At 69.3% G+C, this 57,671-nt stretch carries 48 protein-coding genes, 4 tRNA genes and 1 pseudogene (2 of these 53 only partly in view); 11 read left to right on the forward strand and 42 right to left on the reverse strand.

Translation table 11 applies throughout. The features are described 5' to 3' along the window. On the forward strand, positions 1 to 1,952 hold the 3' portion of the coding sequence (locus EF387_RS27155) for a PIG-L family deacetylase (RefSeq protein ID WP_420802625.1). Its footprint begins 52 nt before the window's first position; only the last 1,952 of its 2,004 coding nucleotides appear in the window; its start codon lies off the left edge, out of view; its stop codon occupies positions 1,950 to 1,952. Between the two features lie 222 nt (positions 1,953 to 2,174). On the opposite strand, the gene tuf is transcribed toward EF387_RS27155, so the two are convergent. The 15 genes from tuf to EF387_RS27235 form a co-directional block, all read right to left on the reverse strand. After that, positions 2,175 to 3,368, reverse strand: coding sequence for an elongation factor Tu (tuf, locus tag EF387_RS27160; protein ID WP_128379216.1), 1,194 nt, complete (start codon positions 3,366 to 3,368; stop codon positions 2,175 to 2,177). A 152-nt stretch (positions 3,369 to 3,520) separates the two neighbouring features. Next, entirely contained in the window at positions 3,521 to 5,647 is a 2,127-nt protein-coding gene (gene fusA / locus EF387_RS27165) for an elongation factor G (protein ID WP_128379217.1), read from the reverse strand. Positions 5,648 to 5,686: 39 nt separating this feature from the next. After that, positions 5,687 to 6,157 (reverse strand): 30S ribosomal protein S7, encoded by a 471-nt coding sequence (rpsG, locus tag EF387_RS27170; RefSeq protein ID WP_128379218.1) that lies wholly within the window; start codon positions 6,155 to 6,157, stop codon positions 5,687 to 5,689. A gap of 2 nt (positions 6,158 to 6,159) precedes the next feature. Then, positions 6,160 to 6,531, reverse strand: coding sequence for a 30S ribosomal protein S12 (gene rpsL / locus EF387_RS27175; RefSeq protein WP_003948652.1), 372 nt, complete (start codon positions 6,529 to 6,531; stop codon positions 6,160 to 6,162). Between the two features lie 353 nt (positions 6,532 to 6,884). Continuing rightward, entirely contained in the window at positions 6,885 to 7,466 is a 582-nt protein-coding gene (locus EF387_RS27180; RefSeq protein ID WP_420802626.1) for a DUF1707 and DUF4190 domain-containing protein, read from the reverse strand. A gap of 510 nt (positions 7,467 to 7,976) precedes the next feature. Continuing rightward, positions 7,977 to 11,876 carry a DNA-directed RNA polymerase subunit beta' gene (locus tag EF387_RS27185; protein ID WP_128379220.1) on the reverse strand — a complete coding sequence of 1,300 codons (3,900 nt, stop codon included), beginning with the start codon at positions 11,874 to 11,876 and terminating at the stop codon, positions 7,977 to 7,979. Between the two features lie 94 nt (positions 11,877 to 11,970). Further along, positions 11,971 to 15,456: a DNA-directed RNA polymerase subunit beta gene (gene rpoB / locus EF387_RS27190; protein ID WP_128379221.1), complete on the reverse strand. Its 3,486-nt coding sequence runs from the start codon at positions 15,454 to 15,456 to the stop codon at positions 11,971 to 11,973. A gap of 647 nt (positions 15,457 to 16,103) precedes the next feature. After that, positions 16,104 to 16,493 (reverse strand): 50S ribosomal protein L7/L12, encoded by a 390-nt coding sequence (gene rplL / locus EF387_RS27200; RefSeq protein WP_128379222.1) that lies wholly within the window; start codon positions 16,491 to 16,493, stop codon positions 16,104 to 16,106. A 121-nt stretch (positions 16,494 to 16,614) separates the two neighbouring features. Further along, positions 16,615 to 17,145, reverse strand: a complete 531-nt coding sequence (gene rplJ / locus EF387_RS27205) for a 50S ribosomal protein L10 (RefSeq protein ID WP_128379223.1) — start codon at positions 17,143 to 17,145, stop codon at positions 16,615 to 16,617. Between the two features lie 330 nt (positions 17,146 to 17,475). Continuing rightward, on the reverse strand, positions 17,476 to 18,327 hold the full coding sequence (locus EF387_RS27210) for an SCO4651 family lipoprotein (RefSeq protein WP_476691250.1): 852 nt from the start codon (positions 18,325 to 18,327) through the stop codon (positions 17,476 to 17,478). Positions 18,328 to 18,568: 241 nt separating this feature from the next. Then, positions 18,569 to 19,294, reverse strand: a complete 726-nt coding sequence (rplA, locus tag EF387_RS27215) for a 50S ribosomal protein L1 (protein ID WP_128379224.1) — start codon at positions 19,292 to 19,294, stop codon at positions 18,569 to 18,571. Between the two features lie 94 nt (positions 19,295 to 19,388). Continuing rightward, a complete protein-coding gene (gene rplK, locus EF387_RS27220) occupies positions 19,389 to 19,823 on the reverse strand; it encodes a 50S ribosomal protein L11 (protein ID WP_128379225.1) in 435 nt (144 codons plus the stop codon). A 681-nt stretch (positions 19,824 to 20,504) separates the two neighbouring features. Further along, positions 20,505 to 21,350, reverse strand: a complete 846-nt coding sequence (nusG, locus tag EF387_RS27225; RefSeq protein WP_128379226.1) for a transcription termination/antitermination protein NusG — start codon at positions 21,348 to 21,350, stop codon at positions 20,505 to 20,507. Between the two features lie 78 nt (positions 21,351 to 21,428). Further along, the gene (gene secE / locus EF387_RS27230) at positions 21,429 to 21,716 is read right to left on the reverse strand and encodes a preprotein translocase subunit SecE (RefSeq protein ID WP_128379227.1); all 288 of its coding nucleotides are present in this window, start codon (positions 21,714 to 21,716) and stop codon (positions 21,429 to 21,431) included. Between the two features lie 106 nt (positions 21,717 to 21,822). Beyond that, positions 21,823 to 21,895: transfer RNA gene (locus tag EF387_RS27235), tRNA-Trp, on the reverse strand. 205 nt (positions 21,896 to 22,100) lie between these two features. Between EF387_RS27235 and EF387_RS27240 the strand changes: the two genes are divergently transcribed. Continuing rightward, complete coding sequence (locus tag EF387_RS27240; RefSeq protein WP_128379228.1) at positions 22,101 to 23,327, forward strand: pyridoxal phosphate-dependent aminotransferase; 1,227 nt, start codon at positions 22,101 to 22,103, stop codon at positions 23,325 to 23,327. 142 nt (positions 23,328 to 23,469) lie between these two features. Further along, positions 23,470 to 24,510, forward strand: coding sequence for an adenosine deaminase (locus tag EF387_RS27245; protein ID WP_128379229.1), 1,041 nt, complete (start codon positions 23,470 to 23,472; stop codon positions 24,508 to 24,510). Positions 24,511 to 24,603: 93 nt separating this feature from the next. On the opposite strand, the gene EF387_RS27250 is transcribed toward EF387_RS27245, so the two are convergent. The 8 genes and pseudogenes from EF387_RS27250 to EF387_RS27285 form a co-directional block, all read right to left on the reverse strand. Continuing rightward, entirely contained in the window at positions 24,604 to 25,659 is a 1,056-nt protein-coding gene (locus tag EF387_RS27250; RefSeq protein ID WP_128379230.1) for a UDP-N-acetylmuramate dehydrogenase, read from the reverse strand. 677 nt (positions 25,660 to 26,336) lie between these two features. Next, positions 26,337 to 27,761, reverse strand: a pseudogene (locus EF387_RS27255) (DHA2 family efflux MFS transporter permease subunit); the annotation flags it as partial. Between the two features lie 216 nt (positions 27,762 to 27,977). Continuing rightward, positions 27,978 to 28,550: a TetR/AcrR family transcriptional regulator gene (locus EF387_RS27260; protein ID WP_128379232.1), complete on the reverse strand. Its 573-nt coding sequence runs from the start codon at positions 28,548 to 28,550 to the stop codon at positions 27,978 to 27,980. A 321-nt stretch (positions 28,551 to 28,871) separates the two neighbouring features. Further along, positions 28,872 to 29,300, reverse strand: a complete 429-nt coding sequence (locus EF387_RS27265; RefSeq protein WP_128379233.1) for a MaoC family dehydratase — start codon at positions 29,298 to 29,300, stop codon at positions 28,872 to 28,874. Between the two features lie 2 nt (positions 29,301 to 29,302). Continuing rightward, entirely contained in the window at positions 29,303 to 29,749 is a 447-nt protein-coding gene (locus EF387_RS27270; protein WP_128379234.1) for a MaoC family dehydratase N-terminal domain-containing protein, read from the reverse strand. Between the two features lie 222 nt (positions 29,750 to 29,971). Next, complete coding sequence (gene rpmG, locus EF387_RS27275; RefSeq protein ID WP_003948671.1) at positions 29,972 to 30,136, reverse strand: 50S ribosomal protein L33; 165 nt, start codon at positions 30,134 to 30,136, stop codon at positions 29,972 to 29,974. An 89-nt stretch (positions 30,137 to 30,225) separates the two neighbouring features. Continuing rightward, positions 30,226 to 30,298: transfer RNA gene (locus tag EF387_RS27280), tRNA-Met, on the reverse strand. Positions 30,299 to 30,344: 46 nt separating this feature from the next. Continuing rightward, positions 30,345 to 30,417, reverse strand: a tRNA-Thr gene (locus EF387_RS27285). A 579-nt stretch (positions 30,418 to 30,996) separates the two neighbouring features. On the opposite strand from EF387_RS27285, the gene EF387_RS27290 reads away from it, so the two are divergent. Then, positions 30,997 to 32,256, forward strand: coding sequence for an amidohydrolase family protein (locus EF387_RS27290; protein WP_128379236.1), 1,260 nt, complete (start codon positions 30,997 to 30,999; stop codon positions 32,254 to 32,256). Between the two features lie 233 nt (positions 32,257 to 32,489). After that, positions 32,490 to 33,143 carry an SDR family oxidoreductase gene (locus EF387_RS27295; RefSeq protein ID WP_128379237.1) on the forward strand — a complete coding sequence of 218 codons (654 nt, stop codon included), beginning with the start codon at positions 32,490 to 32,492 and terminating at the stop codon, positions 33,141 to 33,143. A gap of 19 nt (positions 33,144 to 33,162) precedes the next feature. Here the strand turns inward: EF387_RS27295 and EF387_RS27300 are convergent, their stop codons facing one another. The 4 genes from EF387_RS27300 to EF387_RS27315 form a co-directional block, all read right to left on the reverse strand. Then, on the reverse strand, positions 33,163 to 33,372 hold the full coding sequence (locus EF387_RS27300; protein ID WP_128379238.1) for a hypothetical protein: 210 nt from the start codon (positions 33,370 to 33,372) through the stop codon (positions 33,163 to 33,165). Positions 33,373 to 34,037: 665 nt separating this feature from the next. After that, complete coding sequence (locus tag EF387_RS27305; RefSeq protein WP_238431724.1) at positions 34,038 to 35,108, reverse strand: DUF2637 domain-containing protein; 1,071 nt, start codon at positions 35,106 to 35,108, stop codon at positions 34,038 to 34,040. Next, the gene (locus tag EF387_RS27310) at positions 35,101 to 35,436 is read right to left on the reverse strand and encodes a hypothetical protein (RefSeq protein ID WP_162467220.1); all 336 of its coding nucleotides are present in this window, start codon (positions 35,434 to 35,436) and stop codon (positions 35,101 to 35,103) included. Before EF387_RS27310 ends, EF387_RS27305 begins: the two co-directional genes overlap by 8 nt. A 522-nt stretch (positions 35,437 to 35,958) precedes the next feature. After that, positions 35,959 to 36,040: transfer RNA gene (locus EF387_RS27315), tRNA-Tyr, on the reverse strand. A 189-nt stretch (positions 36,041 to 36,229) separates the two neighbouring features. Here EF387_RS27315 and EF387_RS27320 point away from each other — a divergent pair. Continuing rightward, entirely contained in the window at positions 36,230 to 36,718 is a 489-nt protein-coding gene (locus EF387_RS27320) for a YajQ family cyclic di-GMP-binding protein (protein WP_128379240.1), read from the forward strand. Positions 36,719 to 36,872: 154 nt separating this feature from the next. Here the strand turns inward: EF387_RS27320 and EF387_RS27325 are convergent, their stop codons facing one another. Further along, positions 36,873 to 37,139 (reverse strand): GlsB/YeaQ/YmgE family stress response membrane protein, encoded by a 267-nt coding sequence (locus EF387_RS27325; RefSeq protein WP_128379241.1) that lies wholly within the window; start codon positions 37,137 to 37,139, stop codon positions 36,873 to 36,875. 187 nt (positions 37,140 to 37,326) lie between these two features. Here EF387_RS27325 and EF387_RS27330 point away from each other — a divergent pair, with 187 nt between their 5' ends. After that, the gene (locus tag EF387_RS27330; protein ID WP_128379242.1) at positions 37,327 to 38,628 is read left to right on the forward strand and encodes an APC family permease; all 1,302 of its coding nucleotides are present in this window, start codon (positions 37,327 to 37,329) and stop codon (positions 38,626 to 38,628) included. Between the two features lie 167 nt (positions 38,629 to 38,795). Here EF387_RS27330 and EF387_RS27335 read toward each other — a convergent pair whose 3' ends face one another. The 14 genes from EF387_RS27335 to EF387_RS27400 all read right to left on the reverse strand — a co-directional run bounded on the left by EF387_RS27335 (position 38,796) and on the right by EF387_RS27400 (position 52,820). Continuing rightward, a complete protein-coding gene (locus EF387_RS27335) occupies positions 38,796 to 39,362 on the reverse strand; it encodes an SMI1/KNR4 family protein (RefSeq protein WP_128379243.1) in 567 nt (188 codons plus the stop codon). Between the two features lie 99 nt (positions 39,363 to 39,461). Next, positions 39,462 to 40,613, reverse strand: coding sequence for a barstar family protein (locus tag EF387_RS27340; protein ID WP_128379244.1), 1,152 nt, complete (start codon positions 40,611 to 40,613; stop codon positions 39,462 to 39,464). A gap of 13 nt (positions 40,614 to 40,626) precedes the next feature. After that, complete coding sequence (locus tag EF387_RS27345) at positions 40,627 to 41,022, reverse strand: YccF domain-containing protein (protein WP_128379245.1); 396 nt, start codon at positions 41,020 to 41,022, stop codon at positions 40,627 to 40,629. Then, positions 41,019 to 41,882: a zinc metalloprotease HtpX gene (gene htpX, locus EF387_RS27350; protein WP_128379246.1), complete on the reverse strand. Its 864-nt coding sequence runs from the start codon at positions 41,880 to 41,882 to the stop codon at positions 41,019 to 41,021. Before htpX ends, EF387_RS27345 begins: the two co-directional genes overlap by 4 nt. A gap of 215 nt (positions 41,883 to 42,097) precedes the next feature. Further along, positions 42,098 to 43,627, reverse strand: coding sequence for an NADH-quinone oxidoreductase subunit N (locus EF387_RS27355; RefSeq protein ID WP_128379247.1), 1,530 nt, complete (start codon positions 43,625 to 43,627; stop codon positions 42,098 to 42,100). Continuing rightward, positions 43,624 to 45,198: an NADH-quinone oxidoreductase subunit M gene (locus tag EF387_RS27360; RefSeq protein ID WP_128379248.1), complete on the reverse strand. Its 1,575-nt coding sequence runs from the start codon at positions 45,196 to 45,198 to the stop codon at positions 43,624 to 43,626. Before EF387_RS27360 ends, EF387_RS27355 begins: the two co-directional genes overlap by 4 nt. A 6-nt stretch (positions 45,199 to 45,204) precedes the next feature. Continuing rightward, positions 45,205 to 47,196, reverse strand: a complete 1,992-nt coding sequence (locus tag EF387_RS27365) for an NADH-quinone oxidoreductase subunit 5 family protein (protein WP_128379249.1) — start codon at positions 47,194 to 47,196, stop codon at positions 45,205 to 45,207. Further along, positions 47,193 to 47,597 (reverse strand): NADH-quinone oxidoreductase subunit NuoK, encoded by a 405-nt coding sequence (nuoK, locus tag EF387_RS27370; RefSeq protein ID WP_128379250.1) that lies wholly within the window; start codon positions 47,595 to 47,597, stop codon positions 47,193 to 47,195. Before nuoK ends, EF387_RS27365 begins: the two co-directional genes overlap by 4 nt. Further along, entirely contained in the window at positions 47,597 to 48,256 is a 660-nt protein-coding gene (locus tag EF387_RS27375) for an NADH-quinone oxidoreductase subunit J family protein (RefSeq protein ID WP_128379251.1), read from the reverse strand. Before EF387_RS27375 ends, nuoK begins: the two co-directional genes overlap by 1 nt. Further along, the gene (locus tag EF387_RS27380) at positions 48,253 to 48,879 is read right to left on the reverse strand and encodes a 4Fe-4S binding protein (RefSeq protein WP_128379252.1); all 627 of its coding nucleotides are present in this window, start codon (positions 48,877 to 48,879) and stop codon (positions 48,253 to 48,255) included. The genes EF387_RS27375 and EF387_RS27380 overlap by 4 nt, the downstream gene beginning before the upstream one ends. Before the next feature lie 113 nt (positions 48,880 to 48,992). Continuing rightward, the gene (locus EF387_RS27385) at positions 48,993 to 49,961 is read right to left on the reverse strand and encodes a complex I subunit 1/NuoH family protein (RefSeq protein ID WP_128379253.1); all 969 of its coding nucleotides are present in this window, start codon (positions 49,959 to 49,961) and stop codon (positions 48,993 to 48,995) included. After that, the gene (locus EF387_RS27390; protein WP_128379254.1) at positions 49,958 to 51,667 is read right to left on the reverse strand and encodes an NADH-quinone oxidoreductase subunit C; all 1,710 of its coding nucleotides are present in this window, start codon (positions 51,665 to 51,667) and stop codon (positions 49,958 to 49,960) included. The genes EF387_RS27385 and EF387_RS27390 overlap by 4 nt, the downstream gene beginning before the upstream one ends. Further along, positions 51,664 to 52,227 carry an NADH-quinone oxidoreductase subunit B gene (locus tag EF387_RS27395; protein WP_128379255.1) on the reverse strand — a complete coding sequence of 188 codons (564 nt, stop codon included), beginning with the start codon at positions 52,225 to 52,227 and terminating at the stop codon, positions 51,664 to 51,666. The genes EF387_RS27390 and EF387_RS27395 overlap by 4 nt, the downstream gene beginning before the upstream one ends. Before the next feature lie 167 nt (positions 52,228 to 52,394). Next, positions 52,395 to 52,820, reverse strand: a complete 426-nt coding sequence (locus EF387_RS27400; protein ID WP_128379256.1) for an NADH-quinone oxidoreductase subunit A — start codon at positions 52,818 to 52,820, stop codon at positions 52,395 to 52,397. Positions 52,821 to 53,067: 247 nt separating this feature from the next. Between EF387_RS27400 and EF387_RS27405 the strand changes: the two genes are divergently transcribed. From EF387_RS27405 to EF387_RS27420, 4 genes are all read left to right on the forward strand, one after another. Next, on the forward strand, positions 53,068 to 54,273 hold the full coding sequence (locus EF387_RS27405; protein ID WP_128379257.1) for a sensor histidine kinase: 1,206 nt from the start codon (positions 53,068 to 53,070) through the stop codon (positions 54,271 to 54,273). Between the two features lie 475 nt (positions 54,274 to 54,748). Beyond that, a complete protein-coding gene (locus EF387_RS27410; protein ID WP_128379258.1) occupies positions 54,749 to 56,077 on the forward strand; it encodes a sensor histidine kinase in 1,329 nt (442 codons plus the stop codon). A gap of 187 nt (positions 56,078 to 56,264) precedes the next feature. Beyond that, the gene (locus EF387_RS27415; RefSeq protein ID WP_128379259.1) at positions 56,265 to 56,936 is read left to right on the forward strand and encodes a response regulator transcription factor; all 672 of its coding nucleotides are present in this window, start codon (positions 56,265 to 56,267) and stop codon (positions 56,934 to 56,936) included. Between the two features lie 396 nt (positions 56,937 to 57,332). After that, positions 57,333 to 57,671 carry part of the coding region annotated (locus EF387_RS27420; protein WP_202918380.1) for a 2-oxoacid:acceptor oxidoreductase family protein on the forward strand (this coding region is incomplete at its 3' end). The annotated region continues 322 nt past the right edge of the window, so 339 of the 661 annotated nt are shown.

Here is a 57,671-nt window from a genome sequence, read left to right on the forward strand (position 1 = left end):
CCGCGCCCGCCACCGGCAGGCCCGCCGCGCAGTCGCGGCAGGCGCTGCTGATGCAGGTGCTCGCGCACCCGGACGACGACCTGTACTTCATGAACCCGGACAGCCAGCACTCCCTCACCTCGGGGGTGCCGCTCGTCTGCGTGTACGTCACAGCGGGTGAGTCGAAGGGGAGGAACAAGTACCCCGGCAACCCTCGCCCTCGTCCCGACAAGGCCGCCTATTCCTCGGCCCGCCACCAGGGCCTCAGACAGAGCTACGCCGTGCAGCTCGGGCTGCCGATCTTCACGTCGTGGGACAAGAGCGTGGTCGAACTGGAGGGCGGCTACCGCGCCGAGGTGAACACCCTGGAGCACCGGGGCCGCCGCGTGGAGCTGGTCTACCTCAACCTCGCCATGCACACCCCTCTCGGGCACATGGGCCTGCCCACGCTGTGGCGGCGGTCCGGCATCCGGCTGCGTACGGTGGCCGCCGAAGGCTCACCGCTCCAGTCACCGCAGTCGTACGACTACGACTCCCTGATCAACGTTCTCGTCGGGCTGTTCAGGCGTTACCGCCCCACGCTGGTCCACACCCTCGACCCGGATCCGGACATCCAGGCCGGCAGCCGGGAGACCGCGATCCGCAACAGCGAGCAGGTCGGGTACTCGGACCACGCGGACCACACCGCCGTGGCCGAGTTCACCTGGGCCGCGCTGGCCCGCTGGTCCGAGGAGTCCCCGGGCGGCCCACCACCGTTCGTGGCCACCGCCTTCCGCGGCTACTACAACCACCACTGGCCCGAGAACCTCCCGCGCCAGGTGCTGCACGAGAAGGCCGAGCACCTGGTCCCCTACGGTGCCGACCCCTCGTGGCAGTGCGGCAACCCTGGCGGCTGCGGTGACTACAACGTCGGCGGGGACGCGCCCCTGCGCAGCTTCAAGAAGTGGGTCCGGTCCACGCACTACCGCTATCCGGGACCGCGAGCGGTACTCGCCGAAGGACCGGACGGCCGGCTGACCGCGTACGGCGTCCTCGGGATGCGGGCGGTGCGCTGGCGCGAGGGCGCGGGCGGCGGTTTCGGGGATCCGGTGGACCTCGGTGGAGGCCCGCTCGCGCCGGTCCTCGGCTCGGCCACACTGCAGGACGGACGGCAGTTGCTGTTCGGGCTGCGGCTGGCCTCGATCTCGGGGCGCGGCGGGCCGAACGTGCGGGAGATCGTGGTCCTGGAACAGGCCCGGCCGGACGGCGCGTTCAAGGCGTGGAGCGGACTGGGCAACCCCGAACGCCATCCGGACCGGGGCCGGCGCATCGGCGTACCGGTGGCGGTGACCGCGAAGGACGGTTCGGTCCACCTCTTCGTGCGCAACGCGGCACAGGGCATCAGCACCCGGGTGCGGGACGTGAACGGGACCTGGTCGGCCTGGCGGGACCTCGGCGGCAGCCAGATCCAGGACGGCCTCACGGCGACCGTCGGCTCGGACGGCGATGTGCACGTCTACGGGCCCGGCCGGGACACGGTCCACCACTGGACGCCGCGCGGCCCGGCCCCGCTGGACGGCCTGGCGGTTCCGGCGGACGCCGTCGCCGTCTCGGGCGAGCGCGTCTACTACCGCGCGCCCGTCTCGTCCTCCCTGATCTCCGCGTCCATCTCGCCCACTGGCGCGCAGTCGCACCCCGTGGTCTTCCCCGGCTACGGCCCGGTGTCCGCGGCGGGCGACTGTCTGCTGGGGCGGGGCCTCGACGGCCGGCTCCAGATGCTCTACGAGGGCAGGATCGTGCGCATGCCGGGTGCGGTCACGGCGGGTACGACGGTCACGGCGGGCTCGAGGGGCGCGGCGGTGAGTCTGGACGGCCCGGCACTGCGCATCACCCGCAACGGCCCGGCCGCCGTGGGTCTCGCCCCGGACGCCCGGCCATGGCTGTGGAGGCCGAAGAGCGACCGCCCCGCGGGCGGCACGGCCCGCACCGTGTAACGGCGGACGGTGCAGCGGCGGCCCTCCGGTGCAGCGGCCGTGCAGCGGCCTGGCCGTGCGGCACCGTGGGCGCCCGCGCAGGCAGTCGGGCGGGCATCGTGCGCGCCCGGGCAGGCAGTCGGGCGCGCCAACCCACACCGTGCACAGCGAAAGGGCCCGTACGACCGAAGTCGTACGGGCCCTCTCCGATGCTCGCGCTGGAGCTACCGGGTCAGTTCAAGATCACTTGGTGATCTTGGTGACCTGGCCGGCGCCCACGGTCCGGCCACCCTCACGGATGGCGAACTTCAGGCCCTCCTCCATGGCGACGGGCTGGATGAGCTCGACCTTCATCTCAGTGTTGTCGCCCGGCATGACCATCTCGGTGCCCTCGGGGAGGGTCACAACACCGGTCACGTCAGTCGTACGGAAGTAGAACTGCGGACGGTAGTTGTTGAAGAACGGCGTGTGGCGGCCACCCTCGTCCTTGGAGAGGATGTAGGCCTGCGCCTCGAACTCGGTGTGCGGGGTGACCGAGCCCGGCTTGATGATGACCTGGCCGCGCTCGACGTCCTCGCGCTTGATGCCGCGGAGCAGCAGACCGACGTTCTCACCGGCCTGGCCCTCGTCGAGCAGCTTGCGGAACATCTCGATGCCGGTGACCGTGGTGGAGGTCTTCTCCGGCTTGATGCCGATGATGTCCACGGTCTCGTTGACCTTCAGGACACCACGCTCGATACGGCCGGTGACGACCGTACCGCGACCGGTGATCGTGAAGACGTCCTCGATCGGCATCAGGAACGGCTTGTCGACGTCGCGCTCCGGCTGCGGGATGGACTCGTCGACGGCGGCCATCAGGTCCAGGACCGACTGGCCCCACTCCTTGTCGCCCTCGAGCGCCTTGAGCGCCGAGACCTTGACGACCGGAACGTCGTCGCCCGGGAACTCGTACTCGGAGAGGAGCTCACGGACCTCGAGCTCGACGAGCTCCAGGATCTCCTCGTCGTCCACCATGTCGGCCTTGTTCAGGGCGACGACGATGTACGGCACGCCGACCTGACGGGCCAGGAGCACGTGCTCCTTGGTCTGCGGCATCGGACCGTCGGTCGCGGCGACCACGAGGATCGCGCCGTCCATCTGGGCGGCACCGGTGATCATGTTCTTGATGTAGTCCGCGTGACCGGGGCAGTCGACGTGGGCGTAGTGACGGGTCTCCGTCTGGTACTCGACGTGCGCGATGGAGATGGTGATACCGCGCTGGCGCTCCTCAGGAGCCTTGTCGATCTGGTCGAAGGCCGAGGCCTCGTTCAGGTCCGGAAACGCGTCGTGCAGCACCTTGGTAATGGCGGCCGTGAGGGTCGTCTTACCGTGGTCGATGTGACCGATGGTGCCGATGTTGACGTGCGGCTTAGTCCGCTCGAACTTCGCCTTCGCCACTGGGGTCCTCCTGTGGAGTGGTTCTGTACGCCTTACTCATCGGCGCCAGGTGATCTTTGCTGGGGTGCCGGCCGCCGGGGTCGTCTCCCACGGAACCCGGGGATTAAACCCCGGCGGTCGGTGTCAAGCCTAAAGCGTCTGAACGGGGTGCGTTACTCGCCCTTGGCCTTCGCGATGATCTCCTCGGCGACGTTCCGCGGAACCTCGGCGTAGGAGTCGAACTGCATCGAGTAGCTCGCGCGACCCGACGTCTTGCTGCGGAGGTCGCCGACGTAGCCGAACATCTCCGACAGCGGAACCAGGCCCTTCACGACGCGGGCACCGGCACGCTCCTCCATGGCCTGAATCTGGCCACGGCGGGAGTTGATGTCACCGATGACCTCGCCCATGTAGTCCTCGGGCGTGGTGACCTCGACGGCCATCATGGGCTCGAGCAGCACGGGGCTGGCCTTGCGTGCGGCCTCCTTGAAGGCCTGCGAACCGGCGATCTTGAAGGCGAGCTCGGAGGAGTCGACCTCGTGGTAGCCGCCGTCGATGAGCGTCACGCGGACGCCGGTCATCTCGTAACCGGCGAGGATGCCGAACTGCATGGCCTCCTGCGCACCGGCGTCGACCGAAGGGATGTACTCCTTCGGGATACGGCCACCGGTCACCTTGTTCACGAACTCGTACGAGGCGTCGCCGCCCTCGATCGGCTCGATCGCGATCTGCACCTTGGCGAACTGACCGGTACCACCGGTCTGCTTCTTGTGCGTGTAGTCGACCCGCTCGACGGCCTTGCGGATCGTCTCGCGGTAGGCGACCTGCGGCTTGCCGACGTTGGCCTCGACCTTGAATTCACGGCGCATACGGTCGACCAGCACCTCGAGGTGCAGCTCGCCCATACCGCCGATGATGGTCTGGCCGGTCTCCTCGTCCGAGTGGACCTGGAAGGAGGGGTCCTCCTCCGCGAGCCGCTGGATGGCGACACCCAGCTTCTCCTGGTCACCCTTGGACTTGGGCTCGATGGCGACCTGGATGACCGGCGCCGGGAAGTCCATGGACTCCAGGATCACCGGGTTCTTGTCGTCGGCCAGCGTCTCACCGGTGGTGGTCTGCTTCAGGCCCATCACGGCGACGATGTCGCCGGCGCCCACCGAGTCGATCTCCTCACGCTTGTTGGCGTGCATGCGGTAGATCTTGCCGATGCGCTCCTTCTTGCCCTTGACGGAGTTCAGCACGGCGGTGCCGGACTCCAGGCGGCCCGAGTAGACCCGGACGAAGGTGAGCTTGCCAAGGTGCGGGTCGCTCATGATCTTGAACGCGAGGGCGGACAGCGGCTCGTCGTCCGACGGCTTGCGCCTGACGACCTCCTCCGGGTCGTTGACGGCGTGGCCCTCGATGGCCTCGACGTCAAGCGGGGTGGGGAGGTAGCGCACGACCGCGTCGAGCAGGGGCTGGACGCCCTTGTTCTTGAACGCGGTACCGCAGAACACCGGGGTGACCGTGGTGTCCGAGGACTTGCCGGACGCGATGGTGATACGACGGATCGCGGCGTACAGCTGCTCCTCGGAGGGCTCCTCGCCCTCCAGGTACAGCTCCATGATCTCTTCGTCGTTCTCCGCGACCGCCTCGACGAGCTTGTTGTGCCACTCCTCGGCGGCCTCGGCGTGCGTGGCCGGGATGTCGACGACGTCGTACATCTCGCCCTTCGCCGCCTCCGCGGACCACACGAGCGCCTTCATGCGGACCAGGTCCACAACGCCCTTGAAGTCGGCCTCGGCACCGATCGGCAGCTGCATGACGAGCGGCTGGGCACCCAGACGGTCGCTGATCATGTCGACGCAGCGGTGGAACTCCGCGCCGGTACGGTCCAGCTTGTTGACGAAGCAGATGCGGGGCACGCCGTAGCGGTCGGCCTGACGCCACACCGTCTCGGACTGCGGCTCGACACCGGCGACACCGTCGAACACCGTCACGGCACCGTCGAGCACGCGCAGCGAGCGCTCAACCTCGACGGTGAAGTCGACGTGGCCCGGGGTGTCGATGATGTTGATGGTGTGGTCGACGCCTTCGAGGGGCCAGTGACAGGTGGTGGCAGCAGACGTGATCGTGATACCACGCTCCTGCTCCTGCTCCATCCAGTCCATGGTGGCAGCGCCGTCGTGGACCTCACCGATCTTGTAAGACACACCGGTGTAGAACAGGATCCGCTCGGTGGTGGTCGTCTTGCCCGCGTCGATGTGGGCCATGATCCCGATGTTGCGGACCTTGGCCAGGTCAAGTGAAGTGGTAGCCATAAGGCTTTCGTCTTCTCTCGGTTCTCGATGGGGAAGCGACTACCAGCGGTAGTGCGCGAAGGCCTTGTTGGACTCGGCCATCTTGTGGGTGTCCTCGCGCTTCTTCACAGCGGCACCGAGGCCGTTGGACGCGTCGAGGAGCTCGTTCAGCAGACGCTCGGTCATGGTCTTCTCGCGACGGGCGCGGGAGTAACCGACCAGCCAGCGCAGCGCCAGGGTGTTGGCACGGCCGGGCTTGACCTCGACCGGGACCTGGTAGGTGGCGCCACCGACACGGCGGGACTTGACCTCGAGGGTCGGCTTGATGTTCTCGAGAGCGCGCTTGAGGGTGATGACCGGGTCGCTGCCGGTCTTGTCGCGCAGACCCTCCATGGCGCCGTAGACGATGCGCTCGGCGGTGGAACGCTTGCCGTTCAGCAGCACCTTGTTGATCAGGGAGGTCACCAGAGGAGAACCGTAGACCGGGTCGATGATGACCGGGCGCTTCGGGGCGGGGCCCTTACGAGGCATTCTTACTTCTCCTTCTTGGCGCCGTAACGGCTGCGAGCCTGCTTGCGGTTCTTGACACCCTGGGTGTCGAGCGAGCCGCGGATGATCTTGTAGCGAACACCCGGCAGGTCCTTCACACGGCCGCCGCGCACGAGCACGATGGAGTGCTCCTGCAGGTTGTGTCCCTCACCCGGAATGTAGGCAGTGACCTCGATCCCGCTGGTCAGACGCACACGCGCGACCTTACGCAGGGCCGAGTTCGGCTTCTTCGGGGTGGTCGTGAACACACGCGTGCAGACGCCACGACGCTGGGGCGAACCCTCGAGTGCGGGCGTCTTGTTCTTCTCGACCTTGTCCTGCCGGCCCTTGCGGACCAGCTGCTGGATCGTAGGCACTACTTCTCCGGTTTCTGTGTGCCGATTGGTACAGCTAACCTGGAACGTCGCCGACCCACGCGGTCGGGTGTGTCGAATACTGCAGATTCCCGCCGCAAGGCGAAAAGGGCGCAGATTACGGCGGCCGGTGACGACCCTCCATGCGGTCTGAAGGCACGCACGAGGGCCAGGGCACACCCCAGGCACAAGGTCTGAGCGTACCTAGCTCATTCGCTGCGGTCAAAACAAATGGACCTCGACCGCATCGATGTGCGGCGCATGTCAAGTACATACACGGTCCGCGATCTTGGAATCGGCGGTCCGCGCAGCACATCGAGGCATTTCGCCGTCTCCACAGCGCCCCTTCCCGGTCGTCACTTGCTCGCGATCGACACCGTCATCAACAGCAGCAGCAGGAGCGCCCAGCCGGCGATGGACAGCCAGCCGAGGACCAGGCCGGTCACCGCCAGACCGTCGCCGCGTTCCCCGGTGCGGCGGATCTCGGAGCGCGCGGTATGCCCGAGGACGACCGCGGGGATGCCGGTCAGCCCGGCGGTAGCCAGACACAGCGCACCGCAGACCGCGGACCCGAGCGCCTTCTCGTTCGTCTTCGGCACAGCGGCCACGGGCAGGAACGTCCGCGGCACGTGCGGCACATACGGGGCCGCCGCCGGCAGCGGCACGGGCCCCTGGGGCAGGTCGGCGACGAGGAGGCCCAGTTCGCCCACCGTCCGCGCCTCGTACGCCCGCGCGACCCGCTTCTCGAGTTCGTCCTGCAACAGACGCCCTTCACTGAAGCCCGCTCTGAGCACGTCCACGGCCCTCTCCCGGTCGGCGTGCGAAGCGAGCATGGACGCGCCGCTCTGCCACGACTGAGGGACGCTGTGCCCCTGCCACGGCTGGGGCTGGGGAACGCTCTGCCCTTGCCAGGGCTGCCAGGGCGACGGTTGCGACACGGGAACCCCTCCCCGAACGGTGGTGCCTTCATCATGCTCCAACGCCGCATTTCCGGCACCGGTTCCCGCGCTGTTCCCGGTCGGCTCTTTCTGTCCCGTTTTCCCGGCCTGTTCCTCCCGGTCCGGACGCATTCTCCCCGGCCTCTTCCTCGCCGGCTCCGGACGCATTCTGCCCGGCCTGTTCCTGGCCCGTTCCTGGCCGTTCCTGGCCCGTTCCTGGCCGTTCCTGGCCCGTTCCTGGCCGGTCCCAGCGCGGTTCCCGGCCCGCCCCTGCGCGTTCCTGGCCGTTCCCGGGCCTGGTTCTTCCCGGCCCGCTCCCGGCCCGCTCTCCCGACCCGCCCTGACCCGTTCCTAGCCATTCCTGGCGCGGTTTCCCCGCCCGCTGCCGGCCCGCTCCAGACGGGTCTTCCCAGCCCGCTCCGGACCGTCGCTGCCCCGTTCCCCCGCCCCGCAACGCCGACGGGCGGCCACCCCGTGCAGGGTGACCGCCCGTCAACTCAAGCTGCTCGCTTACTGGTTGTACGGACCGTAGTCGTAGTCCTCCAGCGGCACGGCCTGACCGGAGCCCGTGCCGAACGGCGAGTAGTCGATGTCGTCGTAGCCGACGGCCGAGTACATCGCGGCCTTGGCCTCCTCGGTCGGCTCGACCCGGATGTTGCGGTAGCGGGACAGGCCCGTACCGGCCGGGATGAGCTTACCGATGATGACGTTCTCCTTGAGGCCGATCAGGGAGTCGGACTTGGCGTTGATCGCCGCGTCCGTGAGGACCCTGGTCGTCTCCTGGAAGGACGCCGCCGACAGCCACGACTCGGTCGCCAGCGAAGCCTTGGTGATACCCATCAGCTGCGGACGGCCGGAGGCCGGGTGGCCGCCTTCCTGGACCACACGACGGTTCTCGGTCTCGAACTTCGAGCGCTCCACGAGCTCACCGGGCAGCAGCTCGGCGTCGCCGGACTCGATGATCGTCACACGGCGCAGCATCTGCCGGATGATGATCTCGATGTGCTTGTCGTGGATCGACACACCCTGCGAGTTGTAGACCTTCTGCACCTCGCCGACCAGGTGGACCTGGACGGCCCGCTGACCGAGGATGCGCAGCACGTCGTGCGGGTTGGTGGCACCCACGGTGAGCTTCTGGCCCACCTCGACGTGGTCGCCCTCGCCCACCAGCAGACGGGCACGCTTCGAGATCGGGTACGCCGTCTCGTCGCTGCCGTCGTCCGGGGTGACGACGATCTTCTTGGTCTTCTCGGTCTCCTCGATCCGCACCCGGCCGGAGGCCTCGGAGATCGGGGCGACACCCTTCGGGGTACGGGCCTCGAAGAGCTCGACGACACGCGGCAGACCCTGGGTGATGTCGTCACCGGCCACACCACCGGTGTGGAAGGTACGCATCGTCAGCTGGGTGCCGGGCTCACCGATGGACTGGGCGGCGATGATGCCGACCGCCTCACCGATGTCGACCAGCTTGCCGGTGGCCAGCGAGCGGCCGTAGCACATGGCGCAGGTGCCGACGGCGGACTCGCAGGTCAGGACCGAGCGGGTCTTGACCCCCTCGACACCGTGCCGGACCAGCTCTTCGATGAGCACGTCGCCGAGGTCGGTACCGGCCGGGGCCAGCACCCTTCCGTCGACCACGATGTCCTCGGCGAGGCAGCGCGCGTACACGGACGTCTCGACGTTCTCCGCCTTGCGCAGCACGCCGTCCGCGCCGCGCTCCGCGATGTGGAGCTTGAGGCCGCGGTCGGTGCCGCAGTCCTCCTCGCGGATGATGACGTCCTGGGACACGTCGACCAGACGACGGGTGAGGTAACCCGAGTCGGCGGTACGCAGAGCGGTGTCCGCCAGACCCTTACGGGCACCGTGCGTGGAGATGAAGTACTCCAGCACGGACAGACCCTCACGGAACGAGGCCTTGATGGGCCGCGGGATCGTCTCGTTCTTCGCGTTCGACACCAGACCACGCATACCGGCGATCTGACGCATCTGCATCATGTTCCCTCGGGCGCCCGAGTTCACCATCATGAAGATCGGGTTGGTCTTCGGGAAGTTGTCGTTCATCGCCTCGGCGACCTCGTTGGTCGCCTTGGTCCAGATCGCGATGAGCTCCTGCGTGCGCTCGTCCTTGGTGATCAGACCGCGCTCGTACTGCTTCTGGACCTTCTCGTCCTGCGCCTCGTACCCGCGGACGATCTCCTTCTTCGCCTCGGGAACGACGACGTCGGAGATGGCGACGGTGACGCCGGAACGCGTGGCCCAGTAGAAGCCGGCCGCCTTCAGGTTGTCGAGCGTCGCCGCCACGATGACCTTCGGGTAGCGCTCGGCGAGGTCGTTGACGATCTCGGAGAGCTGCTTCTTGCCGACCTCGTAGTCGACGAACGGGTAGTCCTCGGGCAGCAGCTCGTTGAAGAGCGCGCGGCCCAGGGTCGTCCGCAGTCGGAAGGAGTCACCCTGCTGCCACTCGGGCTCGCCCTCTTCCTGCGCCGGCGGGGTCCAGCCACGCGGCGGGATGGTGCCCACCGGGAAGCGGACGTCCACCCGCGACTGCAGCGAGAGCTCACCGGCGTCGAACGCCATGATCGCCTCGGCCACGGACGAGAAGGAGCGCTCCTCACCCTTGACCTCGCGCATCTCGCCGTCGGTGGTGAGGAAGAACAGACCGAGGACCATGTCCTGGGTCGGCATCGTCACCGGACGGCCGTCGGCGGGCTTGAGGATGTTGTTCGAGGACAGCATCAGGATGCGGGCCTCTGCCTGCGCCTCCGCGGACAGCGGCAGGTGCACGGCCATCTGGTCACCGTCGAAGTCCGCGTTGAACGCGGTGCAGACGAGCGGGTGGATCTGGATGGCCTTGCCCTCGACCAGCTGCGGCTCGAAGGCCTGGATGCCGAGGCGGTGCAGGGTGGGCGCACGGTTCAGCAGCACCGGGTGCTCGGCGATGACCTCTTCGAGGACGTCGTACACCACGGTGCGGCCGCGCTCGACCATCCGCTTGGCCGACTTGATGTTCTGCGCGTGGTTCAGGTCCACCAGGCGCTTCATCACGAACGGCTTGAACAGCTCCAGCGCCATCGCCTTCGGCAGACCGCACTGGTGCAGCTTCAGCTGCGGACCGACGACGATCACGGAACGCGCGGAGTAGTCCACGCGCTTGCCGAGCAGGTTCTGACGGAAACGACCCTGCTTGCCCTTCAGCATGTCGCTGAGGGACTTCAGCGGACGGTTACCGGGACCGGTCACCGGACGACCGCGCCGGCCGTTGTCGAAGAGGGCGTCAACAGCCTCCTGAAGCATGCGCTTCTCGTTGTTGACGATGATCTCCGGGGCACCGAGGTCCAGGAGCCTCTTCAGACGGTTGTTCCGGTTGATCACACGGCGGTACAGGTCGTTCAGGTCGGAGGTCGCGAAGCGGCCACCGTCCAGCTGCACCATCGGACGCAGGTCCGGCGGGATGACCGGCACGCAGTCGAGGACCATGCCCTTGGGGCTGTTGGACGTCTGCAGGAAGGCAGACACGACCTTGAGCCGCTTCAGGGCACGGGTCTTCTTCTGGCCCTTGCCGGTACGGATGATCTCGCGGAGACGCTCGGCCTCCTCCTCGAGGTCGAAGGACTCCAGGCGCTTCTGCAGCGCCGCGGCACCCATCGAGCCGTCGAAGTAGGTGCCGAAGCGGTCGCGCAGCTCGCGGTAGAGCAGCTCGTCGCCCTCGAGGTCCTGGACCTTGAGGTTCTTGAACCGGGTCCACACCTCCTCGAGGCGGTCCAGCTCGCGCTGGGACCGGTCGCGCAGCTGCTTCATCTCGCGCTCGGCGCCCTCGCGGACCTTGCGGCGGACGTCGGACTTGGCGCCCTCGGCCTCCAGCTCGGCCAGGTCGGACTCGAGCTTCTTGGCGCGGGCCTCAAGGTCGGCGTCCCGGCGGTTCTCGACCTGCTGCCGCTCGACGGAGACGTGCGCCTCCAGGGAGGGCAGGTCGCGGGTACGGCGCTCCTCGTCCACGTACGTGATCATGTACGCGGCGAAGTAGATGACCTTCTCCAGGTCCTTCGGGGCGAGGTCGAGCAGGTAGCCCAGCCGCGACGGAACGCCCTTGAAGTACCAGATGTGCGTGACGGGGGCGGCCAGTTCGATGTGGCCCATCCGCTCACGGCGCACCTTGGCGCGAGTGACCTCGACACCGCAGCGCTCACAGATGATGCCCTTGAACCGGACGCGCTTGTACTTGCCGCAGTAGCACTCCCAGTCCCGGGTCGGACCGAAGATCTTCTCGCAGAAGAGTCCGTCCTTTTCGGGCTTCAGGGTGCGGTAGTTGATGGTCTCGGGCTTCTTGACCTCGCCGTGGCTCCACTGTCGGATGTCGTCAGCGGTGGCCAGGCCGATCCGGAGCTCGTCGAAGAAGTTGACGTCGAGCACTATGCGTCAATCCCTCTCAGGGTTGTAAGTCTGTGGTCTGAATCGGGGGTCCCGGGGACGGAGGAACCCTGGGTGGGCTCCTCCGGATCTCCCGTCAGACCTCTTCGACGCTGCTCGGCTCGCGCCGGGACAGGTCGATGCCGAGCTCCTCCGCAGCGCGGAAGACGTCCTCGTCGGTGTCGCGCATCTCGATGGACATGCCGTCCGAGGACAGCACCTCCACGTTGAGGCACAGGGACTGCATCTCCTTGATGAGCACCTTGAAGGACTCGGGGATGCCGGGCTCGGGGATGTTCTCGCCCTTGACGATGGCCTCGTAGACCTTCACGCGGCCGGTGACGTCGTCGGACTTGATGGTCAGCAGCTCCTGGAGGGCGTACGCGGCGCCGTAGGCCTCGAGGGCCCACACCTCCATCTCGCCGAACCGCTGGCCACCGAACTGAGCCTTACCACCCAGCGGCTGCTGGGTGATCATCGAGTACGGACCGGTCGAGCGGGCGTGCAGCTTGTCGTCGACCAGGTGGTGCAGCTTGAGGATGTACATGTACCCGACCGAGATCGGGTCCGGGAACGGCTCACCGGAGCGGCCGTCGAACAGCCTCGCCTTGCCGGACGGGAGGACCATGCGGTCGCCGTCGCGGTTGGGGATGGTGTGCTCCAGCAGACCGGCCAGCTCGTCCTCGCGGGCGCCGTCGAAGACCGGGGTGGCGACGTTGGTGCGCGGCGGCACCTGGTCGGCCTCGATGGCCTGCAGTCGCTGTGCCCATTCCTCGCCGAGGCCGGAGACGTCCCAGCCCTGGCTGGCGAGCCAGCCGAGGTGGATCTCCAGGACCTGTCCCGGGTTCATTCGGGACGGGACCCCGAGCGGGTTGAGGATGATGTCGACCGGGGTGCCGTCCTCGAGGAACGGCATGTCCTCGATCGGCAGGATCTTGGAGATGACGCCCTTGTTGCCGTGGCGGCCGGCAAGCTTGTCACCGTCGGTGATCTTGCGCTTCTGCGCGACGTACACGCGCACCAGCTGGTTCACACCGGGCGGAAGCTCGTCGCCCTCCTCGCGGTCGAAGACGCGGACGCCGATGACCTTGCCGGTCTCGCCGTGCGGCACCTTCAGCGAGGTGTCACGGACCTCACGGGCCTTCTCGCCGAAGATCGCGCGCAGCAGGCGCTCCTCGGGGGTCAGCTCGGTCTCACCCTTGGGGGTCACCTTGCCGACGAGGATGTCACCGGCGATGACCTCGGCGCCGATGCGGATGATGCCGCGCTCGTCGAGGTCGGCGAGGACTTCCTCGGAGACGTTCGGGATGTCCCGGGTGATCTCCTCGGGGCCGAGCTTGGTGTCACGGGCGTCGACCTCGTGCTCCTCGATGTGGATCGAGGAGAGGACGTCGTCCTGCACGAGGCGCTGCGACAGGATGATCGCGTCCTCGTAGTTGTGACCCTCCCACGGCATGAACGCCACGAGCAGGTTCTTGCCGAGCGCCATCTCACCCTGCTCGGTGGCCGGACCGTCGGCGAGGACCTGGCCCTCGACGACCCGGGCGCCCTCGTCCACGATCACCTTCTGGTTGACCGAGGTGCCCTGGTTGGAGCGCGAGAACTTGGCCACCCGGTAGGTGGTGTAGGTGCCGTCGTCGTTGGCGACGGTGATGTAGTCGGCCGAGACCTCCTGGACCACACCCGACTTCTCGGCCTTGATGACGTCACCGGCGTCGACGGCGCAGCGGTATTCCATGCCGGTGCCGACGAGCGGGGACTCGGCGGTGATCAGCGGCACGGCCTGGCGCATCATGTTGGCGCCCATGAGGGCACGGTTGGCGTCGTCGTGCTCGAGGAAGGGGATCATGGCGGTCGCGACCGACACCATCTGGCGCGGGGAGACGTCCATGTAGTCCACGTCGTCGGGCGCGACGTAGTCGACCTCACCGCCACGGCGGCGGACCAGCACGCGGGCCTCGGCGAACCGGAGTTCGTCGTTCAGCGGCGCGTTGGCCTGGGCGATGACGAAGCGGTCCTCCTCGTCGGCGGTCAGGTAGTCCACCTCGTCGGTGACCTGGCCCTCGACGACCTTGCGGTACGGCGTCTCGACGAAACCGAACGCGTTGACCCGGCCGTAGGAGGCCAGTGAACCGATGAGACCGATGTTCGGACCTTCGGGGGTCTCGATCGGGCACATGCGGCCGTAGTGCGACGGGTGCACGTCACGGACCTCGAAGCCGGCCCGCTCACGGGACAGACCACCCGGACCGAGCGCGGACAGACGCCGCTTGTGCGTCAGACCGGACAGCGGGTTGTTCTGGTCCATGAACTGCGACAGCTGGCTGGTGCCGAAGAACTCCTTGATGGAGGCGACGACCGGCCGGATGTTGATCAGGGTCTGCGGCGTGATCGCCTCGACGTCCTGGGTGGTCATGCGCTCGCGGACGACGCGCTCCATACGCGCCAGACCCGTGCGGACCTGGTTCTGGATGAGCTCGCCGACGTTGCGCAGACGACGGTTGCCGAAGTGGTCGATGTCGTCGGTCTCGACGACGATCTGGCTGCCGTTGTCGCCGACCGTCTCGGTCTCGCCCGCGTGCAGCTTCACCAGGTACTTGATCGTCGAGATGATGTCCTCGACGGTCAGGATGCCCGCGTCGAGCGGGGCGTCCGCACCCAGCTTCTTGTTGACCTTGTAGCGGCCGACCTTGGCGAGGTCGTAGCGCTTGGGGTTGAAGTAGAGGTTCTCGAGCAGCGTCTGCGCGGCCTCACGGGTGGGAGGCTCGCCCGGGCGCAGCTTGCGGTAGATGTCGAGCAGCGCGTCGTCCTGGCCCTGGGTGTGGTCCTTCTCCAGGGTGGCGCGCATGGACTCGTAGTCGCCGAACTCCTCGAGGATCTGCTCGGTGGTCCAGCCGAGCGCCTTCAGGAGTACGGTCACGGACTGCTTGCGCTTGCGGTCGATGCGGACACCGACCATGTCGCGCTTGTCGATCTCCATCTCCAGCCAGGCACCCCGGGACGGGATGATCTTGGCGGAGAAGATGTCCTTGTCGGACGTCTTGTCGATCGAGGAGTCGAAGTACACGCCCGGCGAGCGGACCAGCTGGGAGACCACGACACGCTCGGTGCCGTTGATGACGAAGGTGCCCTTGTTCGTCATGAGCGGGAAGTCGCCCATGAAGACGGTCTGGGACTTGATCTCGCCGGTCTCGTTGTTGGTGAACTCGGCCGTGACGAACAGGGGCGCGGCGTAGGTGAAGTCGCGCTCCTTGCACTCGTCGATGGAGTTCTTCGGCGGCTCGAAGCGGTGGTCGCGGAACGTCAGCGACATCGACCCGGAGAAGTCCTCGATCGGGGAGATCTCCTCGAAGATCTCCTCGAGACCGGACTTGGTGGGGACGTCCTGACCGGAATCCAGAGCCTCCTCGACACGAGCCTTCCACGCGTCGTTGCCGAGCAGCCAGTCGAAGCTCTCGGTTTGCAGCGCAAGAAGGTTCGGAACCTCGAGGGGCTCCTTGATCTTTGCAAAGGAGATGCGCAGCGGGGCGGTGCTGGCGCCGTTGTTCGTATTCGCGTTCGAGGCAGTGCGCGAGGCGGCCAAGAGGGGGTCCTTCCGAGGGCTCGGACTCACTACGCGCGTACCGGTCCCCCTACCGGACACAGAGACAGAACTCCCAGGTCAGGAACAGTTCAGTCGTCGGTGTTCGATCGAGGGCATGCTCCTGGTGACGGGCAGGAGGCAGCTAACAGGCAGCGCAAAGGGTCAGTGTAGCCACTCGGCCCACTGATGTCCAGTGCGGGTTTGCGGACCCTCGGAAACCCTCGTTGTTCCTCAACACCTGCGGCAAGCCACGCCCTCAATGCACATCGATGCTTCCCTCTTCGTCGCCGATCCATGCCTCGGATCCGGATCGTTGTGACGACGCGTCCTGAGAATTGCGCGCTGCGTGCAGTTCGTCAAGGCCCCCCAAGCCCGAACAAGGTGCTGCGATCGTCACTGACATCGTCACTTGCAGCCCGTCACTGAAGGTGGTCCGGAGGCACGACGAAGATCACCATACTCGCCGGATCCGACAGTGCAAGGCGGCCGTCCATCGACGCCCCGGAACGCCGAAAGGCGACCACCCAGTTGGGTGATCGCCCTTCAGTGCCTTCGCGTTACAGCCCTGCGGGGGACTGTGACATTCGGCTCTACGGGAGAGCCGTACGCGTCCCGGTCACAGGACCGCTCTCACGAAGAGAGTCGGGTCACTTGACCTCGACGGAGGCGCCGGCGCCCTTGAGGGCCTCGGCGGCCTTCTCCGCGGCGTCCTTGGCGACCTTCTCGAGAACGGGCTTCGGGGCGCCGTCCACGAGGTCCTTGGCCTCCTTCAGACCCAGCGAGGTCAGCTCACGCACGACCTTGATGACCTGGATCTTCTTGTCGCCGGCACCGGTGAGGACGACGTCGAACTCGTCCTTCTCCTCCTCGGCCTCGGCGGCCGGGGCGCCGGGGACACCGGCGGCGGCAACGGCGACCGGGGCGGCGGCGGTGACGTCGAACTTCTCCTCGAAGGCCTTAACGAACTCGGCGAGCTCGATGAGGGTGAGGTTCTCGAACTGCGCGAGCAGTTCGTCCTGGGACAGCTTCGTCGCCATGTTGGCGTCCTTCCACTAATTCGGCTGGTGCCGTGTGTACATGTCGGCGGGCGTACGTCTGGCCCGCTTGTCGACCGTCGCCTCAGGCAGACCTGGGGCTCGGGTCAATGTGCGAGCCGAGTTACTCGGCACCGCCCTGCTCGGCCTGCTTCTCGCGAAGAGCGTCCACGGTGCGGACGAGCTTCGAGGGCAGGGCCTGGAAGACCGCGGCAGCCTGGGACTGCTTGGCCTTCAGGGCACCCGCCAGCTTGGCGAGCAGAACCTCGCGGGACTCGAGGTCCGCAAGCTTCTTGATGTCGTCGGCGGACAGGCCCTTACCGTCAAGGACACCGCCCTTGATGACGAGCGCGGGGTTGTCCTTGGCGAAGTCACGCAGACCCTTCGCCGCCTCGACCGGGTCACCGGTGACGAAGGCGACGGCCGTCGAGCCACTGAGGTGCTCGTCCAGCACGGAGATCCCGGCCTCCTGGGCCGCGATCTTGGTGAGCGTGTTCTTCACCACTCGGTACTGCGCGTTCTCGCCGAGAGAACGGCGGAGCTGCTTGAGCTGCGCCACGCTCAGTCCGGTGTATGAAGTCACAACAGCCGCGTTGGAGTCACGGAGCTTCTCCGTGATCTCCGCAACAGCTGCGACCTTGTCGGACGTCGCCATGAGCCTCGGCCTCCTTCCGGGTGATGAGGACCGCTCGGGAAGGGGCCGGCACAAACACGAACGCCCCGGGCGCAGGCGCACGGGGCGGTCTCGACCGGATCACGTCGCATGAGCCGTACTCACACCCGAACAAAACTCGTTCAAGCGAACCGCACGGCATGTACGGAACCCGGGAGGCTTCTCCACGATCACCTGCGCGGGTCGTCCGCGGCTAGCGGATCCTTCGGCTGCCGTACCGGTGAGGGCACAGCAACGACCAGCGGTCTTTGGCTTCTGTGGAAGAGTACGGGACCGGATCGCCGTCAAGCAAATCCGCTCCCGCGGCCCGTCTCAGCCGTCGAGCTCCTTCATCATCTCGGCGAGATCCATCGTGTCCTTGGCCGGCGGGGCCTGGATGCTCACCGGCTCGTTGACGCCGAGGAACGTGATGGTCATGTCGAGCGGGCCCTTGTCGGCCTGGCCCTTCAGACGGAACCGCTTGGTGCGGTCGTCGCCGTCGACCCACATGTCCATGGTGAGCGTCTCGACGCCCATCTTCTCGTACTGGTCGATGGTCTTCTCGCGGCCCTCACGGGTCGCCTTGTCCTCGTCCTTCAGCTTCTCGCGCCACTCGTCGAGGGTGACCGTCCCCGTGTAGCGAGTGGTCTTCACTCCGTCGACGGTCTCGGTGCCGACCTTCTTCACGTCGTCGGAGCCGGTGAGCATGGTGGACTCCTGGGCCGGATTCTTGTCGGCCTGTCCGAGCCGCGTCGACGGGGCGCCCTTCAGCGCGCCCTTCCCGAGCGCGGACAGGTCGAACTTCATCCAGCTCTTGCCGCCCATCTCCTTCGCCGTGACTCCCCCGCCGATGTACATCGCCTTGTCGATGAACCGGATCTCGGCCTTGTTGTCCTTGGTCTGGTCGAGCGCGGTCATCTTCATGCTCATGGCCAGGGTCGGCTTCAACCGCATCTGCGCCTCGGCCTCGACCCGCCCCTCCTCCGGAACCCGCCCGGTCATCCGGTACCGCAAGGAGGTGATGTCCTCGGACTTCTCGGCGGCCTTCGCCACGGCCGCCGCGGGGGTCATCCGCGGCGACTCCTCCCCCGTCGAACAGGCGACGGCACCACCCGCGAGGACCGCGACGGCCAGCACAGCGCCGGCCGCCCGCGGACGCCTGTCGGCAGGCACGGAAGCACGCACGGCACGCACGGAAGCAGGCATGGAAAAACTCAAGATTCCCCCCATAAAAATCCCCCATGGAACAACTGCCCGGGTCATGGGCAGGGCTGCGAGCCTAACCCAGCGGGGCTCACGAGGCAGTTGATTTCCCGGGTGGTGGAGGTGACGGGGAAAAGGGACGAGCCCCGCACCGGGAAAGGTGCGGGGCTCGTCCGGGAATCGCGTACGCGACGCGACTGCCGAGGCTGAGCGGACGGACGGCTCAGACGGCAGCCGGGTCCTCCTCGACGAGGAGGTTGCGGGTGCGGTTCGGGTCGACAGGAATGCCGGGGCCCATCGTGGTGCTGACGGCGGCCTTCTTGATGTACCGGCCCTTCGCGGCGGACGGCTTCAGACGGAGGATCTCCTCCAGCGCCGCGCCGTAGTTCTCCACCAACTTGCTGTCGTCGAACGACGTCTTGCCGATGATGAAGTGCAGGTTCGAGTGCTTGTCGACGCGGAACTCGATCTTGCCGCCCTTGATCTCGGTGACGGCCTTGGCGACGTCCGGGGTCACGGTGCCGGTCTTGGGGTTCGGCATGAGACCACGGGGACCGAGCACGCGACCGAGGCGGCCGACCTTGCCCATGAGGTCCGGGGTGGCGACGACGGCGTCGAAGTCCAGACGGCCCTTCGACACCTCGTCGATGAGTTCGTCGGCGCCGACGATGTCGGCGCCAGCGGCACGAGCGGCCTCGGCACGGTCGCCGGTCGCGAAGACCAGGACCCGGGCGGTCTTACCGGTGCCGTGCGGAAGGTTCACGGTGCCACGGACCATCTGGTCGGCCTTGCGCGGGTCGACACCCAGACGGAAGGCGACCTCGACGGTGCCGTCGAACTTGGTCGTGGAGGTCTCCTTGGCGAGACGGACGGCCTCGAGCGGGGCGTACAGCTTCTCCCGGTCGACCTTGGCGTCCGCAGCGCGGAGAGCCTTGCTGCGCTTGCTCACTGCTAGCTCCTGAAATGTTGAAAGGAGTCGTGGTACGGGCCGAGCAGGCCCTGCCACGGTGGTTCATCAGCCACGAGGGCTACGGGTGCGGGAGTCAGCCCTCGATGGTGACGCCCATGGAACGCGCGGTACCGGCGATGATCTTCGCCGCGGCGTCCAGGTCGTTGGCGTTGAGGTCTTCCATCTTGGTCTGGGCGATCTCGCGGACCTGCGCCTCGGTGATCTTGGCGACCTTGGTCTTGTGCGGCTCGCCCGAGCCCTTCTCGACACCCGCGGCCTTGAGGATCATCTTGGCGGCCGGCGGAGTCTTGGTCACGAAGGTGAAGGAGCGGTCCTCGTAGACCGTGATCTCCACCGGGATGACCCAGCCACGCTGCGACTCGGTCGCCGCGTTGTAGGCCTTGCAGAACTCCATGATGTTGACGCCGTGCTGACCCAGCGCCGGGCCGACCGGCGGAGCCGGGTTGGCGGCACCGGCCTGGATCTGGAGCTTGATGAGCCCCGTGACCTTCTTCTTCTTGGGAGGCATGCTCTCTCCGGGTCCTTAGTGAGAGTGGTCCGCCTCCATCGACATGTGTGATCACCCGCGACCGGTGAGGGTCCGGATCAGCCGGATGGAGGCATACCGCACAACGATAACGGGTACTGATCCCGGGCCCAAACCGAGCAGGTCAGGATTGATGGACGCACCACGACCGCCCACCCCGTGTTGCAGGCGTCCGGTACCGGAAAACCCTGCCGGTGGCGGCCCCGGCACTGCGGCATCCGTTGACGCAGGGCCACCGCGCCGGGCAGGTCCGGGGCGTTCATCAAGCCGGAGCGAGGCCTGGGACCCGCGGGCCCGGCCCGCCGACCGGGATGGACTGCCGTACGCAGCCATCCCGGAGCCTTTGCCCGTCAGTCCGGGCACCAGCACGGCGGCCAGGAACAGCGGTACGGCGACGGCCACACCGTCATGGGGCCCCGCAGGCGACCGCCACACCGTCGCTGGGCCGCATCAGGGTGACCACGGCCAGGCCCGCCACCACCACCCGGCCCACTGCGCGCCGCCTCCGCTCGATGAAACAGCCCGCCGCGGCGGGTGCCACCCGTCGCGGTGCAGTGGTTCGGCATCGCCGAGTCGGCACCCAGGAGACGGCCACGCCGCATGAGCAACGCCCCCACCGGCGGGAAACCCGCTGGTGGGGGCGTCTTCAGCTCGTGATCAGGCTCAGTTCTTCTGGATCTGGTCGAAGCTCAGCTCGACCGGCGTCTCGCGGCCGAAGATCTCGACGAGACCCTTGACCTTCTTGGAGTCGGGGTTGATCTCGTTGATGGTCGCCTGCAGCGTGGCGAACGGGCCGTCGGTGACGGTGACCGAGTCGCCGACCTCGAAGTCCAGCACCTGGACCTCGACCTTGCGCTGCGGAGCGGGCTTGCCCTCGGCCTCGGCGGCCTCGCGCGCGGCCTTCTCCTCGGCCTCCGGGGCGAGCATCTTGACGATCTCGTCCAGGGTCAGCGGGTACGGGTCGTAGGCGTTGCCCACGAAGCCGGTGACACCGGGAGTGTTGCGGACGACGCCCCAGGACTCGTTCGTCAGGTCCATGCGCACCAGGACATACCCGGGGAGCTTGTTCTGACGGATGGTCTTGCGGTCGCCGTTCTTGATCTGGACGACCTCTTCCTGCGGCACCTCGGCCTGGAAGATGTAGTCCTCGACGTTCAGCGAGACGGCGCGCTGCTCCAGGTTGGTCTTCACGCGGTTCTCGTAACCGGCGTACGTGTGGATGACGTACCACTCGCCGGGGAGGGTGCGCAGTTCCTCGCGCAGCGCGGCGATGGGGTCGACCGGCTCGGCCGGCTCCTCCTCGCCGGACTCGGCCTCATCTGACTCGTCCGAGGCGTCGATGACCGCCGACGGCTCCTCGACGTGCACGGCCGCCTCCTCGGCGGGCTCGCCCGCGGCCAGGTCCGCAGCCTCGAACTCGTCGGTCTCATCCGCGCCCTCGACGATGTCGAGCTCGTCGTCAACGGACTCGACCGGCTCGATGGCGTCGTTCAGGTTCGGGTCAGACACTGTGGCTGCTTCTTCCTGGTTACTGAGGGGTGGAACATGCGAAAGCGGGCGCCGGCTCCGGCGCCCTTCGCTGGCGGCTCAGCCGAAGACGTACTTGGCCGCGTTGCTGAGTCCATAGTCAATCACGGTCACCAGGCCGATCATGATGACGACGAAGATGATCACCACGGTCGTGTACGTCGTCAGCTGGCTGCGCGTCGGCCAGACGACCTTGCGAAGCTCCGCGATGATCTGTCGGTAGAAGAGGGCCAGACGCTTCAGCGGGCCCTTCTTGCCGCGCTTGCCGCCCTTGCGCGCCTTCTTCTTGGACTCCGGCACCTCGTCCTGAGCATCAGGCATGTCGATGGAGCCCACGGCGTCCGTCACTCTTCCTCACCTGATTCCCGGGTCGTGGCCGTGCCGCGCCCGGTGGAGCCGCACGGCGGGTGCATTAATACGTACAGTGCGCACACATCCTGGTGAACGTGTGTAGCAGGGCCGGAGGGACTTGAACCCCCAACCGCTGGTTTTGGAGACCAGTGCTCTACCAATTGAGCTACGACCCTTTGTGGCTTCCCCCAACGTACCGCATCCGCCCGAGTGCTCGGTGTGCACCGGGTGGGCACGGCCGGTGAAGGCCAACGACGTGAGAGTGTACGTGGTCCGCGGCCGGTCGTCGAACAGGAAGTGTCCGTACGGGCTTTGTTCGACGCCGCTCACTCTGTGAAACCCGCGTGCCGGGGCTATTTCCGGTCTGAAACGATGGGTCCCATGAGCGCTGCAACCCCTCCCACCGAGCGCCGGGTCTCCGCCCGTATCGGCGCGATCTCCGAGTCGGCCACCCTCGCCGTGGACGCCAAGGCAAAGGCCCTCAAGGCCGCCGGGCGCCCGGTGATCGGCTTCGGCGCGGGCGAGCCGGACTTCCCGACGCCGGACTACATCGTCGAAGCCGCCATCGAGGCCTGCAAGAACCCGAAGTACCACCGGTACACCCCGGCCGGCGGCCTGCCAGAGCTGAAGGCCGCGATCGCCGCGAAGACACTGCGTGACTCCGGCTACGAGGTGGACACCTCGCAGATCCTCGTCACCAACGGAGGCAAGCAGGCCATCTACGAGGCCTTCGCCGCGATCCTGGACCCGGGCGACGAGGTCATCGTCCCGGCCCCGTACTGGACGACGTACCCGGAGTCCATCCGTCTCGCCGGCGGTGTCCCGGTCGAGGTCGTCGCCGACGAGACGACCGGCTACCGCGTCTCGGTGGAGCAGCTGGAGGCTGCCCGCACGGAGAAGACCAAGGTCGTCCTCTTCGTGTCCCCGTCCAACCCGACGGGCGCGGTCTACAGCGCGGCCGACGCGGAGGCGATCGGCCGCTGGGCCGTCGAGCACGGGCTGTGGGTGCTCACCGACGAGATCTACGAACACCTGGTCTACGGGGACGCGACGTTCACCTCGTTGCCGGCGATCCTGCCGGAACTGCGCGACAAGTGCATCGTGGTCAACGGCGTGGCCAAGACGTACGCCATGACCGGCTGGCGGGTGGGCTGGATCGTCGGACCGAAGGACGTGGTGAAGGCCGCGACGAACCTCCAGTCGCATGCCACGTCGAACGTCTCCAACGTGGCCCAGGTCGCCGCGCTGGCCGCCGTCTCCGGTGACCTGGAGGCCGTGGCGAAGATGCGCGAGGCCTTCGACCGGCGCCGCAAGACGATCGTGCGGATGCTCAACGAGATCGACGGCGTGGTCTGCCCGGAGCCCGAGGGCGCCTTCTACGCGTATCCCTCGGTGAAGGCCCTGATCGGCAAGGAGATCCGCGGCAGGCGCCCACAGGACTCGGTGGAGCTCGCTGCGCTGATCCTGGAGGAGGCGGAGGTCGCCGTCGTCCCGGGCGAGGCCTTCGGTACGCCCGGCTATCTGCGGCTCTCGTACGCCCTGGGTGACGAGGATCTCGTCGAGGGTGTCAGCCGGCTCCAGAAGCTGCTGGCGGAGGCGCGGGACTGAGGCCTTCCGGGCTCTACGGGCGGGTCCCCTCACTCAGGAGAACCTGGGTGAGGGGACCCGCTTCTTCGTGTCTGAGTGCGAGCAAGACCACTATCGGGGAAAGCGCTACCGATGGGTCATCGGCGTGCGGCAGGATCCGGGGATGGAGCACGTACGTGATGTCTCTGAACTGCCGAAGGCCCATCTCCACCTGCACTTCACGGGGTCGATGCGACCCACGACCGTGTTGGAACTGGCCGACAAGTACGGCGTCCGGCTGCCCGACGCCCTGACCGAGGCGCTGACCAGCGGGGAGCCTCCGAAGCTGCGGGCCACCGACGAGCGCGGCTGGTTCCGCTTCCAGCGGCTGTACGACGCCGCGCGTTCGTGCCTGCGCGAACCGGAGGACATCCAGCGGCTGGTGCGGGAGGCCGCCGAGGAGGACATCAGGGACGGCTCGGGGTGGCTGGAGATCCAGGTGGATCCCACGTCGTACGCGCCCAGGCTGGGCGGGCTCATCCCGGCGCTGGAGGTCATCCTCGACGCGGTCGATACCACCTCGCGCGAGACCGGGCTCGGGATGCGGGTGCTGGTGGCCGCGAACCGGATGAAGCACCCGCTGGACGCCCGTACGCTGGCCCGGCTCGCCGTGCGCTACGCGGACCGCGGGATCGTCGGCTTCGGGCTCTCCAACGACGAACGCCGCGGGATGGCAAGGGACTTCGACCGTGCCTTCGCGATCGCCCGGGACGGCGGGCTGCTCGCGGCGCCGCACGGCGGCGAGCTGACCGGCCCGTCCTCCGTCCGCGACTGCCTGGACGACCTGCACGCCACGCGGATCGGGCACGGGGTGCGGGCCGCCGAGGACCCGCGGCTGCTGCGGCGGCTCGCGGACCGCCAGATCACCTGTGAGGTGTGCCCGGCCTCGAACGTCGCCCTCGGGGTGTACGAGAAGCCCGAGGACGTCCCGCTGCGCACGCTCTTCGAGGCGGGTGTCCCGATGGCCCTCGGCGCGGACGACCCGCTGCTGTTCGGCTCGCGGCTGGCCGCCCAGTACGAGCTGGCCCGCCGCCACCACGGCTTCACCGACGCCGAGCTGGCCGAGCTGGCCCGTCAGTCGGTCCGGGGCTCGGCGGCCCCGGAGGAGGAGAAGGCGAAGCTGCTCGCCGGAGTGGACGACTGGCTGACCGCTCCACCCGCCTGAGCGAGCCGGCACAGGGCCCGGGCCCTGTGGCCGAGCCCCGGCGGCCCTGCCCGTGACGACGTGACTGTTCCCGGTAGTCGTTTCCCGGGAGTCTCAGAGGCTGACGCCCACCATGACGGGCTCGTTGACGAGGGTGACCCCGAAGGCCTCGCGGACGCCCGCGACGATCTCCCGGGCCAGGGCCAGCAGGTCCTCGGTGCTGGCCTTGCCGCGGTTGGTGAGGGCGAGGGTGTGCTTGGTGGACAGGCGGGCGGGACCGGTGCCGTAGCCCTTGGTGAAGCCCGACTTGTCGATCAGCCAGGCCGCTGAGGTCTTGGTGCGGCCGTCGCCCGCCGGGTACGCGGGCGGGGTGACGCCGTCACCGAACCGCTGCCGCACGCGCGCGTGGAACGCGGCGAACTCGTCGTCGGAGAGGATCGGGTTGGTGAAGAACGACCCGGCCGACCATGTGTCGTGGTCCTCGGGGTCGAGCACCATGCCCTTCCCGGCCCGCAGCTTCAGGACGGTCTCGCGCGCGTCGTCGAGCGGCACCCGGTCGCCGACGTCCACGCCGAGGGCGCGGGCGGTCTCGGCGTACCTGACCGGCGCCGACAGCCCGTCGACGTCATCCAGTTCGAACCGGACCCGGAGCACCACGAAGCGCTCCGGGTCGGCCTTGAAACGGCTGTGGCGGTACGAGAAGGCGCACTCGGCGTTGGGCAGGGTGACGGTCTCACGGGTCATGCGGTCGTAGGCGACGACCTCGGTGATGGTGGAGGACACCTCCTGGCCGTACGCGCCCACGTTCTGGATGGGCGTGGCGCCCGCGCTGCCCGGGATGCCGGCGAGGCACTCGACTCCCGCGAGCCCCGCCTCCACGGTCCGCGCCACCGCGTCGGTCCACACTTCGCCGGCGGCGAGTTCGAGCCGGGTGCCTTCGAGTTCGAAACCGGTGGTGGCGATGCGCAGGGCGGTTCCGTCGAAGCCCTTGTCCGCGATGACCAGGTTGGAGCCACCGCCGATCAGCAGCAGCGGGGTTCCGGTGTCGTCGGCCTCACGGACGGCGGCGACCACCTCGGAGTCGGTGGTCGCCGTGATCAGTCGGGTCGCGGGGCCGCCCAGCCGGAAGGTGGTCAACGGGGCGAGCGCGGCGTCGTGGAGTTCCTGCACGGGCTCAAGAGTACGAGAAGGGGCCCGGGGCGCCCGGACCGGCTCGTGGGGGCCCAGTGGCCCGGCTCTGGGCACAGCGGCTTTGGCTCGCAGACCTCAGCGGCTCGGCTCGTGGCGGTCCAGCGGCTCGGCTCGTGGCGGCCCAGCGGCCCGGCTCGTACGCCTCAGCGGCTCGGCTCGTGGCGGCCCAGCCGCTCGGCTCGTACGCCTCAGCGGCTCGGCTCGTGGCGGCCCAGCGGCCCGGCTCGTACGCCTCAGCGGCTCGGCTCGTGGGGGTCCAGCGGCCCGGCGGCCCAACCCCTCGGGCTCAGCAGCCCGGGTCGTCGGGGCCAGCAGCCTGGGCCCGTCGGGCCAGCAGGCCGCCGGCTGGCTCCTGGGACCCAGCAGCGCGGCAGCTCGGGCCCAGCCCAGGCGGCGGCAAGCAAGGCGGGCCAGGCGAGGGGTCCTGTTCGCTGCCGTCGCCGCGCGCTGCCGTCGCCGCGCGTCGCCGCCTACGTCTCTGCCGCCGCTGTCCCCGTTGCTGTCGCTGTTGTCGCGCCGCTGTCCCGGTTGCTGTAGCTGTTGTCGTCACTGTCGCCCTCGCGCGTCGCAGTCGGCGCCGCCTCCGCGTCCACCGCGGAGGCGGGCTGCCCTTGGGAGACAAGGCGGGGTTCGCGCCGGTCACCGGGAGTCGGGACTCAGTTCACGGCCCCGGCGGGCACTGGCGGTGTCGCAGCGGGCTCCGTGACGGCGACGACCGCCGCGGCGCCCCGGTTCCGCGGGATGAGCAGGGCCGCCACCCCGGCCACGGCCACCACGGCCGCACCCACCCAGAGCGCCGGCTGGAGCCCGTCGACGAAGCTCCCCGCCGTCGCGTAACTCCCCCGCGCCGAGAAGATCGACGACATAACAGCGATACCGAGCGCTCCGCCCACCTCGCGCAGCGCGTTGTTGGCGCCGGAGGAGATCCCCTGCTCCTCGGCCCGCACGCTGGACATCACCAGGTGCGATGCCGGGGCGAAGTACAGCGCCATGCCGACGCCGCTGATGACGAGTGCGGGCAGCTGCGCCCCGTACGAGACGCCGACCGCCACCACCGAGGCCAGCCACCCAAGCCCCACGGCCTGCAGGAAGAGCCCCACAGCGACGACGGGACGGCCCCCGATCCGGTCGGCCAGATAGCCGGCGACCGGCGCGACGAGCATCGGCATCCCCGTCCACGGCAGCATCCGCAGCCCCGCCTCGGTCGGCGAGTAGCCGAGCACGCCCTGCATGAACTGGCTGAGCAGGAAGATCGAGCCGAACATCCCCAGGAACATCAGCAGACTCGCCGCGTTGATCCCCGAGAAGGCTCGGGAGCGGAACAGTCGCATCGGCAGCATGGGATTCACGGCGCGGATCCCGTGCAGTACGAAGCCGAGGAGCAGCGCCCCGCCCGCGAACAGTCCCAGCAGGACGAGTTCGCTGGTCCAGCCGTCGACGGGCGCCCGCACCAGCCCGTACACGACCCCGAAGAGCCCGCCGCTGGCGAGCAGCGTGCCACGGACGTCGAGCGGGGCCCTGGTGCCGTAGGACTCCGTGAGGCGCAGCCTGGCGAGCGGCAGCAGGGCGAGTCCGATCGGGACGTTCAGCCAGAAGATCCATTGCCAGGAGACGTGTTCGGTGAGACTGCCGCCGATCAGTGGCCCGGAGGCGACGGCGAGCCCGTTGACGGCGCCCCAGATCCCGTAGGCCATCCCGCGCTTCGCGGCCGGGACCGCCTCGGTGAGCAGAGTCAGGGTCAGCGGCATCATGATCGCTGCGCCCACCCCTTGCACCGCGCGTGCGGCGATCAGCGAGTCGATACCGGGCGCCAGGGCCGCCGCGGCGGAGGCACCGGTGAAAACCGCGAGCCCGGCGAGGAGGAGCCTGCGCCGGCCGAACCGGTCACCCAGGGCCGCGCCGAACATCAGCAGCACGGCGAAGGTGAGCGTGTAGGCGCTGACGGTCCACTCAAGGTCGGGCAGTGCTCCCCCGAGGTCCTCGCGGATGGACGGCAGGGCAGTAGTGACGACGAGGTTGTCGAGCGACGCCATGAACCCGGCCGTGCTGGTGACTACGAGGGCCCATACGGCTCGCCCGCGCGACCCCGCCTGCGGTGCCTCTTGCGGGGCGTTCCGTTGGGCGTTCCGTTGGGCGTTCCGTTGGGCGTTCTGCCGTGCGTTCTGTGGTGCTTCTTGCGGTCGTCCTTGCTGGGACATCGCTCCCCCAGAGCGTCTTGGTCACTGAGATTAGTTATCACTGACTAACTTCTGCGGTCATAAAGCAACGCAGCAGCGAGCGGTGAAGCCCCCACCCGCCTACTCGTCCCCGAGACCCCGCTTGACCCGGGCCGAGACATAGAGCCCGTCCCAGACACGGTGCTCCGGCGGGAACCCCATGGCGGCGAGGGTGTTGACGAGCATCCCGTACGCCAGGAAGGTCGTGGTCTCACTCACATCGGCCCCCAGCGGCAGGTGCACCTCGTCCCAGAGCCTCATCCAGCCTGCTCGCACCATCTCGCCGAACTCGTGGTCCCCCGCCGCCTCGGCGGCCGCGACCGTGACATAGGTCTGCAACTGCATCTGAAGCCGCTCGGGCTCCTCGACGATCAACGCCGTGTACGCCTCGGCCATGGCATGCAGGGCTTCCTCACCCTCCAAACCCTTGGCCGCCTCCGCGAAGAGCCTGCGGGTGTCCTCCAAGCAGCGCTCCGCCGCCGCCAGGAAGATCGCCTTCTTGCCGGGGAAGAGCCGGAAGAGATAGGGCTGCGAGACACCCACACGCTTGGCGATCGCCTCCGTGGACGTGCCCTCGTAGCCTCCCCGCGCGAACTCCTTCATCGCCGCACGGATGACGCTCTCACGCCGCTCTTCCGCACTCATCCTGGCCATACCGCGAAGTTAGTACTCAATCACTAACTACGTCAAGGGGGCTTGAGGCGAGAGGAGGCGGAGGCGGAGGCGGTGCTCGCGAGATCGTGATCGTGATCGTGATCGAGGCGCGGCATACCCGCGAAACAGCGAGCGGAATGGCTCATGTCGTGCGCCGAACGGCGTTTGAGCGGAACGACGTACGCGCAGAACGACGTGCGCGCGGAACGACGTGCGCGCGGAACGACGTGCGCGCGGAACGACGTGCGCGCGGAACGACGTAAGGGGCACCCGCCATTGCGGTGTGCCCCTTACCAGCCGTTATCTGCCAAGCAGGACCGGTCAGGCCAGCCTGACGACCGCCCGAGCCATGCCGAGCACCTTCTGGTCCTCGCTCGTCGCCGTGAGATCGACCCTCACGGTCTTGTCGTCCAGCTTGGCCGCGACCTTGGCGCCGACCTCGATCGTGGCCCCTTTGTCATCGTTCGGGACGACGACCGGCTTGGTGAAACGGACGCCGTACTCGACGAGCGCACCCGGGTCGCCCACCCAGTCGGTGACCACCCTGATCGCCTCGGCCATGGTGAACATGCCGTGCGCGATCACGTCGGGAAGGCCGACCTCGACCGCGAACTTCTCGTTCCAGTGGATCGGGTTGAAGTCCCCGGAGGCGCCCGCGTACTGGACCAGGGTCGCCCGGGTCACGCCGAAGGTCTGCGGGGGGAGTTCGGTGCCGACCTCGACGTCGTCGTATGCGATCTTCGCCGTCATCGTCAGCCCTCCCCGCGCGCCACGAGCTTGGTGATGGCGGTCACCACGTGCTCACCCGCCTCGTCGTGGACCTCCCCGCGGATGTCCAGGATGTCGTTGCCGGCCAGCGATTTGATGGTGTCGATGGTCGACGTGACGGTGAGCCGGTCGCCGGCGCGGACCGGGCGGGTGTAGCTGAACTTCTGGTCGCCGTGCACCACTCGGCTGTAGTCGAGCCCCAGCTGGGGGTCCTGGACCACCTGTCCCGCGGCCTTGTAGGTGATCGTGAACACGAAGGTCGGTGGGGCGATCACATCAGGGTGACCGAGGGCCCTGGCGGCTTCCGGGTCCGTGTAGGCCGGGTTGGTGTCCCCGACGGCCTCGGCGAACTCGCGGATCTTTTCCCGGCCGACCTCGTAGGGGTCGGTGGGCGGATAGGAACGCCCCACGAAGGACTGGTCGAGCGCCATGGGCTCGGCACCTCCTGGTATGTCAACCGCTGGACTTGCCGGTCGTACTGGTATGTCAACCGCTGGACCTGCCGGTCGTGACCGGCTGGGCGGTCCGCCGGCTCTGCCGGATCTGGGATGTCCGGATCGGACGGTGTCAGGGTCTGACGATGTCCGGATCTGACGGTGTAACGACGCGAGGCCGCCCCCCGTAGCGGGGACGGCCTCGTGTACGAGCCTGATTTATCGCGTCTCGCGGTGCGCGGTGTGCGCGTTGCAACGCGGGCAGTGCTTCTTCATCTCAAGACGGTCCGGGTTGTTACGCCGGTTCTTCTTGGTGATGTAGTTCCGCTCCTTGCACTCCACGCAGGCCAGCGTGATCTTCGGGCGGACGTCGGTGGCAGCCACGTGAGTGCTCCTTGACGAACGGATGGGATTCTTTAACGCAAGAAAGAGTAGCCGATCGAAGGACCGACCCCACAATCGGCTACTGTGAGTAGCGGTGACCGGACTTGAACCGGTGACACAGCGATTATGAGCCGCTTGCTCTACCGACTGAGCTACACCGCTGTGATGCGATCGGGCCCCGCCTCGCGGCGGGAACCTCTCACACCAGAGCCCCAATACGGAATCGAACCGTAGACCTTCTCCTTACCATGGAGACGCTCTGCCGACTGAGCTATTGGGGCGAGCGATGAAGACATTACACGGTCGCCCACCGTTCGCCCAAATCCGTTTCGCGGCTCCCGCCCCGGCCTGTTCCCGGCTGTCCCCAACCCGTTCCCCCGCGCGTTCCCCGAGCTCACTCGGGCCCCGTCGGCACCTCTTCGGCAGGGGAGGGCCAGGGAATGCCGGAGCTGGGTGAGCTGCGTGAGACGCAGTGAGTTGCAGGAGCTTCGGAGGGATTGCTGGAGCTTCGGGGGAACAGCCGCTGGAGCTGCAGGAGCCGGGGCAGCGCCGGTGTGCGGGCGGGCAGCGCCGGTGTGCGGGCGGGCGGCGCCGGTGTGCGGGCGGGCGGCGCCGGTGTGCGGGCGGGCGGCGCCGGTGCAGACCCAGAGCGATACCGGTGCAGACCCAGAGCGATACCGGTGCAGACCCAGGGCAACGCCGACGGGGGACCCGGGCAGCGCGGGTGGCGGCGCGGGCCACGCCGGTACGACTATTTCGCTCCTCCTCAATGCGAACGGATCCCCACCCTAGGCTCGACCCACTCGGCGTGATCTTGATAATCCGGTCGCGCGCGGCCGACCTCGAGCCCCAGGAGCGCGATGCCCGACAGCCAGCCGCAGCCCTCACCGCCCCCGTCGGGCTCCTCGCCCGGTAGTGCCTCCTCGGGGCAGGCCGACGGCGGTGCCCTGCTGCTGTGCGGCGCACGGCTCACCGACGGCCGGACCGTTGACGTGCGGTTGGGCGGCGGACGCATCGAGGCGGTCGGCACGGCCGGCAGCCTCAGCGCGCACGCCGCCCGCGTGGACCTGGCCGGCTACCTCCTGCTCCCGGCCCCGGCGGAGCCGCACGCGCACGGCGACACCGCCCTCTCGGCGGACGTGGGCCCGGTCCCGTACGACGGCCAGGAGGTGCAGCGCCGTATCACCGAGGCCGCCCTGCTGCAGCTCGGACACGGAGCGACCGCGGTCCGGTCGCACGTGCGCGTCGGTGATGTGCAGGGCCTGGGCGCGCTGAAGGCCGTGCTGCGGGCACGCCGGGCGCTGCGCGGTCTCGCCGAACTCTCGGCCGTGGCGATGCCCCGGCTGCTGACCGGGCTGGCCGGGGCGGACGGGCTGGCGATGCTGCGGGACGCGGTTCGGATGGGCGCTGCCGTGGTGGGCGGCTGCCCTGATCTCGACCCCGATCCCACGGGGTACGCGGAGGCGGTGCTGGACCTCGCCGCCGAGAACGGCTGCCCGGTCGACCTGCACACGGACGGTGCCGACCCGGCCCGCCTCGCACGGCTTGCGGCTATGGCGGGCGGGCTGCGGCCCGGTGTCACGCTGAGTCCATGTGGCGGTCTCGGCCGGCTGCCCTCGGACGTGGCCTCGCGCACGGCGGACCAGCTCGCCGCGGCCGGCGTCACCGTCGTGTGTCTGCCGCAGGGCGGGTGCGGCGGCGTCGACCGGCGCGGCACGGCTCCGGTACGGCTGCTGCGGGCGGCCGGGGTACGGGTCGCGGCCGGGAGCGGGGCGCTGCGGGACGTGTCGAACCCGGTCGGGCGCGCGGATCCGCTGGAGGCGGCGTATCTGCTGGCCTCGCGGGGCGGGCTCGGGGCGCAGGAGGCGTACGACGCGGTGAGTTCCGAGGCACGGGCCGCGCTGGGCCTTCCCGAGGTGCGCGTCGAGGCAGGTTTCCCCGCCGAGCTGCTCGCCGTACGCGGCGACCGGCTCACGGGGGCGCTGTCGCTGGCGTACAGCCGGATCGTGGTGCACCGGGGACGGGTGGTGGCGCGGACGAGTGCCGTCCGGGAGTACTGCAGCTCCGCGGCGGCCCTGGACCTGCCGCGGCAGGGGCGGGCGCCTGGCCAGGGATCCTGACGCCTCAGCGCCGAACGTGCGCGTATCCAGGCGAGAACGTGCGTATTCACGTCTCTTCCCGCGTATTCAGGTGTCGTCAGGGCCGCCAGGACGCGCACGAAGCAGTGCCGCGAAACAGTGCGGCGACGCAGAGCGGTGAAGCAGTGCCGCTACGCAGGGCGGTGAAGCTGAGCGGCGAAGAGTCTGGCGAAGCAGTGCGGCGAAGTCGCCCATTCGGGCGTACGGTCGAAAACATGCGCATTGTCATCGCTGGAGGTCATGGTCAGATCGCGCTGCGGCTGGAACGACTGCTCGCTGTGCGCGGGGACGAGGTCGCCGGGTTCGTCCGCCACGCCGAACAGGGCGACGATCTGCGCGCGTCCGGCGCCGAGCCGGTCCTGTGCGACCTGGAGGCCGCGTCCGTGGAGGAGGTCGCCGCGCACCTCATGGGGGCGGACGCCTTCGTCTTCGCCGCGGGGGCGGGTCCGGGCAGCGGCGCGGAACGCAAGTACACGGTGGACCGGGACGCGGTGATCCTGTGCGTGGACGCGGCGCACCGGGTGGGCCTGCGACGGTTCGTCGTGGTGTCGTCCATGGGCGCGAATCCGAAGCACCCCGGGGACGAGGTCTTCGACGTGTACCTGCGGGCGAAGGGCGAGGCCGACGAATACGTGCGCCGCACGTCCCTGGACTGGACGATCCTGCGTCCCGGTGCCCTGACGAACGAACCCGGGACGGGTCTCGTACGCCTGGAGGCCTCCACGGGCCGCGGCTCGATCCCCCGGGACGACGTCGCCGCGGCCCTCGCGGAACTGGTGGACACACCAGCCACGGCCGGTCTCACCCTGGAAGTGATCAGCGGTTCGACGCCGATCTCGGTGGCGGTGAAGTCGGTCGCCGGGAACTGAGCGACCCCGTGCCGGCCGCTCAGAACAGCGGCAGCTGGCCGGGGAATTCCGGGACGACGTATCCGTCCAGCTCCGGCTGTGTCGCGGCGTCCGTCTGCGCGTACCGCCTGGAGCCCGGGCACGAGACCAGTCCCCCGCCCGCTCCCGGCGGATCGTGCCGCGCGAAGCGGCCCGCGACGACGGCGATCTCGCGGTGACACTCGGGACAGTTCCTGCGACGGGACGACATGCGCACAGTGTGCCCGCCGGCACTGACAGCGCTCTCCAGCTCTGACACCGGCTCTCCCGGCGGCCTTGAAGCAGGCAACTGCCGGGCGTCTCACTGGCGTTCATATGCGCCGCCCGTCCGCGACGAGCGTGAATCACCTTGTTGCCGGATACCGGAATCAGGGGCTCGCTCGTTTTGAGGAGCATGACTAATTCATGGGGTGGCCGCACCGGGAACTGCCGACAGTCACTGCACGGCCCCGGATTTCGCACTGCTCGAATGGGACAGTGGACTTTCACTCCGTCCCCGGTCCGATTTCCTGACGGTGCGGGGGGTTTTCTCCAGCGGGGCAGCCAGAAAATCCCCCTGAGGTTTTCGTCTCCCGTTCTGGAGGATTTCGTTCGAGACATCGGTCGTCTTCAGGCCGCATGGAACAGGCTCGGATGGGCGGAGTAGCGCACGGGCCCGACGACCGCCGCGGGCAGACCGCCTGAGCACCCGCAGGGCCCGCGACCACCACTGGGGTCGCGGGCCCTGCCCACCGCGGAGTGCGCGCACAACGATGCACAGAGCTACGGAGCGCACGCACAAGAATGCCGCGGTATTGCCGCGGAATTGCCTCGTCGGAATTGCCTCGTCGGAATTTCCGTAGAAAGTGTGCCGAGATAGCTAATAGCTACCGCCGGTTACTGCATCCGCAGGCCGGCCGCCCGGCCGCCGACGCCCAGGCCCGCGGATGTGGAGTGGTGCCTCGGCAGCGTGCTGGTCACTGCACCGTTGGGATGCGCCGGGCAGCCCTGCGTGTGCGCGGCGACCTGCTCCTGTCGTGCCGCTTCCGCCTCCTCGTGCCGATGCGCGGGAGAAGCCGTGGACTGGCGATGGCGTGGCGTGCCCTGGCGGTGGCGCGGCGCGGTCTGCCGGGGCGGCTTGGTGAGGGTGATCTGCCGAACCAGTTGCTGAAAGCAGGTCAGCGCGGCCAGGGATGGCAGGCAGGCCGCCGCCATCCCCGTGACCGTCCTCGGAGCCTGCACGACGCACAGGAGTACGGCGACACAGCAGAAGAAGAGCACCACGCACCACGAGTGAACCGCGCGGCGCCTGTGCAGGGCCGCGCGCAGGATCGACAGCGAGGCCACCATCCACGGCCCGTAGACCAGCAGGGGCCACCAGCGGACCACATCGGCGGACAGTTCATAGTCGGTGGCCGCGTCACGCAGGGGGGCGTAGGCGACGATCCCGCCGAAGACGCTGACCATGGCCACGATGACGGCGGACAGCGCGCCGATCGAGAAGCTCGCCGTCCGCAGCAGCGACACGATCCGTAGCTTGCGCCGCGCGCGGCGGTGTCCGGCGGGAGCGGGATACGGGGGGCGTCCGGGCGGCCGGGTACAGGTGTGGTCGACGCCGACGACCGGCTGCGAGGTGCCGACGGCCGGCTGCGGAACACCCGCCACGGGTGGCGCGGTACCGACCACCGGCTGTGCAGTACCGACCACCGGCTGCGTCAGGGTGGCGGTGACGGTCGGCTCGTCCTGGTGGACGCCGAGATCGACCGACGGCTCGTCGAGCATGCTCCCGCGCAGCAGATAGGCCAGTTCCTCGGCAGGATCCCACTGGGGCACGTCCATGCCGTGGACCGCGGCCATCGGCTGTCCGTCAGCGAAGACGTCGCCGCTGAAGCGGGGGGAGTTCAGCCACGCGTCGTAGAGGTTGTCGCCCTGTCCGTCAGTGAGGGCAGAGGAGTAACCCTCATACATGGAGACCCTGCCTGGACAGCTCGTTCTGCGTGCGGGCGGGAGCGCTGTTCGAAAGCTGGATCAGATTGTCCTCGAGCTCCGTCAGCTTTCTCAGGAGTTCCTCCAGAGCAACCGCCGTGTGCTGCAGAAGTACCCGTTCCTTGCCTCGCTGGAGAACGGCGGAGGTATCTTCCGAGGAATACGAAGGAGCCGGGAACAGCACCCAGTCGCCCAACTGTTCCTTTCCTTCGAACGCGCCGGCCAGGTACCGCCCGGACAGTCCGTTACGCAGCTCTGCTGTCGTCATATCCCCCACAACGACATCGGGTTTAACCCAGGTGCGGGGCATTCGAGTGACGCCGTGCGGTATTCGGGTGATAGATCCGTGCGTTTCATCGGGTCTACTGCTTCAATACTCGCTGCTCAACTGCCAATCATTTCGTCTGCCTATTCCTGGCAGCGCCGTGGACTGCGACGATGCCGACTGGGCGGGGGCGACACCGCGCCCACGGGGGCGTCCGCCCTCACACCTCACGCCCCACGAGCCGGAGCCGGAGCCGGGATCGGCATCGGGAATGAGGAGCCGGACCGGTATGGCTCCCGCCGCAGTGAGGCCCACACCCGGACAAGACCGAGCCGGAGACGGAGACCGATACCGAGCCAGACCGACAGGACAAGAGAAGACCGAGACCGAGGGGAAGAGGGAGTGGCTGAGACGGGGGCTGAGCGCCCGGGCGTGAAACACATCACCGTTCCCGGACTCGCCCGCAGTCGGCCATCCCCCGACGCCCCCAGCGCACCGCGCGAACCCCAAACAAAGAGACCCCCTCCGCTCCGCGTCTCCGCAGATGAGAGGGGGTCTTTCCCAGAGTGGCGGCGCCAGGATTCGAACCTGGGAAGGCTGAGCCGGCAGATTTACAGTCTGCTCCCTTTGGCCGCTCGGGCACACCGCCGGGGGTGTTGATCGCGGAGCCGCTGTTCGGCGGTGCTCCGTGGCAACGACGTAAACGATACCCGATGCACAGGGGTGCTCCGCCACCCGATTGATCGGCACTCGGGTGCGGACGGGTGGCTAGGCTTTACCGATGATGCGGCCGGGACCGGTGGCCGCGTCCCACCCACCCCGATAGGAGCCACAGGACATGGCCGACTCCAGTTTCGACATCGTCTCGAAGGTCGAGCGGCAGGAGGTCGACAACGCCCTCAACCAGGCCGCCAAGGAGATCTCCCAGCGCTACGACTTCAAGAACGTCGGAGCCTCCATCTCCTGGTCCGGCGACAAGATCCTGATGCAGGCGAACTCCGAGGACCGGGTGAAGGCCATCCTTGACGTCTTCGAGACGAAGCTGGTCAAGCGCGGTATCTCGCTGAAGTCGCTGGACGCCGGTGAGCCGCAGCTCTCCGGCAAGGAGTACAAGATCTTCGCTTCCATCGAGGAGGGCATCTCCCAGGAGAATGCCAAGAAGGTGGCGAAGATCATTCGTGACGAAGGGCCGAAGGGTGTGAAGGCCCAGGTGCAGGGCGACGAACTGCGGGTCAGCTCGAAGAGCCGGGACGACCTGCAGGCCGTGATCGCGCTGCTCAAGGGCAAGGAGTTCGACTTCGCGCTCCAGTTCGTGAACTACCGCTAGCCGAACGGCTGCCGCCCCGCGGGCTCGGTGAGTCCGCCGGGCGGGGCGCTGCCCACGCGGGCGGAGCCGCACCGGCCTTCGCAGCGGCACACCGGGGCAACTGGAGGACTCGGTGGAGCAGTTGGCCGATCTCGGCCTCCTCGCCCGGCCCGTGTCAGTCGCGGGAGTTGCCGAACAGCAGGCGGTAGACGATCAGCAGCACGAGGGAGCCGCCGATCGCCGCCGCCCAGGTCGCGCTGTCGTAGAACTCCTTGTTGATGGGGTGGTCCAGCCAGCGGGCGGAGATCCAGCCGCCTATGAAGGCACCGGCGACACCGATGACGGTCGTTCCGATGAAGCCGCCCGGGTCGCGCCCGGGCAGCAGGAACTTGGCGATGGCGCCGGCCAGCAACCCCAGGACGATCCAGCTGACGATGCTCATACCTCGGACCCTGCCTCTCCTTGCTGTGCCCGGCCTGTGATCATGTTTCGGCCAGGCTGTGTTCACTCCCCTTGCTCTCGTCTTCGGACGAGCAGGGGACCATCGCTCACGCAACTGTTCATGCCCTCTTGCCTGGGAGGACGTCTGCCCGGTGCGGACCGGTTGCACTGATCAGTAGGGTGCCACCATGACCCAGTCGGGCGCGGAACAGCCGGCTCCGCCACGTTCCGGTGTGGAACTGCGGCGCAGTCTCGGCGTCGGTGACGCCGTGGTGATCGGTCTCGGTTCGATGATCGGCGCCGGGATCTTCGCGGCGTTGGCTCCAGCGGCGCATGCCGCCGGATCCGGGCTGCTGTTCGGGCTGGGTCTCGCCGCCGTCGTCGCGTACTGCAACGCCATGTCGTCGGCCCGGCTGGCCGCCCGCTATCCCTCCTCCGGCGGCACTTACGTCTACGGCCGCGAGCGGCTCGGCGCCTTCTGGGGCTATCTGGCCGGCTGGTCCTTCGTCGTCGGCAAGACGGCCTCGTGTGCGGCGATGGCGCTCACCGTGGGCGCGTACGTGTGGCCGGGGCAGGCGCACACGGTGGCGGTCGCGGCCGTGGTGGCACTGACCGCGGTGAACTACGGAGGCATCCAGAAGTCGGCCTGGCTGACCCGGGCGATCGTGGCGGTGGTCCTGGTGGTCCTCGCTTCCGTGGTGGTCGTGTGCCTCGGCTCGCCTGAAGCCGGGCGCCTGGACGTCGGGGTGTCCGGGGGCGCGGGCGGGCTGCTGCAGGCGGCCGGGCTGCTGTTCTTCGCCTTCGCCGGCTATGCGCGCATCGCCACGCTCGGCGAAGAGGTGCGCGATCCGGCGCGGACCATCCCGCGTGCGATCCCGCTGGCCCTGGGTATCGCCCTTCTCGTGTATGTGGCCGTCGCGGTGGCCGTCCTCTCCGTGTTGGGGGCGGGCAGGCTGGGGGACGCCGCGGCGCCGCTGGCCGAGGCGGTAAGGGCGGCGGGCGTGCCCGGTCTCGTCCCGGTGGTACGGGTGGGCGCCGCCGTCGCGGCACTGGGCTCTCTTCTGGCTCTGATCCTGGGTGTCTCGCGCACCACCCTGGCCATGGCCCGCGACGGGCACCTCCCGGGTCGGCTGGCCGTGGTGCATCCGCGTTTCCAGGTGCCCCACCGGGCGGAGCTGGCCGTGGGGGCGGTGGTCGCACTGCTGGCGGCCACGGTGGATCTGCGGGGCGCGATCGGGTTCTCCTCCTTCGGGGTGCTGGCGTACTACGCGGTGGCCAATGCCTCGGCCTGGACACTGAGTTCGGCCCCGGCCGCGCGCGTGGTGCCCGCGCTCGGCCTCGTGGGATGCGTGACACTGGCGTTCGCGCTGCCGGGGGTGTCGGTGGTCGTGGGCGCGGGTGTGCTGGCCGTGGGGGCGGCGGCGTACGGGCTTCGGCGCTGGTGGGCCGGACGGGGGTCCGCCGGGCGGGGGCGGGCTACGGGAGTCTGAGCGGGGGCTGTGCGGGCCGCAGCGGAGCGGACTACCTGTGGTCCGCGGCCGGCGGACTACGGGGCTCCGGCCGGGCGGACACGGGTCTCCGACCGGCAGTTGGCGACCGAGGGACTGTGCGGTTCAGGTGCGGAAAACGTACCCTCACCGGACCCGGGCGACCCGGCTCACTGGACCTGCGCGGATCGCGTGCGTACCCAGAAGTCCGCCCACGGCTCCAAATCCGCGCCGTCGTTGGACTCCTCGTACCAGCCCGTCCCATCCAGCCAGGCGGTCAGCCAGTCCGTGAGGCCGGGTGCGTCCACGTACCAGGAGTGCGCGGAATCGTCGGCGTTCGGCTCGTAGAGCAGGACCGTGGCCAGCGGGGAGCAGCAGTCCACACACGCGTACATTCCACAGCCCCAGTGGGATATCGGCAGTACTCCTTCCGGCCAGGGCCAGTCGGGGTCCTGGCGGGCGTTCTCGCGGTTGGCGAGGTACTGGCGGACGGCGGCGGGCTCGCCGGAGGGCGGGCTGTCCAGCAGGGGCAGCAGTCCGTACTCGGGACCGAATCCGCCGTCGCCTATCCGCAGATAGAGCGCGGCGAGCAGCGGAGGCAGACCGAAGCCGAGGGCCGACTCGGCACGGGCGACCGTGGCCGGGTCCACCGGCGCGGGGAGGGACGGCCAGCCCCACGGCCGGTTGGTGCGGGCGGCGTCCGCCACCCGGCTCAGCAACTGCTCGTTCTCGGTCATGGATTCATGATGGGGGACACCACTGACAATCGGGCGGCCTGTGGACAACCTCCTCAGACCCACCCGGACGATCTCTTCGGACCCGCCCAGGAAGGGCATTCAGGCGAGGCGGACCTCGATGCCTTCCTCGTCGAGGAACTCCAGGATTTCCTCGTAGGTCCACGGTCGGACAACGGTCGGGGCCACCCCGAGGCAGCGGCGGGCGTGCGGTGCGTCGTGCCAGACGAGGGTGAAGGGGCGGGTTGCGCCCCAGCCTCCGCGAAGACAGTCGTTCAGGGAGGCAAGCCCCCGGCCGAAGTATCCGCCGGGCCCGTTCACCGCCTCGCCCAGCGCGCAGAAGAAGCCGGGCAGGTCGATGATGTGCCGGCCTTCGAGGTGGTACGTGGCGCCCGGCGGTGCGTCGTCCCTGCCGCGGTCCCGCAAGTGATGGGCCGTACCGAGCCAGAACTCACGGCCCTCGAATCCGCACCGTGACCAGAGGTTGGGCTCCGCCGGCCGCCCATGCGACCACAGCTCCCAGACCTCGGCCGCCGCCCTCGGCGGGCGTTCCGACCATGGTTCGAGCGTGAGGTCGATCAGGCCGCGGCCCCGGGCGGACGGGATCCACGCGGTGAGCTCCCCCTCGACCGCCATCTCGACGGCACGGCCGGATGTATCGATCCGTACCACCTTCGCGTGCCCCAGGTCCTCGACCCCCGCGTCCAGCGCCGCCCGGAGCGCTCCCTGCGGAGCGCAGCCCAGCAGCCGCAGCGGTGGCTCCAGCGGGTCGAGCTGTTCCTCGCCGATCTGCGCCAAATCCCGGCACATGCCCCACGGTTCGCCCTTCGCACCGCGGAGCCGGTAGCCCGGCGAGAGCGGCGGACGGTGCGGATGGTCGGACGACTCCGCCGACCGGTGTGCCTCGATGGTGACGTCGCACCGTGACAGGTCACGTGCGCACGGGCGGTCGCCGAGGACGCGCACGTCCTCCAGACACCACTCGCCGGCCCGCTCACCGTTCTTGTCGAGGATCTCCAGGACGAGCAGGCCGAGGGGCGCCGAGCCCTCGGTCCGGGCCCGGGTGAGGGCTGCGTCCAACTGGCCCACGGGCGCGCATCCGAGGAGCTCGTACATCCCGCGCGAGGGCGGCGGCGGGTCGCCGAACAGGTCCTCGGCGTCCGCGCACAGCGCCCACGTCTCCTCGTATCCGTCCTCGCCGTCGGACTCGTAGCCGGCGTCGTACGACAGCAGGACGTACTTCGGCGGCCCCACCCCCTGCGCCGCTCTACCAGCTCTGGACGAAGGGTTGGTTGGTGGGCACGATCTCGCGCCCGAGCGGGAGCAGCGAGACCGGGATCAGCTTGAAGTTGGCGATGCCCAGGGGGATGCCGATGATCGTGAGGCACTGGACGATACCGGTGACGATGTGCGTCAGTGCGAGCCACCAGCCCGCGAGGACCAGCCACAGGACGTTGCCGACGCAGGAGGGAGCGCCCGCGTCCCGTCGCTCGATCGTGGTGTAGCCGAAGGGCCACAGGGCATAGACGCCGATTCGGAAGGCCGCGACGCCGAACGGGATGCCGATGATGGTGATGCAGAGCAGCAGTCCCGCGGCCAGGTAGCCCAGGAACAGCCAGAAGCCGCTCAGCACCAGCCAGATGATGTTGAGGATTGTCTTCATCGTTGCCGACCTGCCATCTGTTCGAGCCGGGCGATGCGCTCCGCCATCGGCGGGTGGGTGGAGAACATCCTCGCCAGTCCCTGGCCGGGGCGGAAAGGATTCGCAATCATCATGTGGCTTGCCGTCTCGATCCGCGGCTCGGGCGGCAGCGGCAGCTGCTTGGTACCCGCCTCCAGCTTGCGCAGGGCGCTCGCGAGGGCCAGCGGATCGCCGGTGAGCTGGGCGCCGTCGGCGTCGGCCTCGAACTCCCGGGAGCGGCTGATGGCGAGCTGGATGAGTGTCGCGGCGATCGGGCCCAGGACCAGGACCAGCAGCATCCCGAGGATGCCGGGGCCGTCGTCGTCGTCGGAGCGGCCGACCGGGATCAGCCAGGCGAAGTTCACCAGGAACATGATGACCGAGGCCAGCGCTCCGGCGACCGAGGAGATCAGGATGTCCCGGTTGTAGACGTGACTCAGTTCGTGGCCGATGACGGCGCGCAGCTCACGCTCGGTCAGGATCCGCATGATCCCGTCGGTGCAGCACACGGCCGCGTTGCGTGGGTTGCGGCCCGTCGCGAACGCGTTCGGTGCCTCCGTCGGCGAGATGTACAGGCGCGGCATGGGCTGGCGGGCCTGGGTGGAGAGTTCGCGGACCATGCGGTACAGGGCCGGGGCCTCGAACTCGCTCACCGGGCGGGCGCGCATCGCCCGTAGCGCCAGCTTGTCGCTGTTCCAGTACGCGTACGCGTTCGTGCCGATCGCGATCACGAGTGCGACGATCAGGCCCATCCGTCCGAAGAGGCTGCCGATGAGGATGATGAGTGCGGACAGTCCCCCGAGGAGTACGGCGGTCCTGAGCCCGTTGTGCCGGCGGTGCACGGTACGCCCTCCAAGTCGTGCGGCAGGGAACCCTTTGTCTGCGGATGCTGTTGACGCCACTTCTCAGTGGACCCTCCCGCACTGGTCAACGCCAGGCAGGGAGCACTAGTTCCCTTGTGCGCGCACGGGCGCCCCTGAGCCGTCCGGGTGACGGCGGAGCGTGTGCGGCGTGCGCGCGTGCGGTGCCGGGTGCCCCGCACGCGCGTGCGGATGCGTCAGAAGAGGGCGGTCGCCGAGAAGCGGAGGACCAGCTGGGGTGCTCCGGAGAGGACGACTCCCAGGACGGCGGTCAACGCGATCGCGGCGGTGAGGGGTGCCGGGACGCGGTGCTTCTCGGGTTCTCCCTCGGGGGCGCGGAACAGCAGCGCCGTCCACTGGAGGTAGTAGAAGAGCGCGATCACGACGTTCACGGCCATGACGACGGCGAGCCAGCCAAGTCCCGCGTCGACGGCCGCAGAGAAGACGGCGACCTTGGCGAAGAGGCCGATGACGCCCGGGGGCAGGCCGGCGAGGCAGAGCAGGAAGAAGCCCAGGACGAGGGCTGTCAGAGGGCGGGAGGCGTACAGGCCCCGGTAGTCGCTGATGCGGTTGTGGGGGCTCGTCCGGGCCACGAGCGCGGCCACCGCGAAGGCACCGAGGTTCACGGCTGCGTACATCAGGGCGTAGGCGACGGTGGAGCCGACGGCCCGGTCGGCGTCCCGGGTGTATCCGGCCGCGGCGATCGGCACGAGGAGGTAGCCGGCCTGGCCGACGGAGGACCAGGCGAGCAGCCGGACGGCGCTGTACGCGCGCGTCGACTGCTGCCGCAGGGCACCGACGTTGCCGACGGTCATGGTGAGGGCGGCCAGCACGGCGAGGGCGGGGCCCCAGGCGTCGGCGTACGAGGGGAGCGCCACGACGGTGACGAGGATCAGCCCGGAGAAGCCGACAGCCTTTCCGACGACCGACAGGTAGGCGGCGACCGGCAGGGGTGCCCCCACGTAGGTGTCGGGCACCCAGAAGTGGAAGGGCACGGCCGCCGTCTTGAAGGCGAAGCCCACCAGAGTGAGTACGACACCCGTTTGGGTGAGTGTCTGGAGTTGTCCGTCGACCTGCTGGATCCTGTCGGCGATCTGGGTGAGGTAGAGGGTGCCCGTGGACGCGTAGACGAAGCTGATGCCCATGAGGCTCACCGCCGTCGCGGTGACGGAGGACAGGAAGAACTTCAGGGCCGCTTCGGATGACTTGCGGTCGCCGTATCTGATGCCGACCAGCGCGAAGGCCGGCAGGGAGGCGACCTCCAGGGCGACGACGAGGGTGGCCAGGTCCCGCGAGGCGGGCAGGAGGGCGGCGCCTGCGGCGGAGGACAGCAGCAGGAACCAGAACTCTCCCTCGGGAAGTCTCCGGCCGGCGTCCTTCAGGGTCGTGACCGACAGCAGGGCGGCGAGGAGGGCACCGCCGAGGACCAGGAACTGGATGACGAGGGTGAAGCGGTCCGCGGTGTAACTGCAGACGTCCGCGTCGCCGGTCAGGCAGAAGGTCGCCCGGTCTCCGTCGACCAGGGGCAGCAGCATGAGGGCGGAGGCGGCGAGACCCGCCACCGAGATCCAGCCGAGCAGCGCCTTCTTTCCGTCGCCGACGAAGAGGTCGGCGACGAGGACGGCGAGTCCGACGACCGCCGCGATGGTGGGCGGCGCGATCGCGAGCCAGTCGACGGACTGGACCACGGACTGGGCCAGGTCCTGGGCGTGGGCCTGGGAGCTCATCGGGTGCCTCCTGCGAGGAGCTGCTGCACGGCCGGGTCGGTCAGGCCGAGGAGTGCCTTCGGCCAGAGTCCGGCGACGACGGTGAGGGCGACGAGCGGGGTCCAGGCCGCGAACTCGTAGGTCTGTACGTCGGCGAGCTTCGGGCTGTCCTGCGGGATCGCGCCCATGCAGACGCGGCGCACGACGACGAGCAGGTACGCGGCGGTGAGCAGCGTGCCGAACGCGGCGATCGCCATGAAGGTGAGGAACGCGGGGCGGCTGAGCCCGTCGGCCGGTCGGAACGCGCCGAAGAGCGCCAGCATCTCGCCCCAGAAACCGGCCAGGCCCGGCAGGCCCAGGGAGGCGACCGCGCCGAAGGCGAGGAGGCCGCCGAGGCGCGGGGCCTTGCCGTAGAGGGCCGCGCCGGTCTCCTCGGCGAGGGTGTCCAGGTCGGTGGTGCCGGTGCGGTCCTTCAGCGCGCCGACCAGGAAGAAGAGCAGACCGGTGATGAGGCCGTGGGCGATGTTGGCGAAGAGCGCGCCGTTCACGCCGGTGGTGGTCATCGTCGCGATGCCGAGCAGGACGAAGCCCATGTGACCGACGGAGGAGTAGGCGATCAGGCGTTTGAGATCGCCCTTCGCGCCTTGCTTGGCGAGGGCGAGGCAGGCCAGGGACCCGTAGATGATCCCGACGACGGCGAAGGCGGCGAGGTAGGGCGCGAAGGTCCGCATGCCGTCCGGCGCCACCGGCAGCAGGATGCGCACGAAACCGTACGTACCCATCTTCAGCAGCACACCGGCCAGCAGGACCGAACCGACGGTCGGGGCGGCGGTGTGGGCGTCCGGCAGCCAGCTGTGCAGCGGCCACATCGGCGTCTTGACCGCAAGCCCGATCCCGATCGCCAAAACGGCGATGACCTGCACGGATGTGGTCAGCGGGCGGTCGTTGTCAGTGGCGAGTGCCACCATGTCGAATGTGCCGGACTTGAGGCCGATGAGCAGCAGGCCCAGCAGCATCACGACGGAGCCGAGCAGGGTGTAGAGGATGAACCTCCAGGCCGCCTGGGTCCGTTGCTCACCGCCCCAGCGGGCGATGAGGAAGTACATCGGGATGAGGACCATCTCGAAGGCGAGGAAGAACAGCAGAAGGTCGAGGACGGCGAAGGTCGCGAGGGTGCCGGACTCGAGGACGAGCAGCAGGGCGACGAAGGCCTTCGGGGTGGGGCCCGCGGGCATCTTGAAATAGGAGTAGAGCGCGCAGAGGAAGGTCAACAGCGCGGTCAGGACCAGAAGGGGGAGGGAGATGCCGTCGATGCCGAGATGGATCCGTACGTCCAGCGCCGGGATCCAGCTGATGTCCGTGCTGGCCTGCATCTTCGACGGCTGGTCGTGGTCGAAGCCGAGTGCGAGGACGACGGCGGCGATGAGGATGGCGCCGGTGACGGTCACGCCGTGCCGGAGCACGGCCTGCTCGGGCGACTTCCCCTTCAGCCCGGGCGGGGCGGGCAGCAGAGCCGCGGCGGCGCCGAGGAGCGGGCCGACGACGACGAACGCCAGAAGGAACTGCATCACGGACTCGCTGATATCGATCACGTCTGCTCACGCTCCCGTGGCGACGAGGAGGACGGCGACCGCGAGGACGACGGTGCCGGCGAGCAGCGCGCTCACATAGGTCTGCACATTGCCGGTCTGGGCGCGCCGTACGGCGGCGCCGAGGAGCCGGGGCAGGGCGCCCGCGCCGCGTACATAGGTCTCGACGACCTCACGGTCTAGGAACCGCACGAGGGCGGCTCCGGCCTGGACCGGGCGGATGAAGAGGGCCCTGTACACGGCGTCCAGGTGGAAGCCGACGGCCGCGGGGCGGTGCAACGGGCCGAGCAGCAGCCGGCTCGGGTCCGCCGGGTCGGGCGCGTAGGCCACATCTCCGTACGCGGGCGCGTGGCTGGCGATGGCTTCGGCCTCGACCTGCGCCGCGTCCGCCTCGGGGTGGGCCGCGACCGCACCCAGCGGTGCGCGGGCCGCGAGCGCGGTGGTGTGCCGCCAGGTTCCGTAGGTGACGATTCCGCCGACGACGGCGAGCCCGGTGCCGAGGACGGACGTGGTGAGGGTCGGTGTCAGCTCGCGGCCGTCGAACCAGTCGGGCAGCAGCCCCGCGGTCAGACCGAAGGCGAGCGAGGGGACGGCGAGCACCCACAGGACGACCGTCATGGTCAGCGGCTGCTTTCCGTGGTCGGGGGCCTCGGCTCCGTGGCCCCGGAAGGCCAGCAGCCACAGGCGCGTCGCGTACGCGGCGGTGAGCAGGGCGGTGGCCATGCCCGCGATCAGGACGATCCAGCCCGCGGCGACGGGGATGCGCTCGGCGTGGCCGGTGGCGGCGTGCTCGGCGGTGGCCAGGACGGCCTCCTTGGAGAAGAAGCCGCTGAACGGCGGGATCGCGGCGAGTGCGAGCAGCGCCACGGTCATCGTCCAGTAGGCGTCCGGGACGCGGTTGCGGAGGTCCTTCATCCGGGACATCGCGGCGAGGGAGTTGGTGCCGGCGGCGTGGATGATCACGCCCGCCGCGAGGAAGAGCAGCGCCTTGAAGGCGCCGTGTGCGAGGAGGTGGAAGACGGCGGCCCCGCGGTCGCCGACGGCCAGGGCGCCGGTCATGTAGCCGAGCTGACCGATCGTCGAGTACGCGAGGACGCGCTTGATGTCGTCCTGGGCGAGCGCGGCGAGTCCCGAACCGGCCATGGTGACCGCGGCCATGACGGCGAGCACGACCAGCGCGGCCGCGGAGGCTTCGAAGAGCGGAAGGAGCCGGGCGATGAAGTAGACACCGGCGGCGACCATCGTCGCGGCGTGGATCAGCGCGGAGACGGGCGTGGGGCCGGCCATCGCGTCGGGAAGCCAGGTGTGCAGCGGGAACTGTGCCGACTTGCCCGCCACTCCGGCGAGGAGCAGCAGGGCGATCAGTGTCGGGTGGTCGATCGCGCCGGTGGCGACGGCGCCGAGGACCCGGGTGATGCGGAAGGACCCGGCGTCGGTGGCGAGTGCGAACAGACCGATCAGGAAGGGGACATCGCCGAGTTTGGTGACGAGGAAGGCCTTGAGGGAGGCGGCGCGGGCCTCCGGGGTCTCCCAGTAGTGGCCGACGAGGAAGTACGAGCAGATGCCCATGATCTCCCAGCCGACCAGCAGCACCATCAGGTCGCCTGAGTAGACGACGAGCAGCATCGCGGAGGTGAAGAGGGAGACCAGAGCGGCGTACGAGGGGTAGCGCGGGTCGTCGCGCAGGTAGCCCGTCGAATAGATCTGCACGCAGGAGGCGACGAAGCCGACGAGGACGGCGACGAGGGCGGCGAAGCCGTCGATGTGCAGGGCCAGTTCGACGGGGACCGAGCCGGTGGGCGTGAGCTCGGTGGCGGCGTCCACGGCCCCGTCTCCGCCCTGGCGTACGGCGACCAGCACGGCGAGGACCAGGGCCGTGAGGGTCGGTACTACGGCGAGCGGGCGGACGAAACCGGGAGCTGCGCGGCCCAGGAGCAGGCCGGCCGCGGCGCCCAGGAAGGGCAGGAGGGGGACGAGGACGGCGAGGGTGGTGGTGGTCACGCGGTGGCCTCGGCCTTCTCGTCGGCCGTGACGGTGTCTTCGGAGCCGTCGGTGCCCTCGGGGCCGTCGTTATCGGGGCCGTGCGGCTCGGCGGTGTCGCGGAGGCGGTCGATGGCCGAGGTGCCGCGGTTGCGGTAGACGGCGAGGACGATCGCCAGGCCGATGCCGATCTCGGCGGCGGCGATGGCGATGGTGAACAGGGTCAGGGCCTGGCCGGAGTGCAGGGTCTCCTCGGCGGCCTTGCTGAGCCAGACGTCGAAGGCGACGAGGTTGAGGTTGACGGCGTTGAGCATCAGCTCGACGGACATCAGCACCAGGATCGCGTTGCGGCGGGCGAGGACCCCGTACAGACCGGTGCAGAACAGGAGCGCGGAGAGCACTGCGGGATAGGCGAGGTGCATCAGCGTGCGCCTTCCTTCTCGCTCCGGCCGCCGGGGCGGCTCGCGGAGGTGGCCGCCGCGTCCGCCTTCGCCTTGCGGGAGAGGACGATCGCGCCGACCAGGGCGGCGAGGAGGAGGACGGAGAGTGCCTCGAAGGGGAGGACCCAGTTCTGGAAGAGCGCCTTGCCGGTGACCTCGGTGGAGCCGGCGGCGGCGCCGTCCAGGTCGATCCAGGTGGTGCGGAAGGCGTCGACGACGACCCAGATCAGGGCGGCGGCGGAGGCGACGGCCACGGTGAGGGCGGCCCAGCGGTTGCCGGAGTCGGCGTCCGGTGAGCGGCCGATGGGGGCCTTGGTGAGCATCAGACCGAACAGGAGGAGGACGACGACGGAGCCGACGTAGATGAGGACCTGCACCCAGGCGATGAACTCGGCGGTGAGCAGGAGGTACTCGACGGCGAGACCGCCGAGCGTGGCCACCAGCCACAGGGCGGCGTGCACCAGCTGCCGGGTGGTGACCGTGACGATGGCGGCGCCGAAGGTGACCAGGCCGACGAGGAGGAAGGCGATCTCGACGCCGGTCGGGGAGAGGAAGCCGGGGGTGTCGGCGGCGGCGGTGGTGGTGTGCGCCGTGCTGGTCATGGTGTGGGCCGCGGTGGCCATGGCTGTGGAGAGGGTCATGACTCGCCCTCCCCGGGCTCGGTTGCGCCACCCCGCGCCGGGCGCTCGGACTCGGTACGGGCGGGGCGCTGGGACTCCGCCCGGTCCGGGCGCTCGGACTCGGGCTGGGCAGGGGGCTGGGGCTTGGACTGGGCAGGGGGCTGGGACTCGGGCTGGGCCGCCGTGGCCAGCTTTTCCGTGGTCTTGCGGGCCGCGGCGAGTTCCTTCGGTTCCTCGGCGCCGGGGTCGAGGGCGGGCGGGGCCGGGACGGTCCACATCCACTCGCGGAGCTTGTCGCGTTCGTGGGTGAGGTCGCGGATGTCGGTCTCGGCGTACTCGAACTCAGGAGACCAGAAGAGGGCGTCGAAGGGGCAGACCTCGATGCAGATGCCGCAGTACATGCACAGGGCGAAGTCGATGGCGAAGCGGTCGAGGACGTTGCGGCTGCGCTCGCGTCCGCCGGGGGTGGCGGCCGGGATCGTCTCCTTGTGGGAGTCGATGTAGATGCACCAGTCCGGGCACTCGCGGGCGCACAGCATGCAGACCGTGCAGTTCTCCTCGAACAGGCCGATGACACCGCGGCTGCGGGGCGGCAGCTCGGGCTGGGCGTCCGGGTACTGCGCGGTGACGGACTTCCTCGTCATCGTGCGGAGGGTGACGGCCAGGCCCTTGGCCAGGCCGCTACCGGGAACAGACCGACGGGGCCGCCCGGAGGGCGTCGTTGCGGGGCGGTGGTCGGGCGACGGGCGGGACATGGTTACTGGATCACCACCTTGACGACGCCGGTGAGGGCGATCTGGGCGAGGGAGAGGGGGACGAGGAGGGTCCAGGAGAGCTTCTGGAGCTGGTCCTCGCGCAGACGGGGATAGGTGACGCGGAGCCAGATCACGACGAAGGCGAGGATCGCGGTCTTCAGCAGGGTCCAGACCCAGCCGAGGCCGTCGGCGCCCCAGGGGCCGTGCCAGCCGCCCAGGAAAAGGACCGTGGTCAGACCGCACAGGACGACGATGCCGGCGTACTCGGCGAGGAGGAACAGGGCGAAGCGCAGACCGGTGTACTCGGTGTACGCGCCGAAGATGATCTCCGAGTCGGCGACGGGCATGTCGAACGGGGGGCGCTGGAGTTCGGCGAGGCCCGCCACGAAGAAGACGATCGCGCCGACGATCTGCCAGGGCAGCCACCACCACTCGAAGGCGTCGAGGATGCCGGGCAGGGAGACCGTGCCGGCCGCCATCGCGACGGAGGCGGCGGCAAGCAGCATCGGGAGTTCGTACGCGAGGAGCTGCGCGGCGGTGCGGAGACCGCCGAGGAGGGAGAACTTGTTCGCGGAGGCCCACCCCGCCATGAGTGAACCGAGGACGCCCACGCCCATGACGGCGAGGACGAAGAAGACCCCTGCGTCGACGACTTCGCCGACGGCGCCTTCGCCCGGGCCGATCGGGATAGCGAGGAGGACGAGGAGGTACGGCAGGAGCGCGACGGCCGGGGCGAGTTGGAAGATCCGCCGGTCGGCGCCCGCCGGGACGACGTCCTCCTTCTGCGCGAACTTGACGCCGTCCGCGACGAGCTGGGCCCAGCCGTGGAAGCCGCCCGCGTACATGGGGCCGAGACGGCCCTGCATGTGGGCCATCACCTTGTGTTCGGTCTGGCCGATGATCAAGGGGAAGGTGAGGAAGACGACGAAGACGACGAGGAGTCGCAGGGTGACGTCGAGCACGTCGTTCACGGCCGGTCTCCTCGGGTGTCGTCGGGCTCTTCCTCGGGTCGGTGCGGGGCGCCAGGTTCGGGCGCCGTCTCGTTGTCGGGCGGGGGTTCGGACCCAGGCGCGGGCTCGTTGTCGGGCGCGGCGTCGGACCCGGGCGCGGTCGGGGTGTCGGGCGCGGCTTCGGACTTAGGGGCGGGCTCGTTGTCCGGCGCGGCCCCGGATCCAGGCACGGTCTGGCTTTCGGGCGCGGCCTCGGACTCGCTCGCGGACGCGGACTCGGACTTTGGCTCGCACTTGGGCTCGGAGCCGGACGTGGGCTCGGAGCCGGCTTCGGGCGCGGGACCGGACCCCGGCGTGGGACCGGACTCCGGCGTGGGACCGGACTCCGGCGTGGGACCGGACCCCGGCGCGGGACCGGACCCCGGCGCGGGACCGGACCCCGGCGCGGGACCGGACCCGGGCGTGGGACCGGACCCCGGCGCGGGACCGGACCCCGGCGCGGGACCGGACCCCGGCGCGGGACCGGACCCGGGCGTGGGACCGGACTCCGGCGCGGGCTCCGGTTCGTCGAAGGCGGGGCGCGCGTGGTGCCAAGGGGCATCCGGGCTGCGAGGCGTGGTGGGTTTCTGCCGCGCGGTGGGCCCGGCGGGCGAGTCCTTGGTGGGCTCGTCCTTCATGGCCTGGTCCGTGGTGGGCTCGTCCTTCTTGGCCTGGTCCGTGGTGGGCTCGTCCTTCTTGGCCAGGTCCGTGGTGGGCACATCCTTCTTGGCCTCGTCCGCGGTGGTCCGCTGGCTGGCGGAGCCCTGCGAGGCACTGCGTGTCCGGCGCGGCGGCCCGGCTGGGGCACTCGCGCCGGCGGCCGCCGCGTCCTCCGTCCCCTCCGGACTCCCCGCGCGCTCCGTCCGCTGGGAAGCAGAACCTCCGCTCGCGGTGCGCGAGCGACGCGGCGTGGGTGCGGGGATTTCCGGCGGTGTCCCCTGGGGCGCGGCCGGGGTGGCGGGCCCCTCGGTGCCGGCGGTCGCGCCCGGGGAGGTCTGGCCGACCGACCCCTCGGCGGCCGTGCGGGTGCGGCGGACCGGGCGCTCGCCTGCGGCACGGGCGGGGCGTTCGCCCGCCGCGCGGCCGGCGCCGCGGGCCGGGCGGGCCGGGGCGGGCGGGAGCTGACCCTTCAGAGGACCCCACTCGTTCGGGTCGGGAACGCCCGGCGGCAGCATCTGGCGCCGCTTCGGCCCGCCGTGTTCCGACTCCCCGGGCTCCTTCGCACCCGGCCAAGCCTTCACCACACGTGCCGCCAGTACGAAGTCCTTGCGGAGCGGGTGCCCCTCGAAGCCCTCGGGGAGGAGGAGATGCTGCAGCGCCGGGTGGCCTTCGAACACGACGCCGAACATTTCGTGCGTCTCGCGTTCGTGCCAGGCCGCGCCCGCGTAGACGTCGACGGCGGAGGGCAGGGACGGAGCGGTGTGCGGAACCGTCGTACGCAGCAGCAGCCGGCGTACCGGAGACAGCGCCACGACGTGCGCCGAGACGCGGAAGCCCGTGCCCGGTTCGTCCACCGCGCTGAGCCAGTCGAAATAGGTGCAGCCCACGGCGTCGCGTGCGGCCTGGAGCGCGGGGATCCAGGACCCTTGCGGCACGTCGACCGTCAGGACCTCGTACGCCTCCGCGGCCGTGGCCTCAGGGCCGAAGAGGTCCTCCACGGGGGCGGGCAGCCAGCCCACGGCGGTCATCTCGCGTCTCCCGTGGCAGGCGGCCGGACCAGGTCGCTCTGCAGAACGGCGGGGGAAGGCCCGGAGGAGCCGTACCGCTCCCCCAGCGACTCGCGCGCGATCTTCTCCTGGAGCTTGAGGATGCCCTGGAGCAGCGCCTCCGGCCGCGGTGGGCAGCCGGGCACGTACACGTCCACCGGGATGATCTGGTCGACGCCCTTGGTGACGGAGTAGGAGTCCCAGTAGGGGCCCCCGCAGTTGCTGCAGGCGCCGAACGAGATGACGTACTTCGGCTCCGGCATCTGCTCGTACAGCCGCTTGACGGCCGGTGCCATCTTGTCCGTCACCGTGCCGGACACCACCATCAGGTCTGCCTGGCGCGGTCCCGGTGCGAAGGGGATCACGCCGAGGCGGATGAAGTCGTGCCGGGCCATCGACGCGGCGATGAACTCGATCGCGCAGCAGGCGAGGCCGAAGTTGAACACCCAGAGCGAATAGCGGCGGCCCCAGTTCAGGACGACCTTCATGGGTTCGGGGGCGAGCCGGGCGAGTGCGCCCAGCCGTTTCGGCTCGGGAACCATCACGGGCCCGGCGGCGGCACCGGCAGACGCGGCCGCAGCACCGGCAGACGCGGCGACCGCGCTGTCAGACGCGGCGGCAGCACTGTTCGACGCGGCAGCCGAACCGGTCGAAGGAGAGGCAGCGGTCGCGGTGGCGGCCGAATCGGTCGGATCAGGGGTCGAGGGAGTCACGTCCATTCCAGGACGCCCTTCTTGTACGCGTACAGCAGACCCACGGCGAGGAAGCCGAGGAAGATGAACGTCTCGACGAGCGTCGTCGCACCGTAGCCCGGCGCGGCGAAGACCGTCGCCCAGGGGAAGAGGAAGATCGAGTCGACGGCGAAGATGACGTAGAGGAAGGCGTAGACGTAGTAGCGGACCTGAGTGTGGGCCCAGCCCTCTCCGACGGGGTCGACGCCGCACTCGTAGGTCAGGAGTTTCTCGGGGGTGGGGACGACTGGCCGCAGCAGCCGTCCCGCGCCGAAGGCAACGGCCACGAACAGCACGCCGACGACGGCGAGCAGTCCGACGACCGAGTAGGACTGGAAGTAGTCCGCCGCGATGACGGGCCCCGCCCCAGCCCCGGTCTCCGCGACGGCGGTCGGTTCCGGCACGTCCTCGCTCCCTTGGTTGCGCCTCGGTGTGCGCCCTCGCGCAACGCTGTGATGCGCCGCGTTCGACGATCTGTACGCACGGGAGTCTAGGCCCTGCTAAAGAGCGGGTAAGCAGCCCGTCACGTGTGCGCTCGTGCCCGGGTGCCACGGAGTCGGCTCGGCGGTGCGGAAGGTGGGGATTCCCCCAGGGCGGCCGGGCCGGTTCACCTCATGGCGCCGCGGGCTCCAGCCGGGCAGGCTGTCGAACATGACCGAACGTATCACCGTGCACGGCTTCCGGAGCGGGAAGCCAGACGTCGAACGGCTGCCCCCCGCCCGCTTCGCCTTCGACGCACTGACGTGGAAGGAGATAGCGCACCTTCTGATCAACTTCCCGATGTCCATCGCGGGCTTCGTCTACGTGGTGACCGTGCTCTCCACCGGCGCGGGGCTCGCGGTGACGGTGGTCGGACTCCCGTTGCTGGCGGCAGGGCTGGCGGGCACACGGCTGTTCGGCCGGTTCGAGCGGGCGCGGGTCCGGGCCTTGCTGGAGGTGCGGGTCGACGAGCCGAGCCCGCTGCGGATGCGCGAACGCGGTCTGTTCGTGTGGCTGTGGGCACGGCTGACGGATCCGGTGGCCTGGCGGACGGCGCTGTACGAGTTCATCCGGCTGCCCTGGGGGGCCCTGACCTTCTCCGTGACGCTGACCGGGCTGTTCGTGGCGTGGCCGGTGCTGCCGTTCATCGTGCGGGCGCTGACCAATGTGGACCGGGCGCTGGTACGGGCGCTGCTCTCGCCCTCGGACGAGTTGGAGCGGCGGATCGCCGAGCTGGAGTCGGACCGCGGGGTCGTGGTCGACACGGCGGCGGCGGACCTGCGGCGCATCGAACGCGACCTGCACGACGGGGCGCAGGCCCGGCTCGTCAATCTCGCCATGGGGCTGGGCCTGGCCAAGGAGAAGCTCCTGGAGGACCCGGACGCGGCGGCGGCGATGGTCGAGGAGGCGCACGGCGAGGTGAAGCTGGCGCTGCAGGAGCTGCGTGACCTGGCGCGCGGCATTCACCCGGCGGTCCTCACGGACCGCGGTCTGGACGCCGCCCTGTCCTCGGTCGCCTCCCGCTGCACGGTCCCCGTGAAGGTGACGGCCGACCTGCCGGTACGTCCTGCCGCGGCGATCGAGGGGATCGCGTACTTCACGGTCTCCGAGCTGTTGCAGAACATCAGCAAGCACAGTGGGGCGAGGTCCGCGTCGGTGGACGTGTGGCGGGCTCAGGACCGGCTGCTGATCCAGGTGTGGGACGACGGCCGCGGCGGGGCGAACCTCGACGGCGGCAGCGGGATGGCGGGTCTCGCGGACCGCCTCGGCGCGGTGGACGGCCTGTTCGTCATCGACTCCCCCGAGGGCGGCCCCACGACGATCACCGCGGAACTCCCCTGGCGTGACCGGCCGGCGGCGGAGGCTGCCCGGAGGTAAGCGGGCACCACACGACGGCGGGTTCGGCGCACCGTGCGGCAGCCGGTACCGGCTCGCCATGCGCGACGGCGGGTTCGGCGTGCCATGCGGGGCGGCGGGTTCGGCGTGCCATGCGGGGCGGCGGGTTCGGCGTGCCATGCGGGGCGGCGGGTTCGGCGTGCCATGCGCGAGGACGGGTTCGGCGTGCCATGCGCGACGGCGGGTTCGGCGTGCCATGCGGGGCGGCGGGTTCGGGGTGCCGTACGACGGCGGGTCCGGTGTGCGAGGCGCCGGGCCCGCTTCTTCGTTCGGGGTCCGGCCGCCAGCTGTGCTCCGGCCCTCGGCGGGCCCCGCCAGGGGTGGGGAAAACCCCCGCCCCAAGACGCCGACGCGCTCCATGGTCCGGAGGGGCCCGGGAGAAGAGGGTGGGAGGTACCACAGGGGACGCGCGGGCCGAGCTCGGCGGGCGCGCAGGACGAGGAGGACGGACGAGCCGATGGCCATGGGGTACGAACAGGGGTACGGGGTGGACGTCGAGGAGCCGCGACACCGGATTCCCGCGGGGCTGCGCGCGCCCTTCACGGCCCGCGCCTGGCGCGAGTTCGGCTATCTGATGCTGAGCCTGCCGATCAGCATCATCATGTTCACGTTCGCGATCACGATGGGCTCGCTCGGCATGGGCCTGTTGATCACGTTCCTCGGTATCCCCGTCCTCGCGGCGGCGCTGGCCGGCTGCCGCGGCTTCGGTGCGCTGGAGCGGGCCCGGGCGCGCGGGCTGCTGGGCCTGCACGTCGATGATCCGGAGCCGCTGCGGGTGCGCAAGCACGGGCTGATGGGGTGGCTGGGCGCGGTGCTCAAGAGCGGCTCGTCCTGGCGCCACCTGCTCTACGGCCTGCTGCACATGCCGTGGGCGACCTTCGCGTTCTCCGTCGCCCTGATCTTCTGGACGTACGGCTGGGCTCTGCTCACCTATCCGGTGTGGTTCTGGTTCTTCCCGATGTACGGAGGCCAGGACGGGCTCCAGCTCTACGGCGACAAGACGCACAGCATCTACCTGGACAACCCCTTCGAGATCACGGTGACCGCGCTGGTGGGACTGCTGTTCACACTGGCCACGCCGTGGGTCGTGCGGGCCCTGACGATGGTGGACCGGCTGATGGTGCAGGGACTGTTGGGACCGTCGCGGCTGGCGTCCCGCGTGGTGGAGCTGGAGTCGGACCGCGGGGTCGTGGTCGACACGGCGGCGGCGGACCTGCGGCGCATCGAACGCGATCTGCACGACGGGGCGCAGGCCCGGCTGGTAGCGCTGGCGATGGACCTCGGGCTGGCGAAGGAGAAGCTGCGCGAGGACCCTCGTGCGGCGGCGCGCATGGTGGACGAGGCGCACGGCGAGGTGAAGACGGCGCTGCAGGAGTTGCGTGATCTCGCGCGGGGGATCCATCCCGCGGTCCTCACCGACCGCGGTCTGGACGCGGCCCTCTCCGCGGTCGCCTCCCGCTGCACGGTGCCGGTGCAGGTCGAGGTCGACCTCCCGTCCCGCCCGGCGCCCGCCATCGAGGGCATCGCCTACTTCACGGTCTCCGAGCTGCTGCAGAACATCAGCAAGCACTCGCGGGCGACGCGGGCGACGGTCGACGTCTGGCGGGTGGACAACCGTCTGATGCTCCAGGTCTCGGACAACGGCGTCGGCGGGGTGGAGGTCACCGCGGGGTCGGGGCTGGCGGGGCTGGCGGAGCGACTCGACGCGGTGGACGGGATTCTGGTGGTGGACTCTCCCGTGGCCGGGCCTACGCGCATCACTGCGGAGCTGCCGTGGCGGGGGTAGGTGGGTGACCGACCGGTCACCGAAAGACGGCCGGTCATCGCAGAACCGCCGGTCATCGTAGAACCTCCGGTCATCGAAAGACCGCCGGTCATCGAACGCCCCGGATAACGAGTCCCACCCTGTCCCAAATGCTGGAATGCTGTACACGTCGGATGACGGACACAGCAGGCATGGGGGGCCGAAGGTCGTGGAGGACAGGGTGCGCGTGGTCATCGCCGAGGATTCAGTGCTGCTGAGGGAGGGGCTGACCCGGCTGCTGACCGATCGCGGGCACGACGTCGTGGCGGGAGTGGGCGACGGCGAGGCGCTGATCAAGACGATCACGGAGCTCGCGAGCGCGGACGCACTCCCGGACGTGGTCGTCGCCGACGTCCGGATGCCCCCCACCCACACGGACGAAGGAGTCCGGGCCGCCGTACAGCTGCGCAAGGCGCACCCCGGCCTCGGTGTGCTGGTCCTGTCCCAGTACGTGGAGGAGCAGTACGCCACCGAATTGCTGGCGGGCTCCAGTCACGGAGTGGGCTATCTGCTCAAGGACCGGGTGGCCGAGGTGCGGGAGTTCGTGGACGCGGTGGTGCGCGTCGCGGCGGGCGGCACCGCTCTGGACCCGGAGGTGGTGGCCCAGCTGCTGGGCCGCAGCCGTAAGCAGGACGTGCTCGCGGGCCTCACCCCCCGGGAGCGTGAGGTCCTAGGGCTGATGGCGGAGGGGCGGACCAACTCCGCGATCGCGCGACAACTGGTGGTGAGCGACGGCGCGGTCGAGAAGCACGTCAGCAACATCTTCCTGAAGCTGGGCCTGTCGCCGAGTGACGGGGATCACCGCCGTGTCCTGGCCGTCCTTACCTACCTGAACTCCTGAAGCCCCTGAACTGGCTGAGGTCCTCCGCTTCGCGCGAGGCCACGAACCGCCGAAGCCATCTGAAGTACTTGCCTGACGTTCTGTCAGATTCGGGCGGTTTCCGCTATCAAGGCACTTGACGGGCCCGATGGGCCCGCCGGACCTTGCGCGGCGAAGCGACACCTCGTCGGCGCGGAAGTGGAACCTAGAACCAAAGGATGAGCGGGGAGCGTCTTCAGAAGTGGCGCCGAGGGGCGAGCAAACCGTGACAATTCGTGACGTCAGGCGATCTCAAAGTTGTGTCCATCATGCGAACGGCCGAAGGAAGGGGACCCTTACAGACGTAGGGTTGGTTCTGGGAAGGCCGACGGGACACAGGCCGCTCCCAGACAGCCGCCTCGAGGGAGGTCCAGTTCAGTGACCAGCCAGGTCAGTAGCCCAGCCGAGCAGGCCGACGGGGCCGTCGTGGGAGAACAGCGCCAAGCGGCGGGTACGAAGGACGTACGCCGCCTGGACCGGGTCATCATCCGGTTCGCGGGTGACTCGGGCGACGGTATGCAGCTCACGGGCGACCGCTTCACCTCGGAGACGGCCTCGTTCGGCAACGACCTGTCGACCCTGCCGAACTTCCCCGCGGAGATCCGGGCCCCCGCCGGCACCCTGCCGGGCGTGTCGTCGTTCCAGCTGCACTTCGCCGACCACGACATCCTCACCCCCGGTGACGCGCCGAACGTGCTGGTGGCGATGAACCCGGCG

It is taken from the genome of Streptomyces cavernae (assembly GCF_004023625.1).
Classification (GTDB): Bacteria; Actinomycetota; Actinomycetes; order Streptomycetales; family Streptomycetaceae; genus Streptomyces; species Streptomyces cavernae.

Excerpts from the sequence above, each read along its gene's own strand:
- fusA (WP_128379217.1), bottom strand. The coding sequence starts at position 5,647 with ATGGCTACCACTTCACTTGACCTGGCCAAGGTCCGCAACATCGGGATC.
- rpsG (WP_128379218.1), bottom strand. The coding sequence starts at position 6,157 with ATGCCTCGTAAGGGCCCCGCCCCGAAGCGCCCGGTCATCATCGACCCG.
- rplL (WP_128379222.1), bottom strand. The coding sequence starts at position 16,493 with ATGGCGACGAAGCTGTCCCAGGACGAACTGCTCGCGCAGTTCGAGAAC.
- rplJ (WP_128379223.1), bottom strand. The coding sequence starts at position 17,145 with ATGGCGACGTCCGACAAGGTCGCAGCTGTTGCGGAGATCACGGAGAAG.
- rplK (WP_128379225.1), bottom strand. The coding sequence starts at position 19,823 with ATGCCTCCCAAGAAGAAGAAGGTCACGGGGCTCATCAAGCTCCAGATC.
- EF387_RS27240 (WP_128379228.1), top strand. The coding sequence starts at position 22,101 with ATGAGCGCTGCAACCCCTCCCACCGAGCGCCGGGTCTCCGCCCGTATC.
- EF387_RS27245 (WP_128379229.1), top strand. The coding sequence starts at position 23,470 with ATGGAGCACGTACGTGATGTCTCTGAACTGCCGAAGGCCCATCTCCAC.
- EF387_RS27260 (WP_128379232.1), bottom strand. The coding sequence starts at position 28,550 with ATGGCCAGGATGAGTGCGGAAGAGCGGCGTGAGAGCGTCATCCGTGCG.
- EF387_RS27265 (WP_128379233.1), bottom strand. The coding sequence starts at position 29,300 with ATGACGGCGAAGATCGCATACGACGACGTCGAGGTCGGCACCGAACTC.
- EF387_RS27270 (WP_128379234.1), bottom strand. The coding sequence starts at position 29,749 with ATGGCGCTCGACCAGTCCTTCGTGGGGCGTTCCTATCCGCCCACCGAC.
- EF387_RS27290 (WP_128379236.1), top strand. The coding sequence starts at position 30,997 with ATGCCCGACAGCCAGCCGCAGCCCTCACCGCCCCCGTCGGGCTCCTCG.
- EF387_RS27295 (WP_128379237.1), top strand. The coding sequence starts at position 32,490 with ATGCGCATTGTCATCGCTGGAGGTCATGGTCAGATCGCGCTGCGGCTG.
- EF387_RS27300 (WP_128379238.1), bottom strand. The coding sequence starts at position 33,372 with ATGTCGTCCCGTCGCAGGAACTGTCCCGAGTGTCACCGCGAGATCGCC.
- EF387_RS27305 (WP_238431724.1), bottom strand. The coding sequence starts at position 35,108 with ATGTATGAGGGTTACTCCTCTGCCCTCACTGACGGACAGGGCGACAAC.
- EF387_RS27310 (WP_162467220.1), bottom strand. The coding sequence starts at position 35,436 with ATGCCCCGCACCTGGGTTAAACCCGATGTCGTTGTGGGGGATATGACG.
- EF387_RS27320 (WP_128379240.1), top strand. The coding sequence starts at position 36,230 with ATGGCCGACTCCAGTTTCGACATCGTCTCGAAGGTCGAGCGGCAGGAG.
- EF387_RS27325 (WP_128379241.1), bottom strand. The coding sequence starts at position 37,139 with ATGAGCATCGTCAGCTGGATCGTCCTGGGGTTGCTGGCCGGCGCCATC.
- EF387_RS27330 (WP_128379242.1), top strand. The coding sequence starts at position 37,327 with ATGACCCAGTCGGGCGCGGAACAGCCGGCTCCGCCACGTTCCGGTGTG.
- EF387_RS27335 (WP_128379243.1), bottom strand. The coding sequence starts at position 39,362 with ATGACCGAGAACGAGCAGTTGCTGAGCCGGGTGGCGGACGCCGCCCGC.
- EF387_RS27345 (WP_128379245.1), bottom strand. The coding sequence starts at position 41,022 with ATGAAGACAATCCTCAACATCATCTGGCTGGTGCTGAGCGGCTTCTGG.
- EF387_RS27355 (WP_128379247.1), bottom strand. The coding sequence starts at position 43,627 with ATGAGCTCCCAGGCCCACGCCCAGGACCTGGCCCAGTCCGTGGTCCAG.
- nuoK (WP_128379250.1), bottom strand. The coding sequence starts at position 47,597 with ATGCACCTCGCCTATCCCGCAGTGCTCTCCGCGCTCCTGTTCTGCACC.
- EF387_RS27375 (WP_128379251.1), bottom strand. The coding sequence starts at position 48,256 with ATGACCCTCTCCACAGCCATGGCCACCGCGGCCCACACCATGACCAGC.
- EF387_RS27380 (WP_128379252.1), bottom strand. The coding sequence starts at position 48,879 with ATGACGAGGAAGTCCGTCACCGCGCAGTACCCGGACGCCCAGCCCGAG.
- EF387_RS27390 (WP_128379254.1), bottom strand. The coding sequence starts at position 51,667 with ATGACCGCCGTGGGCTGGCTGCCCGCCCCCGTGGAGGACCTCTTCGGC.
- EF387_RS27395 (WP_128379255.1), bottom strand. The coding sequence starts at position 52,227 with ATGGTTCCCGAGCCGAAACGGCTGGGCGCACTCGCCCGGCTCGCCCCC.
- EF387_RS27405 (WP_128379257.1), top strand. The coding sequence starts at position 53,068 with ATGACCGAACGTATCACCGTGCACGGCTTCCGGAGCGGGAAGCCAGAC.
- EF387_RS27410 (WP_128379258.1), top strand. The coding sequence starts at position 54,749 with ATGGCCATGGGGTACGAACAGGGGTACGGGGTGGACGTCGAGGAGCCG.